General features: G+C 72.4%; 53 protein-coding genes (1 of these 53 only partly in view). 18 read left to right on the forward strand and 35 right to left on the reverse strand.

Features of this window, described 5'->3' with window-relative positions; translation table 11 throughout:
* A partial coding sequence (locus ABD297_RS08665) for an integrase core domain-containing protein (RefSeq protein ID WP_344254714.1) occupies window positions 1-112 on the forward strand: 112 nt, incomplete at its 5' end.
* 10 nt (window positions 113-122) lie between these two features.
* Here ABD297_RS08665 and ABD297_RS08670 read toward each other — a convergent pair.
* Window positions 123-761: a GNAT family N-acetyltransferase gene (locus ABD297_RS08670; RefSeq protein ID WP_344254477.1), complete on the reverse strand. Its 639-nt coding sequence runs from the start codon at window positions 759-761 to the stop codon at window positions 123-125.
* Between the two features lie 59 nt (window positions 762-820).
* Between ABD297_RS08670 and ABD297_RS08675 the strand changes: the two genes are divergently transcribed.
* Window positions 821-3,133: a HelD family protein gene (locus ABD297_RS08675; RefSeq protein WP_344254478.1), complete on the forward strand. Its 2,313-nt coding sequence runs from the start codon at window positions 821-823 to the stop codon at window positions 3,131-3,133.
* Between the two features lie 651 nt (window positions 3,134-3,784).
* Window positions 3,785-5,368, forward strand: a complete 1,584-nt coding sequence (locus ABD297_RS08680) for a M4 family metallopeptidase (RefSeq protein WP_344254479.1) — start codon at window positions 3,785-3,787, stop codon at window positions 5,366-5,368.
* A 98-nt stretch (window positions 5,369-5,466) separates the two neighbouring features.
* On the opposite strand, the gene lysS is transcribed toward ABD297_RS08680, so the two are convergent.
* From lysS to ABD297_RS08720, 8 genes are all read right to left on the reverse strand, one after another.
* Window positions 5,467-7,248: a lysine--tRNA ligase gene (gene lysS, locus ABD297_RS08685; RefSeq protein ID WP_344254480.1), complete on the reverse strand. Its 1,782-nt coding sequence runs from the start codon at window positions 7,246-7,248 to the stop codon at window positions 5,467-5,469.
* 60 nt (window positions 7,249-7,308) lie between these two features.
* Window positions 7,309-8,619 (reverse strand): adenylosuccinate synthase, encoded by a 1,311-nt coding sequence (locus ABD297_RS08690; protein WP_344254481.1) that lies wholly within the window; start codon window positions 8,617-8,619, stop codon window positions 7,309-7,311.
* Window positions 8,620-8,777: 158 nt separating this feature from the next.
* Window positions 8,778-9,728 (reverse strand): hypothetical protein, encoded by a 951-nt coding sequence (locus ABD297_RS08695; RefSeq protein ID WP_344254482.1) that lies wholly within the window; start codon window positions 9,726-9,728, stop codon window positions 8,778-8,780.
* Between the two features lie 200 nt (window positions 9,729-9,928).
* Window positions 9,929-10,732, reverse strand: a complete 804-nt coding sequence (locus ABD297_RS08700) for a Cof-type HAD-IIB family hydrolase (protein WP_344254483.1) — start codon at window positions 10,730-10,732, stop codon at window positions 9,929-9,931.
* A gap of 16 nt (window positions 10,733-10,748) precedes the next feature.
* The gene (locus ABD297_RS08705; protein ID WP_030199148.1) at window positions 10,749-11,156 is read right to left on the reverse strand and encodes a DUF3151 domain-containing protein; all 408 of its coding nucleotides are present in this window, start codon (window positions 11,154-11,156) and stop codon (window positions 10,749-10,751) included.
* Window positions 11,153-12,181: a class II fructose-bisphosphate aldolase gene (gene fbaA, locus ABD297_RS08710; protein ID WP_344254484.1), complete on the reverse strand. Its 1,029-nt coding sequence runs from the start codon at window positions 12,179-12,181 to the stop codon at window positions 11,153-11,155. Before fbaA ends, ABD297_RS08705 begins: the two co-directional genes overlap by 4 nt.
* Before the next feature lie 103 nt (window positions 12,182-12,284).
* Entirely contained in the window at window positions 12,285-13,190 is a 906-nt protein-coding gene (locus tag ABD297_RS08715) for a hypothetical protein (RefSeq protein ID WP_344254485.1), read from the reverse strand.
* 20 nt (window positions 13,191-13,210) lie between these two features.
* Entirely contained in the window at window positions 13,211-14,050 is an 840-nt protein-coding gene (locus tag ABD297_RS08720; RefSeq protein WP_344254486.1) for a GNAT family N-acetyltransferase, read from the reverse strand.
* Between the two features lie 35 nt (window positions 14,051-14,085).
* Here ABD297_RS08720 and ABD297_RS08725 point away from each other — a divergent pair, with 35 nt between their 5' ends.
* Window positions 14,086-15,498, forward strand: coding sequence for an NAD(P)/FAD-dependent oxidoreductase (locus tag ABD297_RS08725; RefSeq protein ID WP_344254487.1), 1,413 nt, complete (start codon window positions 14,086-14,088; stop codon window positions 15,496-15,498).
* 62 nt (window positions 15,499-15,560) lie between these two features.
* On the opposite strand, the gene ABD297_RS08730 is transcribed toward ABD297_RS08725, so the two are convergent.
* Entirely contained in the window at window positions 15,561-16,685 is a 1,125-nt protein-coding gene (locus tag ABD297_RS08730; protein WP_344254489.1) for a M24 family metallopeptidase, read from the reverse strand.
* A 78-nt stretch (window positions 16,686-16,763) separates the two neighbouring features.
* Here ABD297_RS08730 and ABD297_RS08735 point away from each other — a divergent pair, with 78 nt between their 5' ends.
* The 4 genes from ABD297_RS08735 to ABD297_RS08750 all read left to right on the forward strand — a co-directional run bounded on the left by ABD297_RS08735 (window position 16,764) and on the right by ABD297_RS08750 (window position 21,140).
* Complete coding sequence (locus ABD297_RS08735; RefSeq protein WP_344254490.1) at window positions 16,764-18,152, forward strand: sensor histidine kinase; 1,389 nt, start codon at window positions 16,764-16,766, stop codon at window positions 18,150-18,152.
* The gene (locus ABD297_RS08740; RefSeq protein ID WP_344254492.1) at window positions 18,149-18,850 is read left to right on the forward strand and encodes a response regulator; all 702 of its coding nucleotides are present in this window, start codon (window positions 18,149-18,151) and stop codon (window positions 18,848-18,850) included. The genes ABD297_RS08735 and ABD297_RS08740 overlap by 4 nt, the downstream gene beginning before the upstream one ends.
* A gap of 125 nt (window positions 18,851-18,975) precedes the next feature.
* A complete protein-coding gene (locus tag ABD297_RS08745; protein WP_344254715.1) occupies window positions 18,976-19,884 on the forward strand; it encodes an ABC transporter ATP-binding protein in 909 nt (302 codons plus the stop codon).
* Window positions 19,881-21,140 (forward strand): ABC transporter permease, encoded by a 1,260-nt coding sequence (locus ABD297_RS08750; protein WP_344254493.1) that lies wholly within the window; start codon window positions 19,881-19,883, stop codon window positions 21,138-21,140. The genes ABD297_RS08745 and ABD297_RS08750 overlap by 4 nt, the downstream gene beginning before the upstream one ends.
* Here the strand turns inward: ABD297_RS08750 and ABD297_RS08755 are convergent.
* Together ABD297_RS08755 and ABD297_RS08760 are read right to left on the reverse strand one after the other, a co-directional pair.
* Window positions 21,124-22,389, reverse strand: a complete 1,266-nt coding sequence (locus ABD297_RS08755) for an MFS transporter (RefSeq protein WP_344254494.1) — start codon at window positions 22,387-22,389, stop codon at window positions 21,124-21,126. The two genes, ABD297_RS08750 and ABD297_RS08755, sit on opposite strands and share 17 nt — an antisense overlap.
* A gap of 222 nt (window positions 22,390-22,611) precedes the next feature.
* Window positions 22,612-23,784 (reverse strand): citrate/2-methylcitrate synthase, encoded by a 1,173-nt coding sequence (locus ABD297_RS08760; RefSeq protein ID WP_344254495.1) that lies wholly within the window; start codon window positions 23,782-23,784, stop codon window positions 22,612-22,614.
* A 100-nt stretch (window positions 23,785-23,884) separates the two neighbouring features.
* Here ABD297_RS08760 and ABD297_RS08765 point away from each other — a divergent pair, with 100 nt between their 5' ends.
* Window positions 23,885-25,123 (forward strand): citrate/2-methylcitrate synthase, encoded by a 1,239-nt coding sequence (locus ABD297_RS08765; protein WP_344254497.1) that lies wholly within the window; start codon window positions 23,885-23,887, stop codon window positions 25,121-25,123.
* Window positions 25,124-25,247: 124 nt separating this feature from the next.
* On the opposite strand, the gene ABD297_RS08770 is transcribed toward ABD297_RS08765, so the two are convergent.
* Genes ABD297_RS08770 through ABD297_RS08785 form a run of 4 tightly spaced genes read right to left on the reverse strand, consistent with a single transcriptional unit; the run spans window position 25,248 to window position 28,529 of the window.
* The gene (locus ABD297_RS08770) at window positions 25,248-25,946 is read right to left on the reverse strand and encodes a TrmH family RNA methyltransferase (RefSeq protein WP_344254498.1); all 699 of its coding nucleotides are present in this window, start codon (window positions 25,944-25,946) and stop codon (window positions 25,248-25,250) included.
* Window positions 25,943-26,698, reverse strand: a complete 756-nt coding sequence (locus ABD297_RS08775) for an amino acid ABC transporter ATP-binding protein (protein ID WP_344254499.1) — start codon at window positions 26,696-26,698, stop codon at window positions 25,943-25,945. Before ABD297_RS08775 ends, ABD297_RS08770 begins: the two co-directional genes overlap by 4 nt.
* Window positions 26,695-27,633 (reverse strand): amino acid ABC transporter permease, encoded by a 939-nt coding sequence (locus tag ABD297_RS08780; RefSeq protein WP_344254500.1) that lies wholly within the window; start codon window positions 27,631-27,633, stop codon window positions 26,695-26,697. Before ABD297_RS08780 ends, ABD297_RS08775 begins: the two co-directional genes overlap by 4 nt.
* A gap of 23 nt (window positions 27,634-27,656) precedes the next feature.
* Window positions 27,657-28,529: an ABC transporter substrate-binding protein gene (locus ABD297_RS08785; protein WP_344254501.1), complete on the reverse strand. Its 873-nt coding sequence runs from the start codon at window positions 28,527-28,529 to the stop codon at window positions 27,657-27,659.
* Window positions 28,530-28,954: 425 nt separating this feature from the next.
* Between ABD297_RS08785 and ABD297_RS08790 the strand changes: the two genes are divergently transcribed.
* Entirely contained in the window at window positions 28,955-29,680 is a 726-nt protein-coding gene (locus ABD297_RS08790; protein ID WP_344254502.1) for a DedA family protein, read from the forward strand.
* 88 nt (window positions 29,681-29,768) lie between these two features.
* Window positions 29,769-30,716, forward strand: coding sequence for a TIGR03086 family metal-binding protein (locus ABD297_RS08795; protein WP_344254503.1), 948 nt, complete (start codon window positions 29,769-29,771; stop codon window positions 30,714-30,716).
* A 4-nt stretch (window positions 30,717-30,720) separates the two neighbouring features.
* On the opposite strand, the gene ABD297_RS08800 is transcribed toward ABD297_RS08795, so the two are convergent.
* The 3 genes from ABD297_RS08800 to ABD297_RS08810 all read right to left on the reverse strand — a co-directional run bounded on the left by ABD297_RS08800 (window position 30,721) and on the right by ABD297_RS08810 (window position 32,652).
* Entirely contained in the window at window positions 30,721-31,437 is a 717-nt protein-coding gene (locus ABD297_RS08800) for a cation efflux transmembrane domain-containing protein (protein ID WP_344254504.1), read from the reverse strand.
* Entirely contained in the window at window positions 31,434-31,781 is a 348-nt protein-coding gene (locus ABD297_RS08805) for an ArsR/SmtB family transcription factor (protein ID WP_344254505.1), read from the reverse strand. The genes ABD297_RS08800 and ABD297_RS08805 overlap by 4 nt, the downstream gene beginning before the upstream one ends.
* Window positions 31,782-31,914: 133 nt before the next feature.
* Window positions 31,915-32,652: a LemA family protein gene (locus ABD297_RS08810; RefSeq protein ID WP_344254506.1), complete on the reverse strand. Its 738-nt coding sequence runs from the start codon at window positions 32,650-32,652 to the stop codon at window positions 31,915-31,917.
* A 132-nt stretch (window positions 32,653-32,784) separates the two neighbouring features.
* On the opposite strand from ABD297_RS08810, the gene ABD297_RS08815 reads away from it, so the two are divergent.
* The gene (locus ABD297_RS08815) at window positions 32,785-33,078 is read left to right on the forward strand and encodes a DUF1905 domain-containing protein (RefSeq protein WP_030199086.1); all 294 of its coding nucleotides are present in this window, start codon (window positions 32,785-32,787) and stop codon (window positions 33,076-33,078) included.
* Window positions 33,075-33,710: a hypothetical protein gene (locus tag ABD297_RS08820; protein ID WP_344254507.1), complete on the forward strand. Its 636-nt coding sequence runs from the start codon at window positions 33,075-33,077 to the stop codon at window positions 33,708-33,710. Before ABD297_RS08815 ends, ABD297_RS08820 begins: the two co-directional genes overlap by 4 nt.
* 34 nt (window positions 33,711-33,744) lie before the next feature.
* Here the strand turns inward: ABD297_RS08820 and pyrE are convergent, their stop codons facing one another.
* The 5 genes from pyrE to ABD297_RS08845 all read right to left on the reverse strand — a co-directional run bounded on the left by pyrE (window position 33,745) and on the right by ABD297_RS08845 (window position 37,401).
* Window positions 33,745-34,308, reverse strand: a complete 564-nt coding sequence (gene pyrE, locus ABD297_RS08825) for an orotate phosphoribosyltransferase (RefSeq protein ID WP_344254508.1) — start codon at window positions 34,306-34,308, stop codon at window positions 33,745-33,747.
* Window positions 34,309-34,378: 70 nt separating this feature from the next.
* On the reverse strand, window positions 34,379-35,419 hold the full coding sequence (locus tag ABD297_RS08830) for an NAD(P)-dependent alcohol dehydrogenase (protein WP_344254509.1): 1,041 nt from the start codon (window positions 35,417-35,419) through the stop codon (window positions 34,379-34,381).
* Between the two features lie 79 nt (window positions 35,420-35,498).
* Window positions 35,499-35,909 carry a (R)-mandelonitrile lyase gene (locus ABD297_RS08835; RefSeq protein ID WP_344254510.1) on the reverse strand — a complete coding sequence of 137 codons (411 nt, stop codon included), beginning with the start codon at window positions 35,907-35,909 and terminating at the stop codon, window positions 35,499-35,501.
* A 154-nt stretch (window positions 35,910-36,063) separates the two neighbouring features.
* Window positions 36,064-36,522, reverse strand: a complete 459-nt coding sequence (locus ABD297_RS08840; RefSeq protein ID WP_344254512.1) for a MerR family transcriptional regulator — start codon at window positions 36,520-36,522, stop codon at window positions 36,064-36,066.
* Window positions 36,523-36,624: 102 nt separating this feature from the next.
* The gene (locus ABD297_RS08845) at window positions 36,625-37,401 is read right to left on the reverse strand and encodes an SDR family NAD(P)-dependent oxidoreductase (RefSeq protein WP_344254513.1); all 777 of its coding nucleotides are present in this window, start codon (window positions 37,399-37,401) and stop codon (window positions 36,625-36,627) included.
* Window positions 37,402-37,453: 52 nt separating this feature from the next.
* Between ABD297_RS08845 and ABD297_RS08850 the strand changes: the two genes are divergently transcribed.
* Window positions 37,454-38,263 carry an exodeoxyribonuclease III gene (locus ABD297_RS08850; protein WP_344254514.1) on the forward strand — a complete coding sequence of 270 codons (810 nt, stop codon included), beginning with the start codon at window positions 37,454-37,456 and terminating at the stop codon, window positions 38,261-38,263.
* Window positions 38,260-39,150, forward strand: coding sequence for an alpha/beta fold hydrolase (locus ABD297_RS08855; RefSeq protein WP_344254515.1), 891 nt, complete (start codon window positions 38,260-38,262; stop codon window positions 39,148-39,150). Before ABD297_RS08850 ends, ABD297_RS08855 begins: the two co-directional genes overlap by 4 nt.
* A 75-nt stretch (window positions 39,151-39,225) precedes the next feature.
* Here the strand turns inward: ABD297_RS08855 and ABD297_RS08860 are convergent, their stop codons facing one another.
* A complete protein-coding gene (locus ABD297_RS08860) occupies window positions 39,226-41,076 on the reverse strand; it encodes an MFS transporter (RefSeq protein WP_344254516.1) in 1,851 nt (616 codons plus the stop codon).
* Between the two features lie 7 nt (window positions 41,077-41,083).
* Window positions 41,084-41,791 (reverse strand): LppX_LprAFG lipoprotein, encoded by a 708-nt coding sequence (locus ABD297_RS08865; RefSeq protein WP_344254517.1) that lies wholly within the window; start codon window positions 41,789-41,791, stop codon window positions 41,084-41,086.
* Between the two features lie 132 nt (window positions 41,792-41,923).
* On the opposite strand from ABD297_RS08865, the gene ABD297_RS08870 reads away from it, so the two are divergent.
* Together ABD297_RS08870 and ABD297_RS08875 are read left to right on the forward strand one after the other, a co-directional pair.
* Window positions 41,924-42,619, forward strand: a complete 696-nt coding sequence (locus ABD297_RS08870; protein ID WP_344254518.1) for a hypothetical protein — start codon at window positions 41,924-41,926, stop codon at window positions 42,617-42,619.
* Window positions 42,616-43,215 (forward strand): HAD family hydrolase, encoded by a 600-nt coding sequence (locus ABD297_RS08875; RefSeq protein ID WP_344254519.1) that lies wholly within the window; start codon window positions 42,616-42,618, stop codon window positions 43,213-43,215. The genes ABD297_RS08870 and ABD297_RS08875 overlap by 4 nt, the downstream gene beginning before the upstream one ends.
* On the opposite strand, the gene clpB is transcribed toward ABD297_RS08875, so the two are convergent.
* On the reverse strand, window positions 43,202-45,763 hold the full coding sequence (gene clpB, locus ABD297_RS08880; RefSeq protein ID WP_344254520.1) for an ATP-dependent chaperone ClpB: 2,562 nt from the start codon (window positions 45,761-45,763) through the stop codon (window positions 43,202-43,204). The genes ABD297_RS08875 and clpB overlap by 14 nt on opposite strands.
* Before the next feature lie 162 nt (window positions 45,764-45,925).
* Here clpB and ABD297_RS08885 point away from each other — a divergent pair, with 162 nt between their 5' ends.
* On the forward strand, window positions 45,926-46,312 hold the full coding sequence (locus ABD297_RS08885; RefSeq protein ID WP_344254521.1) for a DivIVA domain-containing protein: 387 nt from the start codon (window positions 45,926-45,928) through the stop codon (window positions 46,310-46,312).
* 159 nt (window positions 46,313-46,471) lie between these two features.
* Here the strand turns inward: ABD297_RS08885 and ABD297_RS08890 are convergent, their stop codons facing one another.
* From ABD297_RS08890 to ABD297_RS08925, 8 genes are all read right to left on the reverse strand, one after another.
* Window positions 46,472-46,741 carry a hypothetical protein gene (locus tag ABD297_RS08890; RefSeq protein ID WP_344254522.1) on the reverse strand — a complete coding sequence of 90 codons (270 nt, stop codon included), beginning with the start codon at window positions 46,739-46,741 and terminating at the stop codon, window positions 46,472-46,474.
* 18 nt (window positions 46,742-46,759) lie between these two features.
* Complete coding sequence (locus tag ABD297_RS08895; RefSeq protein ID WP_344254523.1) at window positions 46,760-47,443, reverse strand: ANTAR domain-containing protein; 684 nt, start codon at window positions 47,441-47,443, stop codon at window positions 46,760-46,762.
* 320 nt (window positions 47,444-47,763) lie between these two features.
* Window positions 47,764-50,922 (reverse strand): ATP-binding protein, encoded by a 3,159-nt coding sequence (locus tag ABD297_RS08900; protein ID WP_344254524.1) that lies wholly within the window; start codon window positions 50,920-50,922, stop codon window positions 47,764-47,766.
* A gap of 112 nt (window positions 50,923-51,034) precedes the next feature.
* The gene (locus ABD297_RS08905) at window positions 51,035-51,487 is read right to left on the reverse strand and encodes a heat shock protein transcriptional repressor HspR (RefSeq protein WP_344254525.1); all 453 of its coding nucleotides are present in this window, start codon (window positions 51,485-51,487) and stop codon (window positions 51,035-51,037) included.
* A 62-nt stretch (window positions 51,488-51,549) separates the two neighbouring features.
* Window positions 51,550-52,569 (reverse strand): DnaJ C-terminal domain-containing protein, encoded by a 1,020-nt coding sequence (locus ABD297_RS08910; protein ID WP_344254526.1) that lies wholly within the window; start codon window positions 52,567-52,569, stop codon window positions 51,550-51,552.
* Window positions 52,570-52,658: 89 nt separating this feature from the next.
* Window positions 52,659-53,405 (reverse strand): nucleotide exchange factor GrpE, encoded by a 747-nt coding sequence (locus ABD297_RS08915; RefSeq protein ID WP_344254528.1) that lies wholly within the window; start codon window positions 53,403-53,405, stop codon window positions 52,659-52,661.
* The gene (gene dnaK, locus ABD297_RS08920) at window positions 53,402-55,315 is read right to left on the reverse strand and encodes a molecular chaperone DnaK (protein ID WP_344254530.1); all 1,914 of its coding nucleotides are present in this window, start codon (window positions 55,313-55,315) and stop codon (window positions 53,402-53,404) included. Before dnaK ends, ABD297_RS08915 begins: the two co-directional genes overlap by 4 nt.
* A gap of 282 nt (window positions 55,316-55,597) precedes the next feature.
* Window positions 55,598-57,012: the 3' portion of an alkaline phosphatase D family protein gene (locus tag ABD297_RS08925; RefSeq protein WP_344254531.1), read on the reverse strand. It continues 343 nt past the right edge of the window; only the last 1,415 of its 1,758 coding nucleotides appear in the window; its start codon lies off the right edge, out of view; the stop codon is at window positions 55,598-55,600.

Consider the following 57,012-nt stretch of genomic DNA (forward strand, 5'->3'; position numbering starts at 1 on the left):
TGACGAACGAACCGCAGCTCTTGCGCCATGGCTGGAGCACTACAACACTCGACGACGCCACACCGCCCTCGACGGGCTCCCGCCGTCCAGCCTCCTGTCACCAACCTGCTGACCGAGTACACCTAGGGGGCGTCGAGGCGTGCCAGCAGGGCCGCCCGGACCGTGGGCCACTCGTCGACGAGGATCGAGTGCACGGCCGTGTCGCGCCAGCTGCCGTCGGCCCGACGCACGTCGCGCCGCGTGACCCCCTCGAAGGTCGCGCCCAGCTTGAGGATCGCCGCGCGCGACCGGGCGTTGACGACGTCGGTCTGGATCTTCACCCGGCCGAAGCCGCACGTCTCGAACGCGTGGGCGAGCAGCAGGAACTTGGCCTCCGGGTTGACCTGCGTGCCCCACCAGCGCGAGCCGTACATCGTCCACCCCAGGTGCACGTGCTGCCGCACGGTGTCGACGTCGCCGAGCGAGCTCGACCCGACGACCGTCCCCGCGGGCCCGAGGTCGCCGTCGGCGACGAGCCTGATCGTGTATGCCGTCCGGCCCGTCCCGTCGGGAGCGCGGGCCGCGACCGCCGCCTCGACGAGCGCCTCGGTGTCAGCCACGGTCCGGTGGGGTCGCATCATGAGGAACCCCTGCTCGTAGCAGCGCTCGTCGGCGTAGACGTCGAAGAGTCCGGCGGCGTCGGCGGCCGTCGTCACGTCGAGCCGGACGAAGCGGCCGACGAGCGGCGCGCCGGTCGGGGGGACACAGGCCTCGGGGAGCATGAAGTGACAGTAGACTTGATGGTTCCCGCGCCGCCCGAGGCGTCCCTCAGAGTCCTTGGATGTCAGTGAGCACTTCGAACGCATCGTCACAGCGGAGCAGCGCGCCCGGTTCCCGCGGCGTCTCGCCGGTGTCGACCAAGAGCATCCCCGACGAGCTGGCCCGCGAGATCGCCGTCGAGCAGGCGCACGTCGACCGTGTCCACGAGGAGCTGGAGAAGGCCGGTGTGCGCGCCGACAGCGTGCAGGCCGAGGGCCTGGCCCGGAGCCAGTTCGGCCGTCAGGTCGAGGTCGGCGACGCCGAGGGCGCGGCCCTCTTCGAGCGCGACGCCCTGATGTTCCACGCCGCCAAGCGGCGCACCGCCCTCGACACGCAGTACGAAGGCCTCGTCTTCGGCCGCCTCGACATCGACCACGCGATGCTGCGGGCCGAGTCCGCGAGCGGCAACGGGCACCGGCCGGCCGACGGGTCGTCCGGCGGCGACCGCGAGGTCCGCTACATCGGGCGGCTCGGCGTCCGCGACGACGACTACGAGCCGCTCGTCATCGACTGGCGCGCGCCGGCCGCCTCCGCGTTCTACCGCGCGACGCCGACGCAGCCCATGGGCGTCCTGCGCCGCCGGGTCCTGCGCAGCCGCGGCACCACCGTCATCGGCATCGAGGACGACCTCATGGTGCCCGAGGCCCCCGACGACCTCGTCGTCGTCGGCGACGGCGCCCTCATGGCGGCCCTGACCCGCAGCCGCGGCGGACGCATGCGCGACATCGTCGCCACGATCCAGGCCCACCAGGACGAGGCGATCCGGGCCAGCGCCCGCGGCATCACCGAGATCACGGGCGGACCCGGCACGGGCAAGACCGTCGTCGCCCTGCACCGCGCCGCCTACCTGCTCTACTCCGACCGGCGTCGCTTCGAGTCGGGCGGCATCCTCGTCGTCGGCCCCTCGGGTGCCTACACGGCATACATCGAGCGGGTGCTGCCCTCGCTCGGCGAGGAGAGCGTCATCCTGCGAGCCCTCGGCGACGTCCTCGACGTCGTGCACACCGAGCGGCTCGACCCTCCCGCCGTCGCCCGCACCAAGGGCTCGACGCGCATCCGCACGCTGCTCGGCGCCGCAGCCCGAGGCCGGGTGCCCGGCACCCCGACCGAGTTCCGCGCCATGGTGGCCGGTCGCCCGGTCCGCCTCGAGGCCCGCGACCTCGACCGGGTGCGCTCCCAGGTGCTGCGCCAGCACCAGCGCAACACGGCCACGTCGGCCGCGCAGGACGCCCTCGGCGAGGTCGCCTGGAGCTCGCTCGGGATCACCGGTGACCGCGAGGCCAAGGAGGAGTTCCTCGACAAGTGGGAGGACCACCTCGACGTCGAGGCCTTCATGCAGGTCTGGTGGCCCCAGGTCGACCCGCGCGAGGTGCTGCTCTGGCTCGGCGACCCCGACCTCGTGCGCCGCCACTCCCGCGGCACCCTGCGTGACGACGAGGTCGAGCCCCTCGCGGCCTCGTTCCGGCTCGCCGTCGAGACGGGCACCTGGTCCGTGGCCGACGTCGCGCTCATCGACGACATCTCGGCTCGGGTCGGACCCGTGCAGGAGGCACCCAAGGAGGAGCGCGGCTTCTACGAGATCGAGGAGCTCGAGGACCTCAGCCAGTACGGCGTCACCGAGGTGCAGCCCGTCGTCAGCGCCGCCCGCGACACCGGCGCCCCGATCGTGCTCACCGACCCGCGGGAGAAGCTGCTCGCCGGTCGCATCGGCAAGCCCGACGAGTACGCCCACGTCCTCGTCGACGAGGCCCAGGACCTCTCCCCCATGCAGTGGCGCATGATCGGCCGCCGCGGGAGGTATGCGTCGTGGACCGTCGTCGGTGACGCGGCCCAGGCGTCGTGGCCCGATGCCGCCGAGGCGACGGCCGCTCGCGAGGAGGCCTTCGGCTCCCAGGCGCGCCAGCAGTTCCACATGGACACCAACTACCGCAACGCCCGCGAGATCTTCGACTACGCCGCCGAGGTCGTGCGCCGCCAGGTGCCCGACGCCGACATCCCGCAGGCGGTGCGCGAGACGGGCATCGAGCCGGTCGAAGGACCGCTCGGGCGCGACGTGCTCGCCTCGGTCCACGAGGCGGTCGAGTCGCTGCTCTCGCAGGTCGAGGGAGCCATCGCCGTCATCACCCCGTCGACCCACGCGGACCGGCTCTCCCCCGTCGCCGAGCTCGGCGACGGGCGTGTCCAGGTCATCGACCCGATGTCGACGAAGGGCCTCGAGTACGACGCGACCGTCGTCGTGGACCCCGAAGAGATCACCCGCGAGTCGCCCGGTGGCGTGCGCGTGCTCTACGTCGCCCTGACGCGCGCGGCGCACCGCATGACCGTCCTGTCCTGAGCCGCACGGTTCGCGCTCCTCGTCCTGCACCCGCACGACGAGGAGCGCGAGTTCGTCTGGTAGGCCTGATTTCGGCAAGGTAAAGACTTGTTCAAGGATTAACCGAATCATCGACTCGCCCCCGATGCGGGGGGATGATTGCCTCAACGTCAAGGAGCGCGACACCACCCTCCCCGCCGTCTCCTCCCCCCTGAGACCCTTGGCGTCCGCGAGGTCCCGCCCCCCAATGTGGAGCTCGCTCCGGGCGAGGGACGAGATGCAACCCCCCTGCATCTCGCCCCTCGCCCGTCCCATGTCCGGGCCGTGTCCGAGGGCTGCCCGGGCTCCGTGTCCGAGCCGCGTGTCCGGTCGGCGTGTCCGGGCTGCGTGTCCGGGCTGCGTGTCCGGGCTGCGTGTCGGCACCACGGGTCGATCCCCGCGCCGAGCGGCGCGAGCGGCGCAGGCCTCAGGGCTGGTCGAGATCGTTCCGGTGGGCGCCGATACCGATCTTGCTGGGAGAAGTCGGTGTGCAACCTTGGACGATTCTTAAAATGTTGTTCAAGCGACGGCCAACATTCTCGGCAACCGCTGGCGCGCAGGCACCCGACCCACCAAGGTGACGACAGGTCGTCCGACCGCCCTCGGGGGCACCTCGGTAGCCAGGAGAACGCCTTGAAGAAGAGATTCGTCACGACGACGGTCGCCACCGCCGCGATCGCCGCCACCGCGCTTGCAACCATCGCCACGAGCGGCGCGCAGGCAGCCCCGTCCACCTCGGGAGCCGGAAGCGACCGTGCCACCGCAGCCGTCGCAGCCGCACGCGCCCATGGCTCATCCTTCGGGCTCGACGGTGACCAGGGCCTCTCGAGCCGCAGCGTCGCCACCGACAAGGACGGCACGACCCACGTCCGGTTCGACCGCACGTTCAAGGGCCTGCCCGTCGTCGGCGGTGACCTCGTCGTGCACACCGACGCCGCCGGTGGCTGGAAGGGCGTCAACGCCGCGTCCAACTCGGTTCGTGTCGGTTCGACGACCCCCACCGTTGCCGCTGCGACCGCAGCTGCGACCGCAGCCCGCGCCGTCGACTACACCGTGAGCACCAGCAAGCCCACCCTCGCGGTCTACGCGATGAGCACCCCGGCCCGCCTCGTCTGGAAGACCCAGGTCGACGGCGTCGGAGCCCACGGCGAACCCGCCGGCACGGCCGTCTTCGTCGACGCCCGCTCCGGTGCGGTCGTCGACCAGTGGGCCACGGAGATCAACGACGCCGGCACGGGCAACAGCCTGTACCTCGGTACCGTGACGGTCCAGACGACGGCCTCAGCGGGCCAGTGGCAGATGATCGACGCGACCCGCGGCAACGCCCGCACCGAGGACGGCAACAACGGCTCGACGTCCTCCACGACCGGCACGCTCTTCACCGACGCCGACAACGTCTGGGGCAGCGGGACCACGAGCAACCGCCAGTCGGCCGCCGTCGACGCGGACTTCGGCGTGGGCGCGACGTGGGACTTCTACAAGAACACCTTCGGACGCAATGGCATCAAGAACGACGGCAAGGGCGCCCGCAGCCTCGTCCACGTCGGCACCAACTGGGTCAACGCCTCGTGGAGCGACACGTGCTTCTGCATGCGCTACGGCGACGGTGACGGCGTCAGCTACGGCCCGCTCGTCTCGCTCGACGTGGCCGGGCACGAGATGACCCACGGCGTCACGTCGGCCACGGCCGGCCTCGCCTACCGCCGCGAGTCCGGTGGCCTCAACGAGTCCACGTCCGACGTCATGGGCACCATGGTCGAGTTCACGGCCAACACGGCCGGCGACCCGGGTGACTACCTCATCGGCGAGCGCTTCTCGCTGAAGACGCCGCAGAAGCCGCTGCGCTGGATGGACAAGCCGAGCACCGACGGCGCGTCCGCCGACTGCTGGAGCAAGACCGTCGGCAGCCTCGACGTGCACTACTCCTCGGGCGTCGGCAACCACGCCTTCTACCTGCTGTCCGAGGGCAGCGGGGCCAAGTCGCTCAACGGCTACTCCTACAACAGCCCGACGTGCAACGGCTCCACGGTCGCCGGCATCGGCCACGACGCGGCCGCCGCGATCTGGTACCGCGCCCTGACGACGTACTGGACCTCGTCGACGAACTACGCGGGTGCTCGCGCCGGCATGCTCTCGGCCGCCAAGGACCTCTACGGCGCGACGAGCACGCAGTACGCCGCGACCGCGGCCGCCTGGTCCGCCGTCAACGTCAACTGACCCCGAGCCTCGTCCAACGAGAGAGCCCACCCGACCAGGCGGTCGGGTGGGCTCTCTCGTTCGCTAGGCGGCCCGACGGACTCGGCCGGGCGGAGGGCTCAGTGGCCGACGAGGGTGCGCACGCGGTCGGCGCCGACGGCGAGGAGCAGGGTGGGCAGACGCGGCCCCGTGTCCTTGCCGACGAGCAGGCGGTAGACGAGCACGAAGAAGGCGCGCTGGGCCGCCGAGAGCTCGGGGTCCTTGACCTTGGCCTCGGGGTCGATGCCGCGCTGCACCTTGGGCACGCCGTAGACCAGGTGGGTCAGCCCGTCGAGCGACCAGTGCCGCTCGAGCCCGTCGGCGAGCAGGCGCAGAGCCTCGCGCTGCTCGTCGTCGAGGCTCGCGAGCAGCTGCGCGTCGGGCTCGGCGCGCACCACGGTGCGGTCCTCGGCCGGCACGTAGCCGAGCATCCAGCGCTCGGCGCAGTCCAGGCGCGGGCGCAGGTCGTCGGTCGAGGCGACGGGGTTGTCGGGCTCGAGCTCGCTGAGGATGCGGACGGCCTGCTCCTCGTCGCCCTGCGTCACGTCGATGACCGACGCGATGGTGCGGAACGGCATCGGGCGCGGAGTGGTCGGCAGCGGACCGGCCGCCGTCGACGTGGCGCGCAGGTGCGCGGCGAGGTCGCCGGCCTGGGCCGAACCGTCGGCAACCTTGCGGCCCAGCGCATCCCACTCGTCGTAGAGACGCTGCAGCTCGGGGCCGAAGGCGACGTCGAAGCTCTGGTTGGGCCGGCGGCGGGCATAGAGCCAGCGCAGCACCGGCGCCTCCATGACCTCGAGCGCGTCGGTCGGGATCGGCACGCCACCCTTGCTCGAGCTCATCTTGGCCATGCCGGCGATGCCGACGAAGGCGTACATCGGGCCGACCGGGCGCTCCCAGCCGAAGATCGGGGCGAGGTCCTTGCCGACGACGAAGCTGCTCCCGGGGCTCTGGTGGTCGACGCCGGACGGCTCGAACATGACGTGCTCGTGGCCCCAGCGCATCGGCCAGTCCACCTTCCACACGAGCTTGCCGTTGGTGAAGGTGTCGAGGTCGACGGTCTCGTGGTGGCCGCACTTCGTGCAGTCGTAGGTCAGCTCGTGGCTGTCGTCGTCGTAGGCCGTGACGGTCGTGAAGTCGGTGCCGCACGAGGAGCAGAACGGCTTGAACGGGTAGTAGCCGGCCTTGCCCTCGCTGCCGTCGTCCTCGCTCGCCGCGCCCGAGCCGCGCTCGGCCTCGGTGGCCGCGGCGGCCTGCTCCTCGGTGAGCTTCGGCGCCTTCTGCTGCTGCTGGCCGCCCTTGCCCTTGCCGCTCGACTTCTGGCGCGCGGCCTCGACGGCCTCGAGCGTGCGGTACTGGTCGAGCACCTTGTCGATGGCGGTGCGCTCACGCATCGCGAGCAGCACCTGGTCGCGGTAGACGCCGGCGCGGTACTGCTCGGTCTGGCTGATCTGGTGCACCTCGATGCCGGTGGCCTCCATCGCCTCGATGAGCGGCGCCTTGAAGTGGTCGGCCCAGCTCGCGTGTGGCGAGCCGGCGGGCGGCGGCACCGCGGTCAGCGGCATACCGATGTACTGCTCCCACGAGTCGTCCACTCCCGCAAGGTTCTTCGGCACGCGACGGAAGCGGTCGAAGTCGTCCCAGCTGAGGATGTGCTCGCAGTCGATGCCGCGGCGCTTGATCTCGTCGGCGACCAGGTGCGGCGTGATGAGCTCGCGGAAGTTGCCCAGGTGGATCGGGCCCGAGGGGCTGATGCCCGACGCGCAGACGATCGTCTCGCCGGGATTGCGCTGCTGCGCCTCGGCGATCACGTCGTCAGCCAGACGCGTGACCCAGTCGAGCGGGGTGACCTCTTCAGTCATGGGTTTCCTTCAGTTCCAGACGCTTTCGTATGCCGTGTGCTCGGTTGACGCGTGGACGCGTCAGCCCGCGACGGCCGGCTTGAGCGGGAAGCGCTCGATGATCTCGTCACGGCCCGGGCCGACGCCGATCGCGGAGACGCGCGCACCGATGAGCTCCTCGACGCGCAGGACGTAGGCCTGGGCGTTGGCCGGCAGCTCCTCGAAGGTGCGGCAGGCGGTGATGTCCTCCCACCAGCCGTCGAGCTCCTCGTAGATCGGGGTCGCGTGGTGGAAGTCGGTCTGGTTGACCGGCATCTCGTCGTGGCGCACGCCGCCCACGTCGTAGGCGACGCAGACCGGCACCTTGTCGAGGCCGGTGAGGACGTCGAGCTTGGTGATGACGAAGTCGGTGACGCCGTTGATGCGCGTGGCGTAGCGGCCGACGACCGTGTCCATCCAGCCGCACCGGCGCGGACGGCCGGTGGTCGTGCCGTACTCGGCGCCCGTCTTGCGGAGGAACTCGCCCTTGTCGTCGTGCAGCTCGGTCGGGAACGGGCCCTCGCCGACACGGGTCGTGTAGGCCTTGAGGATCGCGATGACCGAGTCGATGCGGGTGGGCGGCACACCCGAGCCGGTGCAGGCGCCGGCGGAGACGGCATTGCTCGACGTGACGTAGGGGTAGGTGCCGTGGTCGACGTCGAGCAGGGTCGCCTGCCCGGCCTCGAAGAGCACCGTCTCGCCCCGGTCGAGCGCCTGGCTCAGCACGAGGCTCGTGTCAGCGACCATGGGAGCGAGGCGGGCGGCATACGCCAGCAGCTCCTCCACGACCTCGTCGACCTCGGCGCCGCGGGTGTTGTAGATCTTGGCGAGCAGCTGGTTCTTCAGCTCGAGTGCGGCCTCGACCTTCTGGCGCAGGATGCCCTCGTCGTAGAGGTCCTGGATGCGGATGCCGACGCGGTTCATCTTGTCGGCGTAGGTCGGGCCGATGCCGCGGCCGGTCGTGCCGATGCGGCGCTTGCCGAGGAAGCGCTCGGTCACCTTGTCGATGGTGCGGTTGTAGCTCGGGATGACGTGCGCGTTGGCGCTGACGAGCAGCTTGCCCGTGTCGACGCCGCGGGCCTCGAGGCCGTCGAGCTCCTCGAAGAGCACCGACAGGTCGATGACGACGCCGTTGCCGATGACCGGCACGCAGTTGGGGCTGAGGATGCCGGAGGGCAGCAGGTGCAGCGCGTACTTCTCGCGCTTGCCGTCCTTCTCGATGACGACGGTGTGGCCGGCGTTGTTGCCGCCGTTGAACTTGACGACGTAGTCGACGCTGCTGCCGAGCAGGTCGGTCGCCTTGCCCTTGCCCTCGTCGCCCCACTGCGCTCCGACGAGCACGATTGCCGGCATCGGTCTGCCTTCCGGTTGTGGTCAAAGCCAACCGCAAGGTTATCGGTTCGAGACCGGTGCCCCGGACGCCGCCCGCCGGCGAGGTCCTGGAGCGGGAGCTGTTCTCGGCACGTCGGCTGCTGTTCGGTCCGGCGACATGTCGCGGGACCGAACACAGATCAACCGGCGTGCCTCCGCGCGAGGCGCGACGCGGCGGCGCGCCGCACGGCCGTCTCGACGAGCCTCCGAACCCGCTCGGGATGCTGCAGGTCGGCCCAGGTCACGCGCACGACCTCCCACCCCAGCGAGCGGATCCGGTCCTCGCGCCGCTTCTCGTCCCACAGGTCCTGGGCCGAGGCGTACTTGGAGCGTCCATCGAACTCCACGAGGACCCGCGTGCCCACGATGCCGAGGTCGGCACGGTAGCCCAGGCCACCGGGGGTGAAGGCCTCGGTGCCCGGGACGGCGAACTGCGGGACCGTCCGGTACCCAAGGTGGTGCAGCACCCACGAGGTGAGGGTCTCTCCCGGACTCTCGTGGCGTGCGTCGCAGCGCGGCAGGGCAGCGCGGACGCGCTCGATGCCGGGGCGCCGACCGATCACCTCCACCGCGAGACCGAGGTCGGCGGGCGTCACACGACCGGCCCGCAGTGCGGCATCCGCCGGAACGAGGAAGGCGCACGGGTCAGTGAGGCCGGCGAGGGCAACGGCGACAGCGGGATGCACCATGCGCCCGGTCACCGGCAGGCGCGGCGCCTGCGCGTGGTCGAGGGCCGGCCGCACGACCAGGTCCGGCTTGCGGTGAGCCTTGGCTCGGCGAGCGGCGGTCGGGCGGGTGCGCAGCAGGTGCGCGACCGTCCAGTCGGGCTCGTAGGTGGGCAGGTCGAGGAGCAGCAGCGCGGAGGCGTCGCTCGCGACCGCGCGCTCGGCATACTGCTGGAGGAGGGCGGCGAGCCGCAGACGGTGCCGGTCCCGGTCGTCAACCGGCACCCGGGTGGCGAACCAGCCGTGGTGGAGGTGGTGGACCCGGCTCTCCCGCGACAGCCGGCGGAGCTCGGGACGGTCGATGCCGACGGCGAGCGCCCGCGCGGGGGAGAAGACGTCGTCCTGGGCGATGAGCGAGAGCTGCATGGACCGACGGTCGCCGCCGACGGCGGCAGCCGCCAGCAGCCGGCGGATGGTTGTGGACAGCGGCCGAAGGACGACGCGGGGTGGGGACGACGGTTCGGTCCGCCGATATGGCTCCGAGTCCCCGACAGGTCATGGGACCGAAACAGAGTCGCGGGTGCCGACACGCCTGGGCGGACCGGGTGGACGCGGGGCCGGCGGGGTCAGTGGGTGGTGAGCCAGTCCTCGAGGTACTCGGCCACGCCGTCCTCGCGGTGGTGGCCGGTCACGACGTGCGCGGCGTCGAGCGCCGGCTCGACCGCGTTGGACACGGCCACGGCCGTGCCGGCCACCTCGAACGCCGAGACGTCGTTGTGGTTGTCGCCGAAGAAGACCGTGTCAGCGACGTCGATGCCGAGCTCGTCGGCGAGGGCCCGCAGGCCGTCGCCCTTGGAGCACGCCGCGTTGGCGATCTCGAGGTAGGTGTCCTTGGACCGGTAGCTCACGAGCCCCGCCCGGCCGGCGAGTGCCGCCTCGAGCTCGTCGACGAGCGCCGGGTCGCCCATCGCCATGACCTTGTGCGGCGGCCGCGTGTCGACGCGCCCGCTCGCGACGTAGTCGTGCGCGGACGCCTCGCTCGGGTCGACGGCGGTGATCGTCGCCTCGCGCTCGGTCCACTCGTCGGGGCCCCAGGCGTACCAGTCGTCACCGGCGAAGAAGCTCGCGTGCAGGCCGAGACGCGAGCACACGGCATACGCCTCCCGGGCATCGCCCGGCGTGATGGGCACGTCGGTCACGACGGTGCGGTCGGCGCGCAGGACGAGCCCGCCGTTGTACGCGATGAGCGGGGTCGGCTCGACGCCGCACAGCCGCTCGAGTCCCTCCAGGGAGGCCGGCATGCGCGAGCTGCAGAGCACGAACGTGTGCCCCGCCGACCGCACCGCCCGGATGGCGGCGACGGTGCGGTCGGAGAGGGTGCGTCGGTGGTCGAGCAGGGTGCCGTCGACGTCGGAGCAGAAGAGCGTCATGCGGTCGTGCGGGCACTCAGAGACCGAGCTCGCGGGCGCCCTCGGCCGAGCTGTCGCGGAGGAACTGCGTGCAGCGGGCCTCCTCGTCGCTCTCGCCGATGGCGCGGGCCGCGCGGGCCAGCGCCGCGAGCGCCCGGAGGAACCCGCGGTTGGGCTCGTGCGACCACGGCACCGGGCCCTGCCCGCGCCAGCCGGACTTGCGCAGGCTGTCGAGCGCGCGGTGGTAGCCCGTACGGGCGTACGCGTAGGCCTCGACGTCGCGGTCACCGTCGGCGAGCGCGTCCTCGGCGAGGACCGCCCACGCGAGCGAGCTCGCGGGGTAGGCGGCCGCCACCTGGACCGGGTCGACGCCGGCGTCGAGCTTCTCGGCGGCCGGGTCGACGGCGAGGCGCGTCTCGGGGATGCCGAGCAGGTTGTCGCTCACTGGTGCGTGCCCGCCGAGCGCAGCGCGGTGCAGGCCTCGACGACGCGCACGGCCATGGCCTCCTCGGCCGCCTTGCCCCACGCGCGCGGGTCGTACTGCTTCTTGTTGCCGACCTCGCCGTCGATCTTGAGCACGCCGGCGTAGCCGGAGATCATCCAGTCGGCGATCTTGCGGGTGAAGGCGTACTGCGTGTCGGTGTCGACGTTCATCTTGATGACGCCGTTGTCGACGGCCGCCGAGATCTCCTCGGGCAGCGAGCCGGAGCCGCCGTGGAAGACGAGGTCGAACGGGCGCGCGTCGTCCGTCAGGCCGAGCTCCTGGGCGGCGGCCTGCTGGGCCTGCAGGAGGATCTCCGGGCGCAGCTTGACGTTGCCCGGCTTGTAGACGCCGTGGACGTTGCCGAAGGTCAGGGCCGTCAGGTAGCGGCCGTTCTCGCCGGCGCCGAGCGCCTTGATCGTGGCGATGGCATCCTCCGGGGTGGAGTAGAGCTTCTCGTCGATGGCGCCCTCGACGCCGTCCTCCTCGCCGCCGACGACGCCGACCTCGATCTCGAGGATGACATTGGCGGCCTTGGCGAGGGCGAGCAGCTCCTGCGCGATCGACAGGTTCTCGTCGAGCGGCACGGCCGAGCCGTCCCACATGTGCGACTGGAACCACGGCGTGCCGCCGGCCTGGACGCGCTCGGTCGACGCCGCGAGGAGCGGGCGCACGAAGGAGTCGAGCTTGTCCTTGGGGCAGTGGTCGGTGTGCAGCGCGATGTTGACGGGGTAGTTCTTGGCCACCTCGTGCGCGTAGGCCGCGAAGGCGAGCGAGCCGCTCACCATGTTCTTGATGCTCGGGCCGGAGAGGTAGTCCGCGCCGCCGGTCGAGACCTGGATGATGCCGTCGGAGCCGGCGTCGGCGAAGCCCTTGAGCGCGGCGTTCAGCGTCTGCGAGCTCGAGACGTTGATGGCGGGGTACGCGAAGGAGCCGGCCTTCGCGCGGTCGAGCATGTCGGCATACACCTCGGGGGTGGCGATGGGCATTGCTACTCCTGCAGTCTCGTGTGCGGCTTTCAAGGTCCGTCGGAAATCCTGCCACGTATGCCGTCCGGTGCCCACGGGTGCCCACCCATCGGTGAGCGCCCGCTCAGAGCAGGCGCGCGACGAGCACGGCGAGCGCCCGCTGCTGCTCCCCCGGCTCCCAACCGCTCCCGTCCAGCGCGGCCCACACGAGGTGGGTGCCGCGGCGCAGCAGGACGACCTCGGCCGATCCCGCGCCGTACTCCGAGCGCACCGTCCCGACGAGGGCGCCGACGCCGGCCACCGTGCTCGGCGTGGCCCTCGCGCAGGCCCTGAACGCGACGTCGAGGTAGTCGACGAGTCCGCCGGGGTCGCCCGCCGCAAGGTCGACCAGGGTGAAGGTGACGACCTTCGTCCCGGCGGAGCTCTCGGGCGGGGCCTGGTTGCCGGCCTGCTTCGGCATGGTCAGGAGGTAGCCACCGACGAGGCGGCGCGCCCCGCTCGCCGGGACGAACGCGTCCGGGAGCAGGTCGGTCCACGGCACGAGGCCGTCGCAGTGCGGTCCGGACGGCAGCTGACCGGGGCAGCGGGTCCGGTCCGCCGCGTCGGGACCGGGCACGGTCTCCTTCGGGTCCGACGTCGCGCTCGTCTCGGCGCCGGGGAAGACGGCGTCGAGGGGCACTCGGCCCTTGCCCGTGACTGGGCGGGTCGTCGTGCAGCGCGGCGTGTCGACTGGGGTCATCACCGGCTGGGGCTGGACGGCCGTCCCGTCCGAACCCGCCGGTGGGAGGGGCAGCGGGCCCTGCGCCGGGCCTCCGGTCGAGCCGCCGGCCGAGCCCTGACCTGATCCGGGGATCGGTGACGCGGATGCCGTCCCTGCACTCAGGGCGTCACTGGCCGCCGACGTGCACGCGCCGAGCACCGAGGCCGCCACCACCGCCATGACCGCCGGGGCGAGGGCCGCCACGAGGACGCGCGCCCGCGTCGGTCGCTTCGACCGAGGCCCCACGGTCCGCTGCGTCGCCGTCCTCACCCCTGGAGTCTGACAGGGGCTCAGGCCGCGGGGTCGAACACGTAGGGCGTCGTCGTCGCGACCCGGTGCAGGCCCAGGCGACGCAGGATCGGCTCGGAGTCGGGCGAGGCGTCGACGCGGACGTAGTCCTTGCCGCGCTCGAGGCCGAGGCGGGCCCGGTGGAGCAGGGTCGCGCGGTAGAGGCCGCGGCCGCGCCACTCGGGCAGGGTCGATCCGCCCCAGAGCCCGGTGAAGCCGCTGTCGTCGTACTCGGCACGGGCCGCGCACAGCACCGACCCCTCGCGGGACTCCTCGACGACGACGACGTCCATCGCGCCCGGCTCGGCCTGCCAGCGCGGCAGCAGCGAGTCGAGGACCCACGGCTGGGGCTCGGCCCAGACGGTCTCGAGGAGGGTGGCCATCCGCGCGAAGTCGGCCTCGGAGTCGGCGGCGCGCACGACGACACCCTCCGGGAGGGCGATCTCCTGGGCGGCGAGCGGTGCGGCCTCGCCGAGGATCAGTGCCTCGTCGTCCTCCTTGACGAACCCGGCCCGCACGAGGCGCTCACCGAGGTCGGCGGGCTCGTCGTAGTCGTAGGTCTTCCACTCGACGCGGAGGCCGAGACCGGCGAAGAAGTCTCGCTGTCGCGCGATGACGGCGTCCCACTCGTCCGGGTCGGGACCCAGGCCGTCCGGGCTCTCGACCATGTTCCAGTGGCCACCGTCGATCTCGTACTCGCGCCGGACGAGCCCGTCGACCTCGATGGGTCGCTGCGGCGTGCCCACCCGGATCGGTGCCCGGGTCTCGTCGTGGAAGACGCGCAGCAGCTCGGCCGGGCCGAGCGGGGCGTAACCATCGTGCTGGAACGAAGAAGGGTTCACAGGCGACAGCCAAGCATGGTCGAATCCGTCACGTCATGCCTGTTTCCCCGCTCTCGCCCCGCGCCGCTGCCGCCCTCGCCGACGCGCGCCCCGTGCCGTTCTGGACCGACCGTCCCGAGCGGCCCGAGCCGCGCGCGCCCTTGACCGGCGCCGCTCCCCGGACCGATCTGCTCGTGGTGGGCGGTGGGTTCACCGGCCTGTGGGCCGCGATCCAGGCCAAGGAGGCCGACCCCGCCCGCGACGTCGTCGTCATCGAGGCCGGGCGCCTGGCCGACGGTGCCTCCGGGCGCAACGGCGGCTTCATGGCGCCCTCGCTGACCCACGGGCTCGCCCAGGGTGTGGGCTGCTGGCCCGACGAGGTGGAGACGCTCGAAAGGCTCGCGGCGGAGAACGTCGCCGGCATCGAGAGGACGCTGACGGAATACGGCATCGACGCCGACCACCACGTGCCGGGCGAGTTGACGCTTGCCCTGACCGAGCACCAGATCCCTTCTGTCCGTGAGTCGTTCGAGCTGCACCGCAGCCACGGCCTGCCCGTCGAGCTGCTCGACGCCGCTCAGGCACGGGCTCGGGTGGACTCGCCGCGCTACCTCGCCGGGATGTACGACCCGGACGTCGCGCTCCTCGACCCCGCACGCCTCGTGTGGGGCCTGGCCCGGGCCGCCGAGTCCCTGGGCGTGCGCCTCCACGAGCACACTCGCGCAACGGGATTCGACACCGAGGGCGTCGGCGTCAGGGTGAGTCTCGACGCCGGCTCGATCCACGCGCGACGCGTCGTCCTCGGCACGAACGCCTCCCAGGGCGTGCTCAAGCGGTTCAGCGCCTGGGTGCTCCCGGTCTACGACCACGTCCTCATGACCGAGCCGCTGTCGCCGGCCCAGCTCGACGCGATCGGGTGGAAGGGCCGCGAGGGGGTGACCGATGCCGGCAACCAGTTCCACTACTACCGAAGGACGCTCGACGACCGGGTGCTCTTCGGCGGCTATGACGCCAACTACCACTTCCCCGGGCGCATCGACCAGGCGCTCGAGCAGAGCGACGCGTCGCACGGCCTGCTCGCCGACCACTTCGTCGACATCTTCCCGCAGCTCGACGGCATCCGCTTCACGCACCGCTGGGCCGGCGTCATCGACACGACCTCACGCTTCACGCCGGTCTTCGGCACCGCCCTCGGCGGCCGCATGGCGTATGCCGTGGGCTACACCGGGCTGGGCGTCGCCTCGACCCGCTTCGGCGCGGCCGTCGCCCTCGACCTCGTCGACGGCAGGGACACCGAGCGGACCCGGCTGGGGATGGTGCGCCGCAAGCCGGTCCCCTTCCCGCCGGAGCCGATCAGGTATGCCGCCGTGCGGGCCACGCGGTCCTCGCTCGCGGCCGAGGACCGCACCGGCAGGCGGAACGTGTGGCTGCGCACGCTCGACCGGATGGGCGTCGGCTTCGACTCCTGACGCGGACCCGTGTGACGACGGGGCCACTCGACGAGTGGGGGAAGGGCGTGGGGCCCGTCCGGTCAGAGGACGACGAGGTCGGTGGGGCGGGTGTTGAGGCGCTCGACGCCGTCGTCCGTCACGGCGACGATGTCCTCGATGCGGGCGCCCCAGCGGCCGGCGAGGTAGACGCCGGGCTCGATGCTGAAGGTCATACCGGGCTCCAGCGGCAGGTCGTTGCCGGCGATGACGTAGGGCTCCTCGTGGACGTCGAGCCCGATCCCGTGGCCGGTGCGGTGGATGAAGTGCTCGGCCAGGCCCGCCTCGGCGAGCACGTCCCGTCCGGCGCGGTCGACGTCCTGGCACGTGACGCCGGGCCGCACGGACTCGACGGACGCCTGCTGCGCCGCCTGCAACGCGGCGTAGGCGGTGGCCACGTCGGGCTCGCGAGGGGCGCCCACGGCATACGTCCTCGTGCTGTCCGAGTTGTAGCCCGACGGCAGCGGGCCGCCGATGTCGACGACGACGTCGCCCTGCTCGATGACGCGGTCGCTGACGGAGTGGTGCGGGCTGGCCCCGTTGGGTCCTGAGCCGACGATGACGAACTCCGCTGCGGCGTGGCCCTCCTCGAAGATCGCGGCCGCGATGTCAGCCGCCACCTCCGCCTCGGTGCGGCCCACGCGCAGCCACTCCCCGACCCTGGCGTGCACCCGGTCGATCGCCGCTCCCGCCGCCCGCAGCTCGGCGAGCTCGACCGCGTCCTTGCGCATCCGCAGCTCACGCAGCACAGGTCCCGCCAGCTGCTGGTCGGAGGCTCCGGCGTCGCGCAGCCGCAGCAGGTGCAGCGCCGGCGTCATGTCGGACACGGCGACGCGACCACCGGGCACGCCGCCGAGCGCCAGCGCGTAGGGGTCCTCGCCGTCGACCCACGTGCGCACCTCGACCCCGAGGTCGGCGAGCGGCACGTGCCCCAGCCCGGCGTACTCCAGCGCGGGCGAGACGAAGACCGGCGGCACTGCGGGGTCGCTCGGCACGACGAGCGCCGTGAGCCGCTCGAAGGACGACCCGGCGATCCCGGTGAGGTAGCGCAGGTCCGAGCCCGGGGAGACGACGGTCGCCGCGACGCCGGCGTCCGACGCGTGCCTCCGCAGCCGGTCGAGACGCGAGCGCATCGTCGTGACGTCGAGGACGGAGGAGGTGACACCCATGCGGCGACGGTACCGCCGGCGCCGGCTCCCCCTCGAGGGGGAGCCGGGACGACGGCCGCCATGCCTAGGCTGTGGCCCATGGACGGCCGGTGGACTGCCCTCGTGGCGCGGGTGCAGGCGTACTTCGGCGTCGACACCGAGTGGGAGCGCGTCCCGCCCGACCCCGCCCGAGCGCGACGGGTCGACACGTGGCTCGCGCTCGCCTTCCTCGTCACCGGCGCGCTCGGGGTGGAGCTGCTGCGCAGCGTCGACGCCCTCGGCTCGTTCCAGCACTCGTGGGTGTGGCCGCACCTCGTCGTCGTCTCGGGCACGGTGCCGCTCGTGTGGCGGCGACGCTGGCCGCTCGTCGTGGCCGCCGGGCTGTCGGTGCACTTCTTCGCGGTCGGCATCGTCATGCCGGGCGTCGCGGCGTCGGTGCCGATGCAGGCCGTCTACTTCGTCGCGATCTTCACCGGGGTCGCCTGGGCGCGCGACCGGCGCCTCATGATCGGCGTCGTCGTCGGGATCGTCCTGCTGATGTTCGGCTGGCTCACCTGGCAGTTCGCCGTCGGCTCCGGGATCGAGCAGGCCCTCAGCCACAACGGCCGGATGCCCGAGCGGCAGGGTCTGTTCGGGCCGGCCACCGCCTACGTCGTCTACAGCCTGCTCATCAACGCCTTCTACTTCGGCGGCGCCATCGTCGGCGGGCAGGCGGCGTGGCGCTCGGCGCTGCGGCGCGAACGCGTGGTCGACCAGGCCCGCACCATCGAGTCGCAGGCCGCCGGGCTGCGCCGCCAGGCCGTCGTCGAGGAGCGGCTGCGGATCGCCCGGGAGCTGCACGACGTCGTCGCGCACCACATCTCGGTCATCGGCATCCAGGCCGCCGCGGCACGGCGGGTGCTGCGCCGCGACGCCGACGCGGCGGAGGGAGCTCTGCGTTCGGTCGAGACGTCCTCGCGCGATGCGGTCGCGCAGATGCGAGGACTGCTCGGCACCCTGCGCGCCGACGACGCGGACGGCGCCTCCGACGACGCGCGGTCGCCCGAGCACACCCGAGCACCGGAGCCCCTGCTCACCGACGTGCCGGACCTCGCGCGTGAGGCGGCGTCCCACGGCCTCGAGGTCGACTGCCACGTCGTCGAGGACCCACCGGGAGCCATCGCCAGCGTCCCGGCGCCCGTGGGCCTCTCGCTCTACCGCACGGCCCAGGAGGCCCTCGCCAACGTGCGCCGCCACTCCACGGCGTCCTCCGCCACCGTCTTCGTCCGGGTCGACCAGCGCCCCGAGCACGGGTTCGCCCACGGCTACGCCGAGGTCGAGGTGCTCGACAGCGGCCGCCCGCGCTCGGGCACGTCCGGGACCGGGCTCGGCCTGCTCGGCGTGCGCGAGCGCCTCTCGACCCACGGGGGCGTGAGCGAGATCGGCCCACGCGTCACGGGCGGCTACCGCGTCCGGGTGCGTATGCCGTTGCCCGAGGACGCGTCGTGACGGCACCCACCCGCGTGCTCCTCGTCGACGACCACCGGCTCGTGCGCTCCGGCTTCTCGCTGATCCTGTCCGTCGAGGACGACCTCGAGGTCGTCGGCGAGGCCAGCGACGGGGCCGAGGCCGTGCACCTCGCCCGGGAGCTGAGTCCCGACGTCGTGCTCATGGACGTGCAGATGCCGGTCATGGACGGCATCGAGGCCACTCGCCGGATCGTGGCCGAGGGCGGCTCGAAGGTCGTCATCCTCACCACCTTCGACCGCGACGACTACGTCTTCGCCGGCCTCGGCGCCGGGGCCAGCGGCTTCCTGCTCAAGAACTCCGACGCCGAGCACCTCGTGGAGGCGGTGCGGGCCGTGGCCGGCGGCCATGCGCTGCTCGCCCCGGAGGTCACCCGGCGGGTCATCGAGCAGATGGCAGGCCCGGCGGCGCCGACACCGGGCGCCTCGTCGGAGGGCCGCCGCGACCCACGCGTCGACGACCTGACGCCGCGCGAGCTCGAGGTCCTGGTCCTGGTGGGCCGCGGCCTGTCCAACGCCGAGGTGGCCTCGCGGCTCTTCCTCGGAGAGGCCACCGTCAAGACGCACCTGTCCAACGTCTTCGCCAAGCTGCACCTGCGCGACCGGGTCCAGGCCGTGGTCCTCGCCTACGAGGCGGGACTCATCCTGCCGGGGGATGCCACAGATCCACCGCGCGGCTGATCCGGCCGGGTCCTCCCACGCCTAGCGTTGGGGCCATGAGCACCCTCGGGGACCGAACGACCGAACCACCGACGAGGCCAGGCGCCGGGCCGGCAGGCAGCACGACGGCCGGCGCGACGGCAGGGATGGCGGCCGGGCCGCGCGCCACGGCCGACATCGAGCTGCGGCACCTGTCACGGACCTTCGGCGAGATCCGCGCCGTCGACGACGTCAGCCTCACCGTGACGGCCGGCCTGCTGACGGGATTCGTCGGCGGCAACGGCGCCGGCAAGACGACGACGATGCGCATGCTCATGGGGGTCCTGTCCCCCACCGGCGGCGAGGTGCTCTGGGACGGCAGGCCGATCACCCAGCTCGACCGTCGTTCCTTCGGCTACATGCCCGAGGAGCGTGGCCTCTATCCCAAGCAGCCGGTGCTCGACCAGCTCGTCTACCTCGGCCGGCTCCGCGGGCTCGGGGCAACGGCCGCCAGGGCCTCGGTGACGAGCCACCTCGAGCGGCTCGGCCTGGCCGACCGCGCCAAGGACCACGTCGAGAAGCTCTCCCTCGGCAACCAGCAGCGCGTGCAGATCGTGGCGGCGCTGATGGGCAGCCCGCGCGCCCTCGTGCTGGACGAGCCGTTCAGCGGTCTCGACCCGGCAGCGGTCGACAGCATGGCCGACCTGCTGCGCGAGCACACCTCACGCGGCGTCCCGGTGCTCTTCTCCTCCCACCAGCTCGACCTCGTGGAGCGACTCTGCGAGCGACTCGTCGTGCTGGCCCGCGGCCGCGTCGTCGCGTCCGGCACGCCTGAGGAGCTGCGCTCCCACTCCGTCGCGCGCCACCGTCTCGTCCTGTCCGGCGACGCCGGCTGGGTGCGTGGTGTCCCCGGGATCCACGCCGTCGACGTCGACGGCACGACGGCGCTGCTCGAGGTCGTCGAGGACGGCGCCGAGCGGCGCCTGCTCGAGGAGGCCCTGCGCCGCGGCACGGTCCACGAGTTCTCCCCCCGGCGGCCGAGCCTGGCCCAGATCTACCGCGAGGTGACGGCATGACCACCACCGACCAGCGACCCCTCGACCGTCAGCCCGGCACGGGCGCCCCTCACGCCACCACGGCGGACGCCACCGCCGACACCGCCGGCGGTGGGCGCGTCTGGGCCGTCGTGGCCGCGCGCGAGATCGTCGTGCGCCTGACCAACCGCGCCTTCCTCGTCTCGACCCTCATCACCCTGGTCTTCATCGCCGGCTTCGGCGCCTTCTCCGTGTGGCAGGGCAGCAGGACGACGACCTACACCGTGGCCGTGACCGGGACCGAGGGACGCCAGCTCGTCGAGCGCGCCGCGACGTCCGCCCACCGGGCCGACGACAAGGTGACCGTCGTGGCGACGCCCGTGACGGGTGAGCCGGCAGCGAGGTCGCTGGTCGACGGAGGCAGCGCCGACGCGTGGCTGCACCAGACCGGTTCGGGATGGACCCTGACGTCCGCCGACGACGCCGACCTCGCGCTGCGCACCGCCGTCGAGACCGCCCTGCGCGACAGTGCCCTCGAACGCAACGCTGCGGCGGCCGGCACCACCGTCCAGTCCCTGCAACAGGGCACGACTCTGACGACGACGCGCTTCGACGGCCAGATCGGCAACAGCGGCCTCGTCAAGGGCGCGACGTTCGCCTTCGCCCTGCTCTTCTTCATGGCGGCGATGATGTTCGGCCAGCAGATCGCGGCGAGCGTGGTCGAGGAGAAGCAGTCACGTCTCGTCGAGATCCTGGCGACAGCGATCCCCCTGCGGCAGCTGCTCGCCGGCAAGATCGTCGGCAACTCCGTCATCGCGCTGGGGCAGGTGGTGCTATTCGCCGCGGTGGGTCTCGTGGCCGTGTCGTTCACCGAGGCCTCGACGCTGCTGCCGACCCTGTCGACGGCGGTGGTGTGGTTCGTGCTCTTCTTCGCCGTCGGCTTCTTCGCCCTCGCGTGCCTCTATGCCGTCGCTGGCGCGCTCGCCTCGCGCACCGAGGACCTGCAGTCGACGACTGCGCCGATGACGATGATCATCATGGCCGTCTACGTCGCGAGCTTCGGGCTGACCGGGCGCGCCCTCGAGGTGGCCTCCTTCGTGCCGATCGCGTCGGTCGTGTCGATGCCGGGACGCCTGCTCGCCGGGGACGCCGCCTGGTGGGAGCCCGTGCTCGCGCTCCTGATCATGGCCGCGTTCTCTGCCGTGACCATCGTCGTCAGCGAGCGGATCTACCGCAGGTCGCTCCTGCAGAACCGCGGCCGCCTGTCGTGGAAGCAGGCTCTCACGGCTCGGGACTGAGCCTGCCGGCCGGGTGCTCGCCCTCGACCGTGACGTGACGGTAGGGCGAGCACCACAGCACGACCGCCGACACCACGAGCCCGAGAACCCCTGCCGCGATGGCGAACCGGTTGCCCCACGTGGCCGCCACCACGCCACCGAGCGGGGCCGCCACCGCGATCGAGCCCCAGTTGAACGACCGGATCGTCGCGTTCATGCGCCCCCGCAGCCGGTCGGGCGTCACGAGGTTGCGATAGCTCATGTCGAGCGGCCCCTTGAGGCCCATGGCGAGCCCGAAGAGCGCGTTGGCCACGAGCGGCCACACGACGGCATACGGACCCGGCTGCGCGAGCAGCAGGAGCGCGTATGCCGCCGGGCTCAGCCACCCCATCGTCGTGACCACCCGGCCCGTGCCGAACCGTCGGGCGAGGTGCGGGGCCAGACCGGCGCCGAGGACGCCCGTCACACCGGTCGCCGCGAGGACGAGCCCCACCGCCAGCGCGTCGAGGTGCAGCTCGGTCGTCGCGAAGTAGACGAGCACAGTCGTCACCATGGCGTTGGAGAAGAACCACAGGTGCAGAGCCACGGCGTAGGGGCGGAGCGTCACGTGGCCGTAGACCCAGGCGGCTCCCTCGCGCAGCTCGGTCCAGAGGTGCCGCTCGGCGGTCGGTTCGTGACGCGGCTCCTCGACGCGCACGGTCGCGAGCAGCAGGGCCGACACGGCATACGAGACGGCGTCGACGAGCACGGCCACGGGCGCCGACAGCAGGCGCACGAGGGCGCCACCCACGAGTGGTCCGAGCGACTGGGTCGCCGAGTAGGTCTGCGACAGACGGGCGTTCGCCGAGGCGAGCCCGGCGCTCGGGACGATCGTCGGCAGCAGTGAGAGGTGTGCGGCGGTGAAGAACATCGACGCCGAGCCGGTGCAGAAGACGAGGACGGCGAGGAGCGGCACCGTCAGGTGACCGGTCAGCGCGAGCAGGCCGACGGCACCCAGCAGGGCGGCGCACAGCAGGTCGGCGGCGACGAGGAGCGGCCGGCGGCGCACCCGGTCCACGACGACTCCGGCGAGCATGCCGAAGAGCAGGTAGGGCAGCCACTGCGCGGCCCGCACCACACCGAGCGCGGTCTGGTCGGCGTGGAGGGTCTCGATGAGGAGCAGCTGAAGGGCGAGGGTCGAGACGAAGGTCCCGAGGTTGGAGACGCCGTCGGCGAGCCAGTAGCGGACGAAAGCCCCGGATCGGGACGTTTCGACCACCGTTCCGGCCACGGCTGCCCCCTCCTGACGCGTTGCCGACGAATCCTTGACACCACCTTGTCCAGTTCTGACCCGTTCGTCGAGCCGAGCACCTCGATCTGCCCTACCGTTGACGTGACGTTCGGAGGGCTCCGGGCGACGACCAGCGACCGGATGCTCCCCCGGTCGCGCCGAGCAGGCCCCGGCAACCGGATGCGTCGGGGTCTGCTCGATGCCCCCTCCCGGGGGGACGCCTCAGGCCGGCAGCGGCGTGCGCGTGCCCGTGGGCACCGGCTGGGGCGGCGGCGGACCCACGTAGCGCGCGGCCGGCCGGATGATCTTCGGGTCGCGACTCTGCTCGAGCACGTTCGCCGTCCAGCCGACCGCACGCGCGACGCAGAAGGTCGGGGTGAACATCGTCGGGTCGAGCCCGGCGAGCTTCATGACGACACCCGCGTAGAACTCGACGTTGGCGTGCAGCTCACGTCCCGGCTTGAGGTCGGCCAGCGCCGCCTCGATGGCGTCCTCGACGCCGACGGCGAGGTCGACGAGCGGGTCGTCCCAGCCGCGGGCGACCGCCTTGAGCATCTCGGAGCGCGGGTCGCGGGTGCGGTAGACCGCGTGGCCGAAACCCATGATCCGAGCCCCCGAGCCGATGCGGTCCCGCACCCAGCCGTCAGCCCGGTCCAGCATGCCGATCTCGTCGAGGGCCTCCAGCGCCCGGCTCGGCGCGCCCCCGTGCAGCGGTCCCGAGAAGGAGCCGATGGCCCCGACGAGACAGGCCGCGAGGTCGGCGCCGGTGCTGGCGATGACCCGTGCGGTGAAGGTCGAGGCGTTGAAGCCGTGGTCCATCGTCGCGACGAGGTACTGCTCGACGGCGCGGGCGTCACGGGCGGCCGGCAGCTGCCCCGTCACCATGCGCAGGTAGTCCTCGGCATGGCCGAGGCCGGGGTCCGCCGGGACGGGCTCGAGGCCCCGGTGCAGGCGGTGGGCCGCGGCCAGGATCGTCGGCGTGATGGCGACCGAGGCGAGGGCTGCGGCGAGCTTCTCGTCCTCGTCGCAGTCGTAGAGGGGGCGCAGGCCCGCGATGCCACCCCACGCGGACAACGCGGTGCGCAGGACCTGGAGCGAGTCCGTGGTCGTCGCGCAGATGGCCGGCAGCAGGTCGGCGAGGGCGTCCGGCAGCACGCGCAGGCGGCCGGCGGCGGCCGTGAACGCCGCGAGCTCCTCGTCGTCGGGGAGGTGGCCGTGGAAGAGCAGGTGCCAGGCCTGCTCGAAGCCGACCTTCTCGGCCAGCTCGACGGCGGAGTACTGCCGGTAGTGGAAGAAGCCCTCGTCCCCGCGGACGTCGCCGAGCTCGGTGTCGGTGACGACGACCTTGGCCAGGCCCTTCGGGACGGTGATGAAACCGGTGGGGTTGGTGGACATGGGGTGCTCCTCTCGGGTTCACTCATCACTCTCAGCGATGTTGATCAACACCGTCAATGTTGATCGCGTCCACTGTTGACCCGATCAACCCGGAGGCGACGTGGCCCAGGCACCAGGCACGTGGATCACGACGACCGAGGCCGCCCAGCGGCTCGGCGTCAAACGGGCGACCCTCTACGCCTACGTCAGCCGGGGGCTGCTCCGCAGCGAGCGGCGTCCAGGTCAGCAGGAGAGCCTCTTCGACCGGAGCCAGATCGACGCCATGGCCTCGGCGACCCGGCCTCCGGGAGGGCCGCAGCCGGTGCTCCGCTTCCGGAGCATCGCCACCTCGGTGAGCAGCCAGCTCGAGGGCGACCTGCTCTACCGGGGTCGTCCGCTGCACGACGTCGTCGCTCTCGGGTCGCTCGAGGAGGCCGCAGCCATCGTGCTGGGCACCTATGCGGCACAGTCGGTTCCGTCGCCAGTCGCCCAGGTGGTGGGCGCCCTCGACCTCGGGGTGCTGCCGATCGAACGACGTGTGCCGGTGGCCGTGCAGCTGCTCGCTGCGGCTGATCCCTTCGCCTCCGACACGGACCCCGAGCGGGTCCGCGCGGCGGCGCTGCCCACCGTGCGCGCCGCGGTGGCCCTGGCCGGGGGCTTTGCGCTCGCACCGGCGAAACGCGCTGTTTCCGGTGACTTTTCGGGCGACCGAGGCTCGGTCGAGCGCTCGAGCAGGACTCGGGAGACCGACCTGGCATCACTCACGCTCGCGGCCCTCGGCGGCTCCCCCTCGGCGGTCGGTGACGTCGCGGTGCTGCGGGTCCTGCTCGTAGCGCTGCTCGACCACGGCCTGACGGCCTCGACGGTCGCGGCCCGGGTGACGGCGTCGACCCGCGCCGGCCTGCACGACTGCCTCTGTGCCGCGTATGCCGCCATGGCCGGACCGCTCCACGGCGCGGCTCCGGTCGCCGCCCACGCCCTCCTCGCCGAGGGAGTGGACCCGGCGGTGCTCGTCGCCCGTTCGTTGCGAGAGCGTGGCGGGGTGGCCGGGTTCGGTCACTTCCTCTACCCGGACGGCGACCCCCGCGCCGACGTCGTGCTCGAGGCGCTGTGGCGGCGCCGGGGCACGACGCGGCTCCGGCGTCGGGTCGAGGCGCTCTCGGCCCTCGTGGCCGAGCGCACCGGCGCCCTGCCCAACATCGACCTCGCGAGCGCCGCGGTGCTGCACGCGCTGCGGCTGCCGGCCGAGTCGGGCGAGGTCGTCTTCCAGGTCGCCCGCTCGATCGGGGTCGCCGCCCACGTCGCCGAGGAGTATGCCGAGGAGCCTCTCCGCTGGCGCGGTCGCGACCCGCAGGGCTGACCGCAGATCCTGCAACACACCGAGCAGTCGTCAACCTCTGCGGTTGCAGCCGCCGCGGTTGGCGACTGCTCGGTGTGTTGCAGAGGTGGTGTGGGGATCAGGGGTGGTGGGTCAGGGTGGCGGGTCAGGGGTGCTGGTCGAAGACGTGGCGGCGGACCCAGGCGTGCATCGCCACCGCGGCGGCCGCGCCGGCGTTGATCGAGCGGGTCGAGCCGAACTGCTCGATGTGCAGCACCGCCGCGCACTCGGCGCGCATCGGCTCGGACAGGCCGGGACCCTCCTGGCCGAAGACGAGGACGCACCGCCGTGGCAGGTCGAAGGTTTCGATCGGGACGGAGCCCGGGAGGTTGTCGATGCCGAGCAGCACGAGCCCCTCGCCGCGGGCCCACTCGGCCAGGGCGGAGGCGTCCGGGTGATGGTGCTCGTGCTGGTAGCGGTCGGTCACCATCGCGCCGCGGCGGTTCCAGCGCCGCTTGCCGACGATGTGAAAAGCCTTGGCGCCCATGGCGTTCGCCGTCCGGATCACGGAGCCGATGTTGAAGTCGTGGCCCCAGTTCTCGACGGCCACGTGGAAGTCGTGGCGTCTCGTGTCGAGGTCGGCGACGATCGCCTCGTGCCTCCAGTAGCGGTACGCGTCGACGACGTTGCGCCGGTCGCCGTGCTCGAGCAGCTCCGGGTCCCAGTGCTCGCCGTCGGGCCACGGCCCCTCCCACGGCCCGACACCGACCTCTGGCCCCTCGGGCCCCTCGGACGCCCCAGCCGTCCCGACCGCCCCGGCCGGCGCGACCTTGTCGGCGTCCGCGCCGGTGTCGGCGTCCTTCACGACACGAGCCGCGACAGGAACTGCCTCGTGCGGGCCTCGCGCGGTGCGCCGAGCACCTCTGCCGGCGACCCCTGCTCGAGCACCCGGCCGCCGTCGAGGAAGCAGACGCTGTCGGCGACGTTGCGGGCGAAGCCCATCTCGTGCGTCGACAGGATCATCGTCATCCCCTCCTCGCGCAGCTCGCGGAGCAGGTCGAGGACCTCACCGACGAGCTCGGGGTCGAGGGCGCTCGTCACCTCGTCGAGCAGCAGCAGCTGCGGCGAGTTGACCATGGCGCGCGCGATGGCGACGCGCTGCTGCTGGCCACCGGAGAGGTCGTCGGGCCGGGCGCGGGCCTTCTCGGCGAGACCGACCCTCTCGAGCATCGCCATGGCACGCACCTCGGCCTCGGCCCGCGCGACCTTGTGCACGCGGCGCGGCGCGAGCGTGACGTTGTCGAGCACCGTCAGGTGCGGGAAGAGGTTGTAGGCCTGGAAGACGATGCCGGTGCGCGAGCGCACCTCGTCCGCGTCGACGCGCGGGTCGGTGATGTCGAGCCCGGCGAGCGTGATGACGCCGTCGTCGACCTGCTCGAGCAGGTTGACGCAGCGCAGCAGGGTCGACTTGCCCGACCCGGAGGCGCCGATGAGCACGACGCACTCCCCCGGCTGCACGTCGAGGTCGACGTCGTCGAGCACGACGTTCTCGCCGAAGCTCTTGCGCAGGCCCCGGACCGACAGCAGGGGACCCTCGAACGCGGGCTGTCCGGTCACAGCGTGCCTCCTGCTCCGTGCCAGCCCTGCTTGCGAGCAACCCGGTCGGTCAGTCGTGCCATCGGGATCGTCAGGCAGAGGAACAGGACGCCCGCGACGACGTAGGGGGTGTAGTTGAAGTCGGTCGCCGTCTCGATCTGGGCGGCCCGGATGGCGTCGATGGCCCCGAGCACGGCGATGAGGCCCGAGTCCTTCTGCAGCGAGACGAAGTCGTTCATGAGAGGCGGCGCCACGCGGCGCACGGCCTGGGGCAGCACGACGTGGCGCAGGGTCTGACCGTTCGAGAGCCCGAGGGCCCGCGACGCGGCGCGCTGCGACGGGTGCACCGACTCGATGCCGGCCCGGAAGACCTCGGCGACGTAGGCCGAGTAGGACAGGATGATCGCGACGGCGCCCCAGAAGACGAGCTCGGTCGGCACGTTCGGCAGGCGCAGGGCCGGCACCCCGAGGCCGAGCAGGAGCAGCAGGAGCAGCAGCGGCAGCCCGCGGAAGAGGTCGACGTAGACCGTCGCGAGCAGGCGCAGCGGGAAGAAGATCGGCCCACGCAGGGTGCGCATGATCGCGAGCGTCAGCCCCAGGACGAGGATCGACAGGCCGCAGACGACCATGAGTCGGACGTTGAGCCACAGGCCCTTGAGCACGGCCGGGAACGACTCGACCGCCTTGTCCCAGCTGAAGAAGGTCTCCTGGACCCGCGGCCACCCCGCCGAGTGCGTGATGAGCCAGCCGAGGACGCCGAGCACGACGACGGTGCTGAGGGCCGAGACCGCCGCCGACCGCACGGTGCGAGAGCGGCGGAAGGCACGCCGCTCGGTCTCGACCGAGGACGGCGACCACACGTGGCCACCGGCGGAAGACGCGCCCGGGGCGCCGGACTCGCTCGAAGCGCCGGACGCGCCCGAGGACGGTGACGCGCCCGAGGACGGTGACGGCATACCGACCGGGCTGCTCGGCGTGCTCACTTCAGCTCGGGGGCGCCCGCGTTGGCGAGGTACTGCTGCTGCAGCTTCTCGAGCGTGCCGTCGGCACGCAGCGCGTCGACCGCCTTGGACACGCACGGCGTCAGGGCCGAGCCCTTGTCGAGGACGGCGCCGAACTGCTCGGGCGTGCCGGCGCTCGGGAGCTGCCCGACGATGACGCCGTTGTCGAGCTGAGCCGCGACCATGTAGAAGGCCGTCGGCACGTCGACGACGATGCCGTCGATCTGCTTGTTCTTCAGGGCCTGGACGGCGACGTCGTTGGTGTCGAAGACCTTCGGGTCGTTGCTCGGCTTGATCTGGTCCTGGACCGCCTTGAGCGAGGTCGTGCCCACCTGCGCGCCGAGGTTGGCGCCCTTGAGGTCGGCGACGGTCGTCCTGCCGTCGATGGGGCTGCCCTTGTAGGTCACGACGGCCTGGCGCACGTCGTAGTAGCCGGAGCTGAAGTCGACGGCCTTGCGGCGGTCCTCCGAGATCGAGATCTGGTTGACGTCGAAGTCGAAGCTCTTCGGCGCCGGCGAGATCGCCGTGTTGAACGGAACGACGGTCCACTTGACGTCGGTCTTGGCGAAGCCGAGCTTGCCGGCGATCGCGTAGGCGACCGCGGACTCGTAGCCCTTGCCGTTGCTCGGGTCGTCGCCGCTGAACCACGGCTCGTAGGCGGGCTTGTCGGTGCCGACCGTCAGCGTGCCGGCCGTGACGAGCTTGAGCGAGTCCTTGGCGCAGGAGGCGGCCGCTGCGGTTCCGCTGCCGGCGGCGCCGGTCGACGCGTCGGGCGTGGACGACCCACAGGCACCGAGGGCGGTGACGGCGAGCGCGGCGACGGCGGCGAGGGCGAGACGGGGACGGGACATGCGTGCTCCTGCGGAAGGCGGCTTTCGACGGGCAGAGTCTACGAGCGTGGGGTATGCCGTCCGATCCGGTCCGCGATCCGGTCGCGTCACCGTCGGGCGGGTCAGGCGAGTTCAGGGCGATCAGGCGAGATCAGGTCGGCGGGGCCCGGCAGGCGGGTCGGGCCGGACCGGGAGGAGGACCGCACGTCCGCCGTCGACCCCGCCGAGGCGGGGCGACCCCGAGCGTCACGGCGTGTGCAGGTCCTCCTCCCGCGCTCCCTGTCCCCATCGTGAACCCGCGTCGGCCGCGAGCGGAAGGGAGGCTCCCGCAATCGATACGGCTTCGAGACCGTGGGAGCGGACCGTCGTCGCGACCGTGGGAGAGGCACAGGCGGCGACCAGCGCGGATTCAGGCGTTCCCGGGGACACGGCATACCCTGTGACCCATGCACCTACTCGCCGCCCTGCCGGCCGTCGCTCCGGCCCTCGGCCCGAACTGGATGGACCCCAAGTACCTGCTCGACCAGTACCAGGGGGCCTTCTTCGTCATCGCCCTGGTCATCGTCTTCATCGAGTGCGGTCTGCTCTTCCCGATCCTGCCCGGTGACTCGCTCCTCTTCGCCATGGGCCTGTTCATCGCGACGGGCCAGATCCACATGAACCTCGGGCTCGCCATGGCGGGCCTGGCGGTCGCGGCCTTCCTCGGCAACGTCGTCGGCTACGAGATCGGCCGGGCGGTGGGCAAGCCGCTCTACAAGCGGCAGGGGCGGTTCATCAACACCGCCAACTTCGACAAGACGAACGCGTTCTTCGACAAGTACGGCAACCGCGCGCTCGTCATCGGCCGCTTCGTGCCGATCGTGCGCACGTTCATCACTGTCGTGGCCGGCATCGGCCGCATGCACCGCCAGCGCTTCTTCGGCTGGAGCGCCGTCGGCGCCGTGGCCTGGGTCGCCAGCGTCACCCTCCTCGGCTACTTCCTCGGCCAGGCGTTCCCGGGCCTGACCAAGAACATCGAGTACGCCATCCTGCTCGTCGTGCTCGTCTCGCTGCTGCCGATGGTCTACGAGTTCGTCAAGCACCGCCGCGAGGCCCGGGCCATCGCCGCCGAGACGACCGACGCCGCCGGTGACGCCGCCGAGCGGGTCAGCCGCCGCGACCGCACCTCCTGAGCCCGGCCGGGCTCTTCGCCCGATGTCCTGACGCCCTCCCCGCACCGGAGCACACTTGAGTGTGCAGGGGTGATGGGAGGGCGTCGACATGACCACCACCGAGACCCGGCAGGCCGGTCCGGACCCCGGCGCGGCCTACCGCCGCAGCGTCCAGTGGTGGACGCAGCAGGCCGCCGGCGTCGCCGACGACCAGTGGGACCTGCCCACACCGTGCAGCGACTGGACGGTGCGTGACCTCGTCAACCACGTCGTCGGCGAGGACCTCTGGACCTCGCCGCTGATGCGCGGTCGCACCATCGCCGACGTGGGCGACCGCCTCGACGGCGACCTGCTCGGCGCGGACCCGCGCGGCGCCGCCGTGTCGGCGTCGACCGAGGCGGTGGGCGTCGTCGACGAGACGCTGCCCGCCCACGGGACGGTGCAGCTCTCCTACGGCGAGGAGTCGATGGACGAGTACGTGCGCCAGCTCGTCGCGGACCATCTCGTGCACGGGTGGGACCTCGCGGTCGCCACGGGCCGCGACCGGACGCTCGACGCAGGCCTGGTCGCCGACGTGGCCGCGTGGTTCGACGGCATGGAGGACGCCTACCGCTCCGGCGGGGCCGTCGGAGCACGTATGCCGTCCGCCGGCGACCCGCAGGGCGACCTCCTCGCGCGCTTCGGACGTGACGCCGAGTGGACCCCGGCGCACGGGGCGTTCGCGGCGTTCGTCGCCGCCTTTGGACGCGGCGACGTGGACGCGATCATGGCGCTCATGACCGACGACTGCGTGTTCGAGGCCACGGGTCCGGCGCCGGACGGCATACGCCACGAGGGGGCCACGGATGTGCGGGCGGTGTGGGACTCGCTCTTCACCGACACGGGCAGCCCGGCGTTCACGGCCGAGGAGTCGTTCGTCGCCGGGGACCGCGGCGTGCTGCGCTGGCGGTTCGACTGGGTGGCACCCGACGGCTCGCCCGGCCACGTCCGCGGCGTCGATGTCGTGCGCCTCCGGGACGGGAAGGTCTGCGAGAAGCTGTCGTACGTCAAGGGTTGAGCGGTCAGCCCTGGCAGCAGTCGCATCCCGGACCGCACGACAGGCAGGCCGAGTGCGAAGCGCCCTCACCGGTAGGCGTATCGGTGCGTCCGGCGTTGGGAGCGCAGCAGGCGTCGCCACGCCAGGCGGCGAGTCCCTCGCGCGCAGCGATGCCGGCGATGCCCAGGGCCGCGACCGGGTCGGCCCATGACCACCCGAACCAGGCGTTCACGGCGAGACCGACCAGCAGCACCGCCGACAGGTAGGTGCACAGCAGCGTCTGCTTCGAGTCGGCGACGGCCGAGGCCGAGCCCAGCTCCCTCCCGGCACGCCGTTGCGCCGCGGACAGGACGGGCATGACCGCGAGGCTGGCCGCGGCCAGCACGAGGCCCACCGTCGAGTGCTGCGCCTCTCCGGCGCCGGCCAGGCTGCGCACGGCGTCGACCGTCACGACCACGGCGAGGGCGAAGAAGGAGCACGCGATGGCCCGCAACGCCGGCTCTTCCCGAGCCTCCGGGTCGCTGCCTGCGAACTGCCAGGCCACGACGACCGCCGACGACACCTCGACGACCGAGTCGAGGCCGAAGCCCAGCAGCGCCGACGAGGAAGCCGCTGCCCCCGCGCTCAGGGCGATGACGGCTTCGAGCACGTTGTAGGTGATGGTCAGCGCGACGAAGAGCTGGATGCGCCGCGACAGGACCGCCCTCCGGGCGGGGGACGGCCCCAGCGACAGTGCCGTCACGATCGCGCCGCCTCTCGCACGACCCCGGCCGTGGCGACCCCGCCACAGCAGTCCGGGTCGACCACCAGGACCAGGTCGATGAGGTCGCCGAGGGCGTGGCCGATCCGCGCGTCGGTGAGCTCGTACAGCGCCCGCCGCCCCTCGGCTCGAGCGACGACGAGTCCGCACCCGCGCAGGCAGGCCAGGTGGTTCGACAGCGACTGTCGAGAGACGCCCAGCACCTCGGCGAGGTCGGCCGGGTAACCCGGGCCGTCCTTCAGGGCCAGCAGGACCCCCACCCTCGTGGCGTCGGACAGGGCGTGTCCGAAGCGGGCCAGGGCATCCGTCGGCGTCGCGGTGATCATGCGGGCGATCATACACGCAACGATGTATCCACTGAAGGCTGAACCCGGCCGCCGGTAGCGCGACTCAGCAAGCACGCCCCGAGCCGTGGGGCTCGGGGCGTGCCGGGTGGTGCCTCGTGCGTGGGGCGGGCGATCAGGGTTTCGGCGTCTCCGGCCGGGTGACCGCGTCGGACGTCGGGTCGGGCTGGGCCGCGCCGGGCGCCTGCGCCTGCGGGAGCGCGCCCGGGGCACCGCCGGGAGCCGTGGACGGGCCGCCGACCGCGCCGGGCTGCGTCGACGGCGAGACGGCGGGAGCGCCGCCCGCAGGGGCGTTCTCCCCGAAGGAGATGCTCGGGACGACGGCCTCGGTGGCCGGCGTCTCGAAGTACTCGGCCCGCTTGACCCCGGCGATGTTGGCGACGATGTTGGAGGGCACCGACTCGACCTTGGTGTTGAGCTCGCGCACGAGGGCGTTGTAGTAGCGGCGCGAGCTCGCGATGCGGTCCTCGGTGCTCGTCAGCTCCTGCTGGAGGGCGAGGAAGTTCTGGTTGGCCTTGAGGTCGGGATAGGCCTCGGCGACCGCCATGAGGCGACCGAGCGCCTGGCTCAGCTGGCCCTCGGCCTGGGCCGCGGCCGCCGGCGTCGAGGCGCCCGACATGGCGGCGGACCGGGCCTGCATGACCTCCTCGAGCGTGCCCCGCTCGTGGGAGGCGTAGCCCTTGACGGTCTCGACGAGGTTGGGGATGAGGTCGTGACGGCGCTTCAGCTCGACGTCGATCTGGCGCCAGCCCTCCTCGACCTTGTTGCGCAGGCCGATGAGGCCGTTGTACATGACGACGCCCACGACGGCGAGGAGCACGACGAGGCCGAGCAGGATCCAGACGATGATCATGGGTTCTCCCGAGGAGCTGGGCGGTCAGTGTGCCGATCCTAGTGCTGGGACAGCACGCGCGGACCGGGCCGCTGGTGCGACGACGAGGCCGCTGCCCCGGTTCCTGTCGGTGCCCGGCCCTACGGTGGGTGCATGACGACCCTCCGCTTCACCGCCGACCTGTGGCGGTGGGAGGCACAGACCGGCTGGTTCTTCGTGACCGTCGCACCGGACGCGTCGGCGCGCATCCGCGAGGTCCCGAGGCCGCCCCGCGGCTTCGGGTCGGTCCGGGTCCGCGCCACCGTCGGAGGCACGTCGTGGACGACGTCCGTCTTCCCGGACGCCTCGCGCGGCGCCTACGTGCTGCCCGTCAAGAAGGCGGTCCGCCAGGCCGAGGGCCTGGGCGAGGGCGACCCCGCCGACGTCCGCCTCGAGGTGCTCGAGTGAGCGCTCCCAGCGGTCCCGCGCGCAACCGCGTCGACCCCTTCGGCGACGTCGTGGCCGCGCCGGGCCTCGGCGCCTGGATGGGCAACCGCGGCCGCCTCCACGACGGGGCCGGCAGCCGCGACGTGCGCCGGCACCACGTCGGGCGGGCCTGGATCACCTGCGCCCTCGACTTCCGCGGGCGGCGGGTGCGCCAGTGGGATCCCGGCCACTACACGCCGCTCTTCTTCCTCGACGAGGCGACCGCCCTCGCCGCGGGCCACCGTCCGTGCGCCGAGTGCCGTCGCGCCGACTACACCCGCTTCCGCGACCTCGTCGCGGCCGCGCACCGCACGACCCACCTGCCGGCGACGGGGCTCGACCGCCTGCTCCACGAGGAGCGCTGGGACACCCGCCGACGCACCCGCCGGCTGCACGCGTACGCGTGGGGTGAACTCCCCGACGCCACCTTCGTCCTGCTGGCGTCGGGTCCGGCCGTGGTCCGGGGCGACGACATGTTCGCCTGGCAGGCCGACAACACGTATGCCGCGTCGGCCCTCGAGCGGCCGCGCACCGGGACCGCGAGCGTCATCACGCCGCCGTCGTCGGTCGAGGCCCTGCGGGGAGGCTACCCCGTGCAGGCCGGGCCCTTCTGACGGGTCGAGCAGGCCGGCGCCGGCTTGGCGGTGCTCAGGCGAGCCCGAGCTCCTCGAGGGAGAACGCGTAGCGGTACTCGACCCCGGCCTCGGCGGTGATCTTCTCTCCGGCGCCGGTGGCGCGGTCTGCGATCGTCGCGACGGCGACGACCTCGGCGCCGTCCTCGCGGGCGGCCTCGACGGCGGCGAGCGGCGAGGCACCGGTCGTCGTGGTGTCCTCCACGACGAGCACCTGGCGGCCCTTGATGGACGGGCCCTCGATGCGCTGCTGCAGGCCGTGCGCCTTGCCGGCCTTGCGCACGACGAAGGCGTCGAGACGCTCACCGGCAGCTGCGGCGGCGTGCAGCATCGAGGTCGCGACGGGGTCCGCGCCGAGCGTCAGGCCACCGACGGCGGCATACGTCAGGTCCTTGGTCAGCTCACGCATGACGATCCCGACGAGCGGGGCGGCCTCGCCGTCGAGGGAGATGCGGCGCAGGTCGACGTAGTAGTCGGCCTCCTTGCCGGAGCTCAGGGTCACGCGACCGTGGACGATCGCCTTGTCCTTGATGATCTCGAGCAGTCGGGCACGGGCGGCGGAGGCGTCGATGGTGGTCACGAGGCTCCATCGTAGGGCGCGGGCGCCGGGCGTCCCACCGGTGTGCGCACCGGTGGGACGACCGGGCGGCTCACGCCAGGGTCGAGGCGTCGATGACGAAGCGGTAGCGCACGTCGGAGGCGAGCACCCGCTCGTACGCCTCGTTGACCTGCTCGGCCTTGATCACCTCGACCTCGGCACCGATGTGGTGCTCGGCGCAGAAGTCGAGCATCTCCTGGGTCAAGGCGATGCCGCCGATCATCGAGCCGGCGAACGAGCGCCGACCGCCGATGAGGGAGAAGACGTTGACGTCGAGCGGCTCGGCCGGGGCGCCGACGTTGACGAGCGTCCCGTCGACGGCGAGCAGGCCGAGGTAGGCGTCGAGGTCGATCTTCGCGCTCACCGTGTTGACGATGAGGTCGAAGCGACCGGCGAGCGCCTCGAACGTGCCCGGGTCGGAGGTCGCGAAGTACTCGTCGGCGCCGAGACGCAGGCCGTCCTCCTGCTTCTTCAGCGACTGCGACAGCACGGTCACCTCGGCGCCGAGGGCGTGCGCGATCTTGACGGCCATGTGGCCGAGACCGCCGAGGCCGACGACCGCGACCTTCTTGCCGGGACCTGCCTGCCACTTGCGCAGCGGCGCGTAGGTCGTGATGCCGGCGCACAGCAGGGGCGCGGCTGCGGCCGGGTCGATGCCGTCCGGGACCGACAGGACGTAGTCGGCGTCGACGACGACGTGGGTCGAGTAGCCGCCCTGGGTCGTCGTGCCGTCGCGGTCGGTCGCGGCATAGGTGCCGACCATGCCCTCGACGCAGTACTGCTCGTCGCCGTTGCGGCAGTTGGTGCACTCCCCGCACGAGTTCACCATGCAGCCGACCCCGACGCGGTCACCGACCGAGTGACGGCTGACGTCGGCGCCGACCTCGGTGACGCGACCGACGATCTCGTGGCCCGGCACGACCGGGAAGGGCTGCGGGCCCCAGTCGCCGTTGACGGTGTGGATGTCGGAGTGGCAGATGCCGGCGAACTCGATCTCGATGAGGACGTCGTTCGCGCCGACGGCGCGGCGATCGATCGTGGTGGGAGCCAGCGGCTCTCCGGCGGCAGGGGCGGCATAGGCGTTGACGCGCATGGGGGATCTCCTCGGGGGGTGGGGGGATGTGTCGATGGGAGGTGGGGCGTGTGGGAGCTGGGGAGTACGGGAGGTGGGCTCAGTCCCGGGCGGGCGGGACGGCATACTCCTCGTCGGTGACGGGGGTGAGCCACTGCACGACGGCGTGGTCGTCGTCGCCCTCGTTGATGGCGACGTGGACCATGAGCCGGTTCGGGGCGGCGCCGTGCCAGTGCTCCTCGTCCGCCGCGAAGAGCACGCGGTCGCCGGGGCGGATGACCTCGACCGGGCCGCCGCGGCGCTGGCACAGGCCGACGCCCTCGGTGACGAAGACGGTCTGGCTCAGGGGGTGTCGGTGCCAGTGCGTGCGGGCGCCGGGCATGAAGTGCACGAGGTTGGCCGAGACCCTCGACGGGGCGGGGGCGGCGGCCACGGCGTCGATGTAGACGTCTCCGGTGAACCAGTCGGCCGGCCCCTTGACGGTGGCGACGGAGCTGCGGGTGATCTGCATGGTGGGTCCTTCCTCGGTGGGGTCTGGGTGGCGCTCAGGATCTGCGCGTCACGGCGCGTCTCGGGCTCGCCTTTCCGGGCTCGCCTGTCCGGGCTCGCCTTTCCGGGCTCGCCTGGCTGGGCTCGCCTGGCTGGGCTGGCCTGGCTGGGCGGCGTCAGGGCCTGGCTGCCTTGAGCGCGTCGGCGAGGGTGCGGGCCTCGCCCGAGAGCAGCTCGGCCCGGTCGGCGTCGCCCGCGGCGACGGCGTGCCAGTAGTCGATCTTGATCGCGACGTAGCGCCGCCGGAGGGCGACGTGCTGCGCCTCGATCTCCAGACGGCGCGACTGCCCGCTGAGCAGCTCGACCTGCTCGGCGGCAGCCTCGGCACCGGCCCGACCGTTGGTGACGTAGCGCCGCATGTCGCTGACCGACATGCCGGTCGCGGCGAGGCAGGCCACCCACATGAGCTGGTCGAGGTCCGCGTCGTCGTAGACGCGGTGGCCGCTGCTGGCACCCCGGCCCACCGGCGCGATGACGCCGATGGACTCGTAGTAGCGCAACGTGCTGGCCGGCAGCCCGGTCAGGGCGGCCGCCTCCTTGATCGTGTAGGTGTGTCCGGTCGTGGGTGCACTCACCCCTACGACGGTAGGAACTTCAAGTACTCGAAGTCAAAGCCCGGACGGACGGGCTCCAGCCGCACGCTGTCAGCGCGTCCGACGGCGTGCCGAGAGGCGCGGTCAGCGGCGGACGAGGCGCGCCCGGCTGCGCACCAGCGAGCGCGGGAGCACCCGCAGGAGCCCGACGACGGCCTTGTACTGCAGCCCCGGCACCGACAGCACGCGACCCTTGCCGACGTCGTCGAGGCAGTCCGACACGAGCCGGGCCGGGTCGAGCCACATGAAGTCGGGTCCCGGCTTGCTGATGCCGGCCCGCTGCTGGAACTCGGTGTTGGTGAAGCCGGGGCACAGGGCCGTCACCGTGACGCCCGAGCCGGCGAGCTCGCTCGCGAGCCCCTCGCTGAAGGTCGTCACCCAGGCCTTGGCCGCCGAGTAGGACCCCGAGGCGATGAAGCCCGCCACCGACGAGACGTTGACGATGCGACCCCGGCCGCGCTCGCGCATCGCGACCCCGGCCGCGTGCGAGAGCACGAGCACCGCACGGGTGAGCACGTCGAACGCCGCCTCCTCGACCTCGACGTCGTTGCGCAGGAAGCTGCGGCGCTGGCCGTAGCCGGCGTTGTTGACGAGCACGTCCACGGGTCGGTCCGGGTCGGCCACCCGGTCGGCGACGGCCTGCAACGCCCCACGGTCCGAGAGGTCGGCGACGAGCACCTCGGCCGACACGGCATACCTGCTCGTCAGCTCTGCGGCCAGGGCCTCGAGGCGCGCGCGGTCGCGGGCGACGAGCACGAGGTCGTGGCCGCGGGCCGCGAGCTGGCGCGCGAACTCCTGGCCGATGCCGGCGCTGGCGCCCGTGACGAGGGCGGTGGGTCGCGTCGCGCGCTGTGCAGTCATGCGGCTCACCCTAGGCACACGACGTGGTCGCGGCGGTCTAGGGTGGCCGACTGTGCGCATCGCCACCTGGAACGTCAACTCCATCCGGTCCCGCATCGACCGCGTCGCCGCCTGGCTCGAACGCACCGAGGTCGACGTGCTCGCGATCCAGGAGACCAAGGCCCGCGGGGACCAGTTCCCGCTGGAGCGCTTCGAGGCCCTCGGCTACGAGGTGGCCCACCACGGCCTCAGCCAGTGGAACGGCGTCGCGGTCGTCTCGCGCGTCGGCCTCGAGGACGTGCAGGTCGGCTTCGACGGCATGCCCGGCTGGGGCGAGCCGGCGGCGCCCGAGGCCCGCGCCATCGGGGCGCTCTGCAACGGCGTCCGCGTCTGGTCGCTCTACGTGCCCAACGGCCGCGCCCTCGACGACCCGCACCTGGGCTACAAGCTGAGCTGGCTCGACGCGCTGGCCGGAGCCGGTCGGCAGTGGCTCGCCGACGACCCCGAGGCGCAGATCGCGCTCCTCGGCGACTGGAACATCGCTCCGACCAACGCCGACGTGTGGAGCGTCGAGTACTACGAGGGCCGCACGCACACCTCACCCGGCGAGCGCGCCGCGTTCCAGGCCGTCCTCGACGCCGGCTTCAGCGACGTCGTGCGGCCCCACACGAGCGAGCCCGGCACCTTCACCTACTGGGACTACACGCAGCTGCGCTTCCCCAAGCGCCAGGGCATGCGCATCGACTTCGCGCTGTGCTCCCCCGTGCTCGCCCGGCGCGTCGTCGGCGCCGCCATCGACCGCGAGGAGCGCAAGGGCAAGGGCGCGTCGGACCACGCACCGGTCGTCTTCCAGGTCGGCGAGCCGTCGGGGTCCGACGCGTGAAGCGCCACGACCGCCGCGGCATCGTCACGCCCGACGGCGCCATCCTGTCCGTCCACACCCACGCCGACCCCGAGCTGCCGCCGGATGCGCCGACGCTCGTCCTGGCCCACGGGTGGGCCGTCAACCACGAGAGCTGGCTCCCCGTCGTCGGGAGGCTCGCCGACGAGCCGGTCCGGATCGTGCTGTGGGACCAGCGAGGGCACGGACGCTCGACGATCGGGCTGCGCCGGACCGAGATCGCCTCGGTGACGGTCGAGCACACCGGGCGCGACCTCGACGTCGTGCTGCGCAGCGTCGTGCCGCCGACGTCCCCCGTCCTGCTGGCCGGGCACTCGATGGGCGGCATGACGGTCATGGCACTCGCGGAGCACCGGCCCGACCTCTTCGGCTCCCGGGTGCGGGCGGCGCTCCTCGTCGCGACGGCGTCATCGCATGTCGCCCTCGGCGAGCGCACCGGCGAGGCGGCCGTCATGCGCCTGGCCGCCAAGGGCCTGCCGCTGCCCCCGGGAGGCAACGGCCGGATCCGCGCCCTCGTGCGCGGGCTCTTCGGCGACGGCGCCGACCCGGCGGACGTCGAAGCCGCCTGCGAGCAGGTCGCCGCGACGAAGCTGACGACCTTCGCCGCCTTCTACGGTGCGCTGCTCACCGTCGACCAGCGGGCCGGCTTCCCCGCGCTCGAGCGCGTACGGGTCTCCATCGTGGCCGGCCGCCAGGACCCGCTCATGCCGGTGACGCGAGCGCGCGCCCTGCGTGTCGCGCTGCCGCACGCGACGTTCGTCGACATCGCCCGCGGCGGTCACATGCTGCCGTGGGAGGCCACCGAGGTCCTCGCCGACGAGGTGCGCGGTCTGCTCGCGGAGATGCGCGCCAGCACGTCGACCGCCTGAGCAGCCATGACGTCCGGGTCTCGGCCGGCGTCGGACGCCAGCGTGACACGTCTGCCGCCCGACGCTCCCTGTCGGTCAGAGGGCGACGAAGCGGGGCGCGTCGGCGTCTTCCGGCTCGAGCCCGCTCGCGTGCCGACCGGTGACGCCCAGCGTGAACGCGACGGCCGCACCGACCAGGGCCGCGATCGCGCCGCCGAGGAAGACCGTCTGCACCTGCACCACGCCCGCCCCGATGAGGGCGGCGGTGTCGAGTTGGTTCGGCAGGCGCCGGACCGCCTCGAAGTAGCGGTTGAGTCCGATCGAGGTGAGCAGAGCGAGCCCGACGACCATCCCGACCATGCGGGCGACGACGACGAGCGAGCTCGCGACCCCGTGCGCGTGCGCCGGTGAGTCGGCGAGCGCGGCGTTGTTGACGGGGGCGAGGGCCAGGCCCATGCCGAGACCGACGAGGACGAGCACGACCGTGGTCGGCAACGTGCGGCTGACGGAGTCGAGCGTCCAGTGCGCCATGACGAGCATGCCGCCGCCGGCGAGCAGCAGGCCGACGCCGGCCACCGCGCCGTCGCCGAGACGGCGCAGGGACCACCCGCCGACGAGGGCCCCGACGGGGACCGCGAGCAGGAACCGCACGAGCACGAGCGCGGCACCGGTCTCGTCGTAGGAGTCGGTGAGCCGGGCGAGCAGGGGGACGTCGACGACGACCGCGACAAGCGCCGCCCCGACGAGCAGGCTGACGAGGAGGGCGCGCAGACCCCGGGCGCCCACGACACCGCGCGGGATGAGCGGGTCGGCAGCGCGGCGGTGCCACCAGGCCAGGACGAGCAACGCCACCGCGCCGACCGGGAGCAGGCTGTAGCCCAGCGGACCGACGACCTCCTTCTCCGGGTCCGACGACGCGAAGGTCAGCACGAGGCTGCCGAGGGCGACCGCCACGAGCGCGGCCCCGACGAGGTCGGCGCGGCGCAGCACCGACCACCACCGGGGCGCGGTCAGGAGCGCGACGACGAGCAGCAGCCCCAGCCCGGCCATGCCGATGGGGGTCAGCACCCGCGACGTGCCGGCGAAGGGCACGAAGGGCGCTCCCAGGGCGACGTCGGTGACGAGCGCGTCGGGCGCCGCAAGGGCCAGCCCTGTGAGAGCGAGCCCGAGCGTCGTGAGGACAGCGGCCACCACGGTCACGGTCCGACGACGAGGACCCGCCACCGGCGACGGGTCCCAGGGCGGCCCACCGACCGCTCGCCCGACCGCCTCGCCCGGCGCCTCCCCCGACTCCTCCGCCGACTCCGTGGACCGCTCCCCCGAAGGTTGCCCCGCCGGAAGCCCGCGGGTGCCGAGGAGGTGGATGACGGCATACAGCACAAGGGCCGCGGCGACGTTGAGCCAGAAGATCGCCCGCCACCCCGACCACGCGAGCACCAGGGCGCCGACCACCGGCCCGAGCACCGAACCCAGCTCCTGCACGGCACCGACGACCCCGAGCGGCGTGCCACGGCGGTGCGGGGGCCACAGGTCGGCGACGAGCGCGAGCGTCGCCGGCACGAGCCCGCCACCACCGATGCCCTGGAGCACACGGCCCGTGACGAGCACCGGCATCTCGACCGCGAGCGCCGTGACGGCCGAGCCCACGACGAAGACGAGGAGGCAGCCGAGCAGGATGCGCCGCCGGTCGAGCAGGTCGGACAGGCGGCCGATGAGCGGCAGGACCGCGATGTAGCCGAGCAGGAAGCCGGAGATGATCGGCGTCGCCCGCTGGAGGGCGTCGATGCCGATGCCGACCCCGGCCATCATGTCGGTCAGGGCGAGGACGACGACGTAGGTGTCGGCGGCAGCGAGCGCGACGGCCGCGGAGGCCGCGGAGAGCAGCGCGAGGCGGTGGGGGCCGGCGCTCGTCGCAGGTCCGGCGACCGGCGGGGCGGAGGAGGTCACCGGCAGGTCAGGGCTTGGTGATCGTCACGGGCTGGCCGTACTGGTCGAGCGTCAGGGTGTAGGTCGAGCTGGTGCCCGCCCCGAAGAACGGACCGACGAGGACGACCTGCCGCAGCTCCTGCGCGTCGGTCAGGCCGTAGGTCGCCGTGAAGGTGCCGGTGCTGTCGCCGATGAGGAAGAGGTCGGTGACCGCCTTGCCGGGCAGGCCCCCCTTGATGGTCGTGAGCACCTCGGAGCCCTGGCGCACCTTGTCGCCCGCGACCGGCGACGTCGTCGCGGTCAGCAGCGTCGTCAGACCCTTGTCCGGGGAGAAGAGCGTCGCCGGGTCGGGCAGCCCGAAGGTCTTGGGGTCGATCTTGTTGGTGCCCGGGATGAACGGCAGCTTGGCGTAGACGTCACCGTCGAGCGAGGTGATCTCTGCGTCGGCCTGCACGCCCTTGAGCGTCACCTTGAAAGTGCCCTTGAAGGCCGGCGGGTGCTTGCCCCAACCGTCGGCTGAGACCACGCCCGTGGCGCCCTGCGGCACGTTGGCGCTCGCCAGCTTCAGGTGCACCGACGGCGCGGCGTCGACCTTCGCCTTGGCGGCTGCGAGCTGCTGCGCCGGTGACTGCTGCGTCGCTCCCGAGGTGGTCCCCGAGTCGCTCGAGCAGGCCGCCACCGGGACGACGCAGAGCGCCGAGAGGGCAGCGGCGGCGAGCTTTGCCTGGATGCGCATGGTGGTCAGGCTAACCGAGGCGGGACCGCGCTCCGGGCGGGCCGCTCGGACGTCTGCGTCGATGTGGGTATGGCTAGGGTCGGGGACGATCACGGCGGGACCACCCCGCCACCTGACGAAGGAGCACGAACCATGGCCCTGCTCGGACTGATCCTGCTGCTGGTCGGCGCCGGGGCCGGCGTCGTCACCTACCTCGCGACCCACGCGGCCGCCGGGACGGTCGCGGTCTCCGCCTTCGGCTTCACGCGCAACGCGACGCCCTTCGAGCTCGTGCTCTACGGCGCGGTCGCGGTCCTGCTCTTCGCCATCGGCTGGGCCATGGTCGCCGCCGCGGCCCGTCGGCGCGCCCGCGTGCGACGCGAGGAGAAAGAGGCGGCTCGCCTGGCCGAGGTCGAGGAGACCGCCGAGGCCGCCCGCCGCGACCACGAGCACCGCTTCGAGGAGGCCCGCCTGCGCGACGAGGACCTGCGCCGCCGCGAGAGCGAGCTGTCCGCGCGGCACGAGGGTCTCGACACCCGCGAGGCCGAGCTCGCCCGCCGCGAGGCCGAGTGGCGCGAGCGCGAGGGCCCTTCGGTCGCCGACGTCGTGACCGGCCGCGCCGAGGGCAGCGTCAGCGACGGCACCGCGTCGTGGGCCGACGAGTCGTCCACCGCCGACAGCCGCCGCTCCGACACCCACCACACCGACTCCGGTCACACGGACGCCACGAGCGCCGACAGTGGCTACACCGAGTCGATTGACCCGACGGACTCCACGCACGCAACGGACTCCTCGCACGCCGACTCGGTGCCTGCCGGCGAGCGCCAGCAGCGCGACGGGGCGGTGTGAGGGACCACACGGCATACGTCTTCGACCTCGACGGCGTCGTGCGGGACTTCACCCCGGGCGACGCCGACCCGGGCATCGAGGCGGCCCTGGGGCTGCCCGCCGGGCACGTCGCCGCGACGGCGTTCCGCAGCGAGCTGCTCCTGCCGACCATCACGGGCCGGCGCACCTTCGACGAGTGGTATGCCGCAATCTGCGTCGCGCTCGAGGACGTCGTCCCCGAGCCGGCGCGGGTGCGCGAGCACATGACGCGCTGGCGCGAGCACCGCGGCTCGGTCATCGACGAGACCGTCGAGCGGCTCGAGGCGCTGCGCTCGGCAGGCCACCGCACCTACGTCTTCACCAACGGCACCGACTACGTGCCGCAGGAGCTGGAGCTGCTCGGGATCACCCGGCTCTTCGACGGCCTGCTCAACAGCGCGGACTTCGGCGTGGTAAAGCCCGACCCGCTGGCGTATGCCGCCGCCCACCGAGCGATCGAGGCCGACCTCGGGCGCGTGGTGGCCCGCGACGAGGTGTGGTTCACGGACGACCGCGACGAGAACGTCGCGGCCGCCCGTGAGTTCGGTTGGGACGCAGAGGTCTTCAGCCGAGGGTGAGCGACTCCCCCGCCGCGTCGACGCCGACCTGGACGGTGGCACCGTCGCGGACCTCGCCCGAGAGCAGCCCCCGGGCCAGCCGGTCGCCGATCTCGCGCTGCACGAGCCGGCGCAGCGGCCTGGCGCCGTAGGCCGGGTCGTAGCCACGGGCGGCGAGCCACTGGCGTGCCTCGTCGGTGACCTCGAGGGTGATGCGCCGGTCGGCCAGCCGCTCAGCGAAGGCCCGCACCTGCAGGTCGACGATGTGCGCGAGGTCGTCGCGGCTCAGGGCGTCGAAGACGACGACCTCGTCGAGCCGGTTGAGGAACTCCGGCTTGAACGACGAGCGCACGACGCCCATGACCGACTCGCGACGTGCCTCGGGGCTGAGCAGCGGGTCGGTGAGGAACTGCGACCCGAGGTTGGAGGTCAGCACGAGGATGACGTTGCGGAAGTCGACCGTGCGACCCTGCCCGTCGGTGAGGCGGCCGTCGTCGAGCACCTGGAGCAGGATGTCGAACGTCTCGGGGTGGGCCTTCTCGACCTCGTCGAGCAGGATGACCGAGTAGGGCCGGCGACGCACGGCCTCGGTGAGCTGGCCGCCCTCCTCGTAGCCGACGTAGCCGGGAGGGGCACCGATGAGGCGGGCGACCGAGTGGCGCTCGGAGTACTCCGACATGTCGATGCGGACCATGGCCCGCTCGTCGTCGAAGAGGAAGTCGGCGAGGCTCTTGGCGAGCTCGGTCTTGCCGACCCCCGTCGGGCCGAGGAAGAGGAAGCTGCCGGTGGGGCGGTCGGGGTCCGAGACCCCGGCCCTGGTGCGGCGCACCGCGTCGGAGACGGCCCGCACGGCGTCGGCCTGGCCGATGAGGCGGGCGCCGATGTGCTGCTCCATGTGCAGCAGCTTCTCGGACTCGCCCTCCATGAGCCGTCCGGCCGGGATGCCGGTCCAGGCCGAGATGACGTCGGCGATGTCGTCGGCGCCGACCTCCTCCTTGACCATGGGCTCCTCGTCGACGGACGTGGCAGCGGCCTCGCGCTCCTGGGCGGTGGCCAGCTGCTTCTCGAGCGCGGGGATGTCGCCGTAGGCGATCTTCGACGCGCCGGCGAGGTCACCCTCACGCTGGAGCCGGTCGGCCTGCACGCGGAGGTCGTCGATCCTGGCCTTGATGTCGCCGACGGCGTTGAGGCCGGCCTTCTCGGCCTCCCACCGGGCGTTGAGCGCGGCGAGCTCCTCGCTGCGGTCGGCGAGGTCCTTGCGCAGCCGCTCGAGGCGGTCGCGCGAGGCGGCGTCGGTCTCCTGCTCGAGCGCGAACTCCTCCATCTTGAGCCGGTCGACGGACCGACGCAGCTCGTCGATCTCGACCGGGCTGGAGTCGATCTCCATGCGCAGCCGCGACGCGGCCTCGTCGATGAGGTCGATGGCCTTGTCGGGCAGCTGACGGCCGCTGATGTAGCGGTCGGACAGCGAGGCCGCGGCGACGAGCGCCGAGTCGGCGATGGTCACCTTGTGGTGGGCCTCGTAGCGCTCCTTGAGCCCGCGCAGGATCGCGATGGTGTCCTCGACCGACGGCTCGCCGACGAAGACCTGCTGGAAGCGGCGCTCGAGCGCGGCGTCCTTCTCGATGTGCTTGCGGTACTCGTCCAGCGTCGTCGCGCCGACGAGGCGCAGCTCGCCGCGGGCGAGCATGGGCTTGAGCATGTTGCCGGCGTCCATGGCGCCCTCGCCGCCGGCGCCCGCACCGACGACGGTGTGGATCTCGTCGATGAAGGTGACGATCTGGCCGTCGCTGCCCTTGATCTCCTCGAGGACGGCCTTGAGGCGCTCCTCGAACTCGCCGCGGTACTTCGCCCCGGCGAGCATCGCCCCGAGGTCGAGGGAGTAGAGGGTCTTGTCGCGCAGGCTCTCGGGCACGTCGCCCTCGACGATGCGCTGGGCGAGGCCCTCGACGACGGCGGTCTTGCCGACGCCGGGCTCACCGATGAGGACGGGGTTGTTCTTCGTGCGGCGGGACAGGACCTGCACGACGCGGCGGATCTCGGCGTCGCGGCCGATGACGGGGTCGAGCTTGCCCTCACGGGCGCGGGCTGTGAGGTCCGTGCCGTACTTGGCCAGCGCCTCGAAGGTGCCCTCGGGGTTGTCGGAGGTGACGGGGCGGCCGCCGCGCAGCTCGGGGATGGCCTTCTCGATCGCGTCGGCGTCGAGGCCGAACTGCCCGGTGCGGGCGAGGGCGAGCAGCAGGTGGTCGGTGGAGACGTAGGAGTCGCCCATGGCCGTCATGTACTGCTGCGCCTGCTGGAGCGCCCGCGCCGCGGTGGGCGAGAGCTGCGGCTGCTGGGTGCCTCCGGTGACCTGCGGCATCGAGGCCATGGCGCGCTCGGCCGCGGCCGTCGCTGCGGCGACGCTGGAACCGCCGGCGGTGAGCAGGGCCGGTGTCGTCGTGCCGCCCTGGGCTGCCAACGCGAGCAGCAGGTGAGCCGGCTCGATGTTCGGGTGGTGCTTGCCGGTCGCGGTGGTCGCGGCCTGGGCGAAGGCCTCCTGAGCCTTGTTGGTCAGCTGTAGGTCCATGCGTGCTCCTGGTGCGGGGATGAGGTCACTGGCGTCAACCGGCGCTGACTTGAGTGTATTCCACTCAACTTCGTGCGGGCACGGGAAGGTGACGTATGCCGCGTGGCGCGCCCCGGCACGCACCCTCCCGGCGCTCGACCCTGGCCGACCTAGGCTCACGGCATGGACCGAAGCACGCTCGCCGAGCAGCTGCGCGCCGCGCGCTTCCGCACGACCCAGTTCCGGACGGGCTACGCCGAGGACGCCGTCGACGACCTCGTCGACCAGCTCGTCGGCCAGCTCGGCATGGGGGTGGCCGACGAGGAGATCCTCGCGACCGTCGCGGCGAGCCCCTTCCCGACGACCACGGCGCGACGCGGCTACGAGATGGCCGACGTCGACAGCCTGCTCGACACCGTGACGACCGCGCTGGGTGGCACTCCTGCGCCCGCGAGCGCCCACGCCGTCTCCGGCAGCGGCGAGTCGGGCCGCGGTGACGCGGGCCGCGACCTCCCGCCCGCCATCATCGAGCCGCCGCGCGGCTTCCTGTCTCGCCTGCTCGGCCGCTGACTCGCTGGCCCGTGACGCGCTGACTCCGGTGCAGCTGTCCCGGCGACCCGGCGATCCGCGGACCCACTGGCTCCGGTGCAGCTGTGCGCGTGACGCGCTGACCCGCCGACCTGCTGCCCCGCGACCCGGTGATGCGCTGAGCCGGTGACCCGTTCTGACTCAGTCGCGAGGGTCCGGGTCGTACCACCCGCCGTGCTCGGCGGCGAGCGCGGCGAAGCGCACGGCGTACGCAGGGTCGGAGGGCGTGCGCACGTAGACCGCCCACTCGTGGTCCTGGGCGTCGTCCTCGCCGGCGAGGGCCTCACGCACGACCCGCACGTCGGCCAGGCCCTCCGCCTCGAGGTCGTCGGCGAGCGACTCGGCGGTCTCGCGCTCGGGCAGCACGATGAGGTGCTCCCCCGGCGCGTCCCCGGCAGGCGTCGTGTCCACGGCCCCAGCGTAGGGCGGTCAGACGACGTCGTCGGGCTCGGCACCCGTCTCGATGACGCGCCGCGCGACCTCGCGCAGCTTGGTGTTGTGGTCCTGCGACGCGCGCCGCAGCACCTCGAACGCCTCCTCCGAGGTGATGCGGTGGCGCTCGATGAGGATGCCCATCGCCTGGCCGACGAGGCGGTGGCTCTCGACGGCCCGCTCGAGGTTCGCCTCGTTCTGGCGGACCCGGTCCACCATGACGATGCGGTCCACCGACTGAGCCAGGCAGTGCAGGAGCAGCTCCGCCAGGGTGCGCTCCGCGGCATCCTCGTGCGGCGGGTGGGCGGTGTCGACCCAGACCCGGCACGTGGCGTGGCCGCCGGTGGACTCGATGAGGATGCCGGGGGCGTGGCCGGATGCCTGGGGAGCGCCGTCGACGTCATGGGGCAGGGACAGCACCGACAGCGCGAGCGAGGACAGGGCCGCCGGCGGGACGACGCCCGAGGCGCTCGCGTGCAGGTCGTGCTGGGTGGTGCGCACGCGCAGCACCGCCTCGCCGTCGAGGACCTCGCCGATGGCCGCGCCCGCGACGGCGAGCGCCTCCTCGAGGTCGTCGGACCGCACCAGCTGGCGGGCCGCTGCCCGGGTGCGGGCGGCGCCCGGGCGTCCGGATGCGTCGGTCGCGTCGGTGGCTGCGGTCGCCGGGCGCGGGACGCTCACGGGGGGCCTCCAGAGTATGCGTGGGAAGGCCCGCGTACTTGGAGGCAGCACAGTGTTGCATCCCGTCGCGCCGCGCGGCAAAAACGACACGACGGACCTTTCCCGTCACCCCGGTCGGCACGGGTCACAAGGATGCTCGCGGGAGCTCAGGGGCCACGCCCGGCCCACCGGGAAGCCCCAGGAGCCCGAGGAGCCCTAGGAGCCCTGGGAGCCCGGGGAGCCCGGGGAGCCCGGGGAGCCCGAGGAGCCCGAGGAGCCCGGGGACGCGACGACCTCCGGGGCCGCGAGGGCTCCCGGAGGTCGGCGCAGGTCGTCCCGGCTCAGGCCCGGTCGGGGTCCTGGCCGCTCTCGACGACGCGCGCCGCGATCTCGCGCAGCTTGATGTTGCGGTTGAGCGAGGCCTGCCGGAGCATCTCGAAGCTCTGCTTCGCCGTGATGCGGTGGCGCTCGATGAGGACGCCGACGGCGTGACCGATGAGGCGGTGGCTCTCGATGGCCTGCTCGAGCTGGCGCTCCTTGTCCGCGCGGGCCTGGCGGGCGATCACGCGGTCGACGGCCTGCCCCAGCGACTGGGCGAGCAGGTCGCCGACGATGAGCTCGTCGCTCGAGACGATCCGCGGCTCGTCGAACTGCACCCAGGACCGGCAGTCGCCCTCGTGCGCCGTGGGCACGAGCAGCAGTCCCTCGCGCTTCTCCCCGACGAGCACGTCGCGGCCGTGCGGCTCCGACAGGAGCCCGCGCCGGATGCCCTCGTCGAGCTCGGAGACGTCGACGCGACCGCGCGGCGACAGCACGACCGACTCGCCCTTGCTCGGCGAGACGCTCAGGGTCACCTCGCCGTCGAAGAGCACGGTGAAGCCCGTGACGGCGGTGGCGAGGACCTGGTCGAGGTCGTCGGCCGTCGCGAGGTCGACCGCGATGCGTGCTGCGAGCTCGCGCCGCATGCGCGACTCGCGCTCCCGGGTCTCGTCGCGGACGACGGCGATGATGAACCCGTCGTGGTCGGCGGTGCCGGGCACCGAGGCCGAGCGCACGTGCACCCACGCCTCTCCGCCGCCCCGACGGAGGATGCGGTAGCGGTCGTCCTCCACCGGGTGACCTGCTCGGAGGAGGTCCATGCGCCTGCCGTGCTGCTCGTGCTCGACGGCCGACTGAGACTCTGGCACCCACCACGGGTAGGGCGGGACGAGCGGACCGTCTGCGAGCGACCAGCCGAACGTGCGGGTGAAGACGTCGTTGACCTGGACCACGAGGCCGTCGGCGTCGACGACGACGAACGGCTCCTGGATGGCGCCGAGGATGGCCCGCAGCCACGACGCGTCGCGCGAGCGGGAACGAGCCCGGACGAGGTTGGCCGCCAGCCGCGCGCGCAGCTCCACCGGCTGGAAGGGCTTGACGACGTAGTCGTCGGCGCCCTCGAGCAGTCCGGTGGTGCTGGCCTCCACGCCTGCGCGCGCCGACAGGAGCACGACCGGCAGGTCGCGCAGCTGGGGGTCGGCACGGATCTCGCGCACCAGCGTGAGGCCGTCCATGCGCGGCATCATGACGTCGGCCAGCACGATCGAGGGTCGTCGCGCGCGGAGGTGCTCGAGCGCCTCGACCCCGTCACGCACCGACACGACGTCGTAGTCGACGACGCAGTGGCGGGCGATGTAGTCGCGCATGTCGTGGTTGTCTTCGACGACGAGCAGCGTCGGTCGCACCCCGCCGGCCGCGGGCTGGGTCGACATGGGCGACGTGGACGACGTGGAGGCGCCCACCTCGCCGTGGGAGCCGGGGACCATGCGGGCCGCGACGTCGTCCCGGACGACCCAGCTGCTGGCCTCGTGGATGAAGGACTCGGCCGACCTCGGCGTGATCGACGGGCGTAGCGCCGCGTGCGCTGCCGGCTCACCCCACGGGAACGACACGGCGAAGGTGCTGCCGCTCCCCGGCTCCGACTCGACGGCGATGCGCCCGCCCATGAGGTCGACGAGCTGGCGCACGAGCGACAGGCCGATGCCGGCGCCCTCGCGTGAGCGACGGTCCTCGCCGCGGTCGAGCTGGCGGAACCGGTCGAAGACGTGGACCAGGTCCTCCTCGGCGATGCCGATGCCCGTGTCGGTCACCGCCACGGAGAACCCCGTAGCGCCGCTGGTGAGGCGCAGCTCGATGCCGCCGCGGGGCGTGAACTTCAGCGCGTTGGCGAGCAGGTTGAGCACGGTGCGCTCGAACATGTCGACGTCGACGTAGACCTCGTGGTCGAGCTCGTCGCAGACGACCTCGAAGGTCAGTCCGGTGCGCTCGATGGCGGGCCGGAAGTTCGCCGCGATGCCGGCGACGAGCTCCTCGACGTCGGCCTGCACGACGTGCGGCTCGACCCCTCCGGCCTCGATGCGCGTGAGGTCGAGGATGCGGTCGACGAGACCGGTGAGGCGCTCGGTGTTGCGCCGGATCAGCTCGAACCGCTGACGCTGCTCGGGGTCGAGACCGTCGGCGGCGAGGGCGTCCTGCACCGGTCCGGCGATGAGCGTCAGGGGCGTGCGCAGCTCGTGGCTGACGTTGGCGAAGAAGTCGGTCTTGACCGCGTCGAGCTCGGTCAGGGCCTCAGCCCGATGGCGCTCGTCCTGCAGGCGACGGATCCCGCTCAGGGCCATGGCCACGTGCGACGCGCACATCTCGGCGTACACCTGCAGCGCCGGACCCCACGGCTGGCGGGGGTTCTCGGTCAGGAGCAGGTGCCCCGAGGGCTCGGCGACACCGGCCTCGACCACCGGCACGACGTGGACGGTCCGGCCCTCCGCGTCGACCGTCGGCAGCGGCTCGCCCTCCGGGGCCAGGCGCAGGTCGACCGCCAGGTGGTCGTGGTTGTCCGAGCGGAGCACGCGCAGACAGCGCACTCGCACGTCCTCGGGGTCAGTGGCGTCGGCGAGGGCCTCGAACAGCCGGCCCGACACGTCGGCACGGCGCTCGGCGAGCACCTTGGCCGTGGTCTCGGTGGCGACGTTGAGCACTCCGACGACGGAGCCCGCGTCGTCGTGGATGGCGCCGTAGGACCACGTGAAGTAGGCCTCCTCGAGGAAGCCTGCACGGTCGACCACGAGCAGCTCGTCCTCGACCCACGTCGCTCCACCGCCGCCGGTGACCTCGGCGAACATCGGCGAGATGACGTCCCAGACCTCAGGCCACACCTCGCGGACCGGTCGCGACCAGGCGCCCGGGTGCTTGGTCTCGCCGAGCAGGGTGCGGTAGCCGTCGTTGTAGAGCATGAGCAGGTCGGGCCCCCAGCACACGAGCATGGGGAACCGCGACGAGAGGCAGACGTCGACGAGGGTGCGCAGGTTGGGCGGCCAGCTCTCGACCGGCCCGAGGGGCGTGCTCGACCAGTCAGTGCGGTCGAACAGCTCTCGCATCTCGCTCCTGGCGGCCGACAGGGAGTCGGTGCGGTCGTCCTCGGGGACGACGCCCGAGGGGACGCCCTCAGGGTGCTGCGGGGTCACACGACCTCCGGGAGAGGGATCAAGAACTGCCTCCGGGGGCATTTCGCAACGACGCGCCCCGTCTGCTCGAGGCAGGGACAGTCTGTCACACGGCCCGCGCACGGACGTCAGTTCAGCGACCCGGCCTCCACACCACCAGCGCCTGGGACGAGGTCGCCCGCGGCGGCCGCTGCCCGGGACGGACCGCCATGATCTCGCCGCGCGGGCCTACCGCGAAGACGCGGGCGCCCGAGGACAGGGCCGCCTGGGCCGACGCGAGCTCGGCCGAGAGCTCCTCGACCCGCGAGCGCAGCGCCGCGACGTGGTTCTCCAGGTCGAGGATGCGCTGGATGCCGGCCAGCGACACCCCCTCCTGAGAGAGCCGCTGCACCTCGCGGAGCAGCTCGACGTCGCGGGTGCTGTAGCGGCGGCCTCCCCCACGCGTGCGCGAGGGGGAGACGAGGCCGAGACGGTCGTACTGCCGCAGCGTCTGCGCGTGCATGCCGGCGAGCTCGGCCGCGACGGAGATGACGAAGACGGGGGCGTCGTCGTCGTGCCCACCGGGACGGGCGCTCTTGCGAGCCATCGTCGTCACCTCCTCTCGTCGGTCTCTCGTCGGGTCTCGTGTCAGGACCTGATCGGCCCGGGTCAGGCCCGGGCGCGCTGGAACAGGTCGGCCCGGGGGTCGTGGCCGTCCTCGGCCGCGGCCATCTTCTCGACGGCCTCGCGGGCCTCGTCGGTCAGTCGCTGGGGCACCACCACCTGCACCTTGGCCAGCAGGTCGCCGACATGGTCGCCGCGCTTGACGCCGCGGCCCTTGAGCCGCAGCACGCGTCCGCTCGGCGTGCCGGGGGCGATCTTGACCTTGACGGAGCCGCCGTCGAGCGTCGGCACCGCGACCGTCGCGCCGAGCGCCGCCTCGGCGAAGGTGACCGGAAGGTCGAGCGTCAGGTTGTCGCCGTCGCGCCCGAAGACCGGGTGCTTGTCGACCGCGACGGTGAGGATGAGGTCACCGGCGGGCGCACCGGGGTCACCCTGACGGCCCTTGCCGCGCAAGCGGATCCGCTGGCCGTCCTTGACCCCGGCGGGGATGCGGGCGTTGATACGGCCGAGGTCGGGCGAGCTGAGCGAGACGGTCGAGCCCTCGACCGCGTCGCGGAAGGGGATGCGGGTGTTGGCCTGCACGTCGGTGCCCGTACGCGGACCGCCCGTGGCCCCGAAGCCGCCGTAGCCGGCGCCTGGCGCTCCCCCGCCGAACATCTGGCCGAGGATGTCCTCGAGGTTCGGCTGGGCACCGGCACCACCGGTGTTGAAACGCACGCGCTGGCCGCCCGGGCCGCCGGCTCCGCCGGCGCCACCGAACGCGGAGAAGATGTCCTCGAAGCCGGCGCCCTGACCCCCGGCGCCGCCGGCGGTGAAGCGGGCACCCCCGTGCGACATGGCGCGGATGGCGTCGTACTCCCGGCGCTTCTCGGGATCGCTGAGGACGGCATACGCCTCCCCGACCTCCTTGAAGCGCTCCTCGGCCTTGGTGTCGCCGACGTTGTGGTCGGGGTGCATGGTGCGGGCGACCTTGCGGTAGGTCTTCTTGATCGTCGCCGCGTCGGCGTCCTGGGGCACGCCGAGGATCGCGTAGAAGTCCTTCTCGAACCAGTCCTGACTAGCCATGGCGCACCTCCTCCTTCACGGGAGCACTCTCGCTGCTCCCATCATCGGGTATGCCGCCGGGCTGCGTGGGCAGCCCGGCGGCGGACGTCTCAGGCGGGGTCGGCAACCGACACCCGTGCGGCGCGGACGAGCCGGTCACCGATGCGGTAGCCCGGCTGGAGCACCTGGACGACCGTGGTGCCCGTGGCGCCCTCGGGAAGCTCGGCCTCGACGTGCATGAGGGCCTCGTGCACGTTGGGGTCGAACTCCTGGCCGGCCTCGCCCACGCGCTCGACGCCGAAGCGTCCGAGCGTGGACTCGAGCTTGTCGGCGATGGCCGCGAACGGCCCAGCGGCGAGGTCGCCGGCCTGCCGCGCCATGTGGATGTCGTCGAGCACCGGCAGGAGCGACTCGACGACGCTGCCCACCGCGGTGTGGCGGATGACCTCACGGTCACGGTCGACGCGCTTCTTGTAGTTGACGTACTCGGCCTGCAGTCGCTGCAGGTCCGCGAGCAGCGTCGCGGCCATGGTGTCCTCCTCGGCGAGGGCGACCCCTTCGGGCTCCTCCCCGTCCGCGGGCCGGGCCGACGTGCCGGCCTGACCCTGCTCGGCGGACCGGCTCGAGGTGTGGTCGAACTCGTCCTCGCCCCCGGGCTCGGACGAGGCGCCCGGGCCGCCCTCGTAGTACGTGTGGTGGCGCTCCCCGTGCGGCGATCCGCCTGGGCCGCCGGAGCTGGCGGAACCGCCACGGGGCGGGGTGCCGGCGGCGTCGCCGCCGGCACCCGTCGCGCCCGTGCCGGTCACGTCGGGCTGCTCGCCCGACGTGCCCTGGCCGGTGCCGTCGGACTCGGTCACTTGGCGTCCTTGGCCTCGTCGTCGTCGACGACCTCGGCGACGACGACGTCGTCGTCCGCGCCGTGCGAGGCGCCGGACGTGCCCTCGCCGGACGGCGCGCCGTCCTGCTCACCGGCAGCGCCGGCGGCGTTGGCGGAGGCCTGCTCGGAGGCGTAGACGGCCTGGCCCATGGCCTGGGACTTCGTGTTGAGGTCCTCGACCTTGGCCTTGATGTCGTCCGCGCTGGCCTCCGAGCCCTCGGCGATGGACGCCTTGAGGTCGGCGAGCGACTCCTCCACCGGCGTCTTGACGTCGGCGGGGACCTTGTCGCCCGACTCCTTGAGGAAGGACTCGGTCGAGAAGACGAGCTGCTCGGCCTGGTTGCGGACCTCGGCCTCCTCGCGACGCTTCCGGTCCTCGTCGGCGTGCGCCTCGGCGTCCTTGACCATCTTGTCGATCTCTTCCTTCGACAGCGCCGAGCCGCCGGTGATCGTCATCTTCTGCTCCTTGCCGGTGCCCTGGTCCTTGGCACTGACGTTGACGATGCCGTTGGCGTCGATGTCGAAGGTGACCTCGATCTTCGGCACGCCACGCGGAGCGGGAGCGATGCCGGTCAGCTCGAAGGTGCCGAGCGACTTGTTGTGCTGGGCGATCTCGCGCTCACCCTGGAAGACCTGGATGAGGACCGACGGCTGGTTGTCGTCGGCGGTGCTGAAGATCTCGGAGCGCTTCGTCGGGATGGCGGTGTTGCGCTCGATGAGCTTGGTGAACAGGCCACCCTTGGTCTCGATGCCGAGGGAGAGCGGCGTGACGTCGATGAGCAGGACGTCCTTGCGCTCGCCCTTGAGGACGCCGGCCTGCAGGCTCGCGCCCATGGCCACGACCTCGTCGGGGTTGACGCCCTTGTTGGGGGCCTTGCCGCCGGTCAGCTCGGTGACGAGCGCGGTGACGGCCGGCATACGGGTGGAGCCACCGACGAGCACGACGTGGTCGATGTCGGCGACCTTGATGCCGGCGTCCTCGATGACCTTGTGGAACGGCGCCTTGGTGCGGTCGAGGAGCGACTTGGTCATCTGCTCGAACTGCGCACGCGTCAGGGTCTCGTCGAGGTGGATCGGGCCCTCGGGCGTCATCGAGATGTACTGCGCCGAGATGTTGGTGCTCGTCGCGGTGGAGAGCTCCTTCTTGGCGCGCTCGGCCTCGTCGCGGAGGCGCTGCATCGCGATCTTGTCCTTGGACAGGTCCTGGCCCGTCTTGTTCTTCACCTGCGTGATGAGGTGCTGCACGACGACGTCGTCCCAGTCGTCACCACCGAGGTGGTTGTCACCGTTGGTGGCACGCACCTGGATGGTGGCGAAGCCGTCCTCGGCGTCCTTGCCGACCTCGAGGAGGGACACGTCGAACGTGCCGCCACCGAGGTCGAACACGAGGATGAGCTCGTCCTCCTTGCCCTTGTCGAGGCCGTAGGCGAGCGCCGCAGCGGTGGGCTCGTTGACGATGCGCAGCACGTTGAGGCCCGCGATCTCACCGGCCTCCTTGGTGGCCTGGCGCTCGGCGTCGTCGAAGTAGGCGGGGACGGTGATGACGGCGTCGGTCACCGACTCGCCGAGGTAGGACTCGGCGTCGCGCTTGAGCTTCTGCAGGATGCGGGCGCTGATCTCCTGCGCCGTGTAGGTCTTGCCGTCGATCTCGGGCGACTTCCAGTCGGTGCCCATGTGGCGCTTGACCGAGCGGATCGTCCGGTCGACGTTGGTGACGGCCTGGCGCTTGGCGACCTCACCGACGAGCACCTCGCCGTTCTTGGAGAACGCGACGACGGACGGCGTCGTGCGCCCGCCCTCGGCGTTCGCGATGATGCTCGGCTCGCCGCCCTCGAGGACGGAGACGGCCGAGTTGGTGGTACCGAGGTCAATTCCGACCGCACGTGCCATGGGTGACTCCTTGTGAGCTAGGTGGAGATCGTGATGCTGGTGGTCTGGTGAAACAGGTCCTCGCTCAATCTGCTCCGGCTCCGGCGTGATTGTCAAAACCAGACTCGCAAATCTTGCGTTCACCCGACTCAACTCTGGGCGCGGCGCGATTGTTCCCGGGCATCCCGAACTACGCCGGGGAACCGGCCACCTTCCTGACGGGCGGCGGTCGGCCGCACCAATGTGAGGCCGAGGTCAGGCAGGCGTCAGGTCGTCAGGTGCCGGGCAGCCGTCAGGCAGCCGTCAGGCAGTCGGCCCCGGCAGCCGGACGCTCGCCACGGTGGTCAGCACGGGGTGGGCGTCGTCACCGTCCCGGATCTCACCGCCGCGCCAGACGATCGAGAGGTCGCGCCCCTGCACGGTCAGCTGCGCGAGGCAGTTGTCGAACCACGGGCCGTCGGTGACGACCCAGGGGTAGCGCGGGTCCGGCACGTCCTTGGAGTGCTGGGCCACGAACCTCATGGGCCGCACCAGCCCGCGTGCGAACGCCGACATCATGACGCGCACCATCCGGGGCATCGGGTTGCGGATCGGGGAGCACACGGCCTGCACGATCCGTGAGCTCGCGCCGTGGCGGGTCCTGGCGTCCACGACCTCGGCGACGTAGGAGTTGTGGACGTCCCCGGAGAGGAAGACGACGCTCGCCGGGGCGCGGCCGCGCTGACCGCGGGCCACCTCCATGACCATCTCGAAGACCTCGACGAAGCCGTCGTTGAACGCGGCCCAGTGCTCGAGGTCGATGGACTGGCGCGCCTTCTCGGCGCCCGCCGCGGCGACACGCCCGTGCGTCCCCATCGCGAGGGTCTCGTCGATGGCCTCGAGGTCGTGCAGGCCCGGTGGCAGCAGGAACGGCAGGGAGGTCCCGATGAGCAGGTGCTCGACGTCACCGGTCAGCTGCTCGTCGAGCCAGCGCATCTCGTCGGGGTCGAGCATCGAGCGGTGCTGGGGCTCGAGGACGCGGGCGGCGCGCGAGTCCACGATGACGAGCCGGCTGTCGCCGAGGTCGCGGCGGTAGCTCCAGCGGTAGACCTCGGGGTGCCGGTCGGTCCGGCGCACGAGGTCGAAGACGGCCTCGGTCAGGTCGAGCTCGGAGGCACCGCCGGACCGAGACTCCGCCAGGACGCGGGCGTAGATCTCGTCGTCGGCGAGCTGGGCCGGCGAGAGGTTGCCGATGTGCTGGTAGACCCAGTACGACGCGAGACCGCCCATGAGCCGCTCGTGCCACCACGGCGTGCGGTTGATCTCCTCGTGCCAGGTCCACGAGGTGTTCCAGTCGTCGCGGATGTCGTGGTCGTCGAAGATCATGCAGCTCGGGACGGTGGAGAGCAGCCAGCGGTTGGCCTCGTCGCCCCAGGCCAGCTGGTAGAGGTGGGAGTACTCCTCGTAGTCCTTGATCTCCTCTCCCGGCGGCTCCTCGAGGCTGCGCCTCGCGGCGATGAACTTGCGCATCGCCTCGGAGGTCTCGTCGGCGTAGACCTGGTCGCCGATGAAGGCCACGAGGTCGGGCCAGTCCTCCTCGCCGCGGGCCAGCGCCAGCGCCAGGGTGCGCAGCGCGTCGACGCCGTTGGTCTGGTGGCCCTTGCGGTCGTGCGGGACCGAGGTGCGGCAGGACCCGAAGAGCAGACGCGTGGGCCGCTCGCGGTCGATGGTGCGGATGC

This window comes from Terrabacter carboxydivorans, assembly GCF_039532035.1.
Classification (GTDB): Bacteria; Actinomycetota; Actinomycetes; order Actinomycetales; family Dermatophilaceae; genus Terrabacter; species Terrabacter carboxydivorans.

Coding starts and splice junctions, on each gene's coding strand:
- ABD297_RS08670 (WP_344254477.1), bottom strand. CDS start 761: ATGCTCCCCGAGGCCTGTGTCCCCCCGACCGGCGCGCCGCTCGTCGGC.
- ABD297_RS08675 (WP_344254478.1), top strand. CDS start 821: ATGTCAGTGAGCACTTCGAACGCATCGTCACAGCGGAGCAGCGCGCCC.
- lysS (WP_344254480.1), bottom strand. CDS start 7,248: ATGACTGAAGAGGTCACCCCGCTCGACTGGGTCACGCGTCTGGCTGAC.
- ABD297_RS08690 (WP_344254481.1), bottom strand. CDS start 8,619: ATGCCGGCAATCGTGCTCGTCGGAGCGCAGTGGGGCGACGAGGGCAAG.
- ABD297_RS08695 (WP_344254482.1), bottom strand. CDS start 9,728: ATGCAGCTCTCGCTCATCGCCCAGGACGACGTCTTCTCCCCCGCGCGG.
- ABD297_RS08700 (WP_344254483.1), bottom strand. CDS start 10,732: ATGACGCTCTTCTGCTCCGACGTCGACGGCACCCTGCTCGACCACCGA.
- fbaA (WP_344254484.1), bottom strand. CDS start 12,181: ATGCCCATCGCCACCCCCGAGGTGTATGCCGACATGCTCGACCGCGCG.
- ABD297_RS08725 (WP_344254487.1), top strand. CDS start 14,086: ATGCCTGTTTCCCCGCTCTCGCCCCGCGCCGCTGCCGCCCTCGCCGAC.
- ABD297_RS08730 (WP_344254489.1), bottom strand. CDS start 16,685: ATGGGTGTCACCTCCTCCGTCCTCGACGTCACGACGATGCGCTCGCGT.
- ABD297_RS08735 (WP_344254490.1), top strand. CDS start 16,764: ATGGACGGCCGGTGGACTGCCCTCGTGGCGCGGGTGCAGGCGTACTTC.
- ABD297_RS08745 (WP_344254715.1), top strand. CDS start 18,976: ATGGCGGCCGGGCCGCGCGCCACGGCCGACATCGAGCTGCGGCACCTG.
- ABD297_RS08750 (WP_344254493.1), top strand. CDS start 19,881: ATGACCACCACCGACCAGCGACCCCTCGACCGTCAGCCCGGCACGGGC.
- ABD297_RS08760 (WP_344254495.1), bottom strand. CDS start 23,784: ATGTCCACCAACCCCACCGGTTTCATCACCGTCCCGAAGGGCCTGGCC.
- ABD297_RS08780 (WP_344254500.1), bottom strand. CDS start 27,633: ATGCCGTCACCGTCCTCGGGCGCGTCACCGTCCTCGGGCGCGTCCGGC.
- ABD297_RS08785 (WP_344254501.1), bottom strand. CDS start 28,529: ATGTCCCGTCCCCGTCTCGCCCTCGCCGCCGTCGCCGCGCTCGCCGTC.
- ABD297_RS08790 (WP_344254502.1), top strand. CDS start 28,955: ATGCACCTACTCGCCGCCCTGCCGGCCGTCGCTCCGGCCCTCGGCCCG.
- ABD297_RS08795 (WP_344254503.1), top strand. CDS start 29,769: ATGACCACCACCGAGACCCGGCAGGCCGGTCCGGACCCCGGCGCGGCC.
- ABD297_RS08805 (WP_344254505.1), bottom strand. CDS start 31,781: ATGATCACCGCGACGCCGACGGATGCCCTGGCCCGCTTCGGACACGCC.
- ABD297_RS08810 (WP_344254506.1), bottom strand. CDS start 32,652: ATGATCATCGTCTGGATCCTGCTCGGCCTCGTCGTGCTCCTCGCCGTC.
- ABD297_RS08815 (WP_030199086.1), top strand. CDS start 32,785: ATGACGACCCTCCGCTTCACCGCCGACCTGTGGCGGTGGGAGGCACAG.
- ABD297_RS08830 (WP_344254509.1), bottom strand. CDS start 35,419: ATGCGCGTCAACGCCTATGCCGCCCCTGCCGCCGGAGAGCCGCTGGCT.
- ABD297_RS08835 (WP_344254510.1), bottom strand. CDS start 35,909: ATGCAGATCACCCGCAGCTCCGTCGCCACCGTCAAGGGGCCGGCCGAC.
- ABD297_RS08845 (WP_344254513.1), bottom strand. CDS start 37,401: ATGACTGCACAGCGCGCGACGCGACCCACCGCCCTCGTCACGGGCGCC.
- ABD297_RS08865 (WP_344254517.1), bottom strand. CDS start 41,791: ATGCGCATCCAGGCAAAGCTCGCCGCCGCTGCCCTCTCGGCGCTCTGC.
- ABD297_RS08870 (WP_344254518.1), top strand. CDS start 41,924: ATGGCCCTGCTCGGACTGATCCTGCTGCTGGTCGGCGCCGGGGCCGGC.
- clpB (WP_344254520.1), bottom strand. CDS start 45,763: ATGGACCTACAGCTGACCAACAAGGCTCAGGAGGCCTTCGCCCAGGCC.
- ABD297_RS08885 (WP_344254521.1), top strand. CDS start 45,926: ATGGACCGAAGCACGCTCGCCGAGCAGCTGCGCGCCGCGCGCTTCCGC.
- ABD297_RS08905 (WP_344254525.1), bottom strand. CDS start 51,487: ATGGCTCGCAAGAGCGCCCGTCCCGGTGGGCACGACGACGACGCCCCC.
- ABD297_RS08910 (WP_344254526.1), bottom strand. CDS start 52,569: ATGGCTAGTCAGGACTGGTTCGAGAAGGACTTCTACGCGATCCTCGGC.
- dnaK (WP_344254530.1), bottom strand. CDS start 55,315: ATGGCACGTGCGGTCGGAATTGACCTCGGTACCACCAACTCGGCCGTC.